The following is a 56,471-nucleotide window of genomic DNA, read 5'->3' on the forward strand; positions in this document are numbered from 1 at the left end:
TAGAGCGCGGCGTCGGCGATGTAGATCGGCCCGTCGAAGGCCTGGACGCGCCCCTTGTTGGACTTGCCGTCCGGCAGGGTCTGCTCCTCGAAGACCACGGCCCAGCTCTTCGGCGCCTCGCCCTTGAAGGTTTCCGTGTTGTACATCAACACGTTGGAGCCCCACTGATAGGGCACGCCGTAATGCACGCCGTTGACGGTGTGCCACGGCGCGTCCTGCAGGCGGGGGTCGACGCTGCCCCAGCTCGGAATCAGCTTCGTGTTGACCGGGGCGACCTTCTTGCCGGCGATCAGCCGCAGGGAAGCGTCGCCGGAGGCGGTGACGAGGTCGAAGCCGCCCTCGTTCATCAGCGCCACCATCTCGTCCGAGGTGCCGGCGGTCTTCACATTGACCTTGCAGCCGGTCTTCGTCTCGAAATCGGTGACCCAGTCATAGGCCTTGTCGGTGTCGCCGCGCTCGATATAGCCGGCCCAGGCGACGATATCGACCTGGCCCTCGCCCTTGCCGATCTCTTTTAGTTCAGCAGCTGCAAGGGGTTGGGCGGCAAGGGCGGCGCAGGCGACGAGCGCCGGCAGATGCAGGAGACGAGTGTGCGTGCGCATGCGGGTTCCCTCTGTTCTGCGGGCTTACGGGCCCTTTGACGGAAGTGTGCCGCTGCGTCGGGTGGCTCGCCACACCAAAGAAAAGAACGCAGGCATCGGAAAAACCGATGAGTGATCCGGCGGCATTTTTCTCCGGCCAGTGGATCAGGCGATGGCGCCGCCATGGCGAATGCGGGCCGGCTGGCGGGTGCCGGCGACGGAGAGAAAACCAGCGGCGGCGGGCGACAGCGGCGAGCCGCGCCGCCAGGCGGTGGCGACCTCGATGGCCGGCAGTTCCTCGGCGAGCTGGCGCGCCTCGATCTTGTCGCCTTCCAGCGACCAGGGACGGTAGGTGAGGTCCGGCAGCACCGCGACGCCGGCCCCGGTCGCCACCAGCGAGCGCACCGCCTCCACCGAGCGGGTACGGAAAGCGACCGGCGGGCGTATGCCGAGCCGGCGCCAGACGATCTCCGATGCCTCGGCGATTTCGTCAATCGTCAGAAGCACATGTGGCTCCTCGGCGAGATCGCGCAGGCTGACCTTCTCCTCCGCCAGCGCGGGATGGCCGAGCGGCATCCACACCCGATAGGGCGAGACCTGCACCGGCTCGGTCTGCAGGGCGGCGGAGCGGCGGCCGGGCGGCAGCACCATCACCGCCACATCGAGCTCGCCGCCGACCAAGAGGTGTTCGAGATAGTCGCCGGCATCCTCCACCGCCTCCACCGCCACGCCGGGAAAGGCGCGGCGGAAGCGGGCCAAAAGGTCGGAGAACACATAGCCGGCGACCAGCGGCGTCACGCCGAGCGACAGCCGGCCCTCCAGCGCCGCGCCCTCCGAACCGGACAGCGCGCGGCGGGCATCGGCGACATCGCCGAGGATTTTCCGCGCATGGCGCAGGAAATGATGGCCCTTAAGGGTGAGGTCGGCGCCGCGGGCGTGGCGTTCCAGGAGCTTGAAGCCGAGATCCAGCTCCAGCTCGCGCAGGGCCTCGGTTACCGTCGATTGCGAGATGGAAAGGATGTGCGCGGCTGAAGATACCGAGCCGTTCTCGGCGACGGCGACGAAATATTGCAGCTGGCGCAGCGAGAAAGCCATCGGAAATCCCGATACTAAGGGAGACAGCCGATGGTAACACCGCCACCCGCCGGCTGGATAGCGGCCCACGCGGGGGGCTCGACACCGCCACCGGCGAGTACGATGAGGTGGACGATGAGACCGATACGGACCGATCAGGCCGGGACGTAGGTCAGCCGGATCGCGTCCTCGCCGACCGGCTCGCTCGCCACGAAGCGGAGCGGCGGTCGTGGGCCGGCGAAATAGGGCTTGCCGTCGCCGAGCACGAAGGGGCGGAAATAGAGGCGATACTCGTCGATCAGCCCCATCCGGGTGAGGCTCCCGGCGAGGTCGGGCCCGGCGACGTCGATCTCGCCGTCACGCTCCGCCTTCAGCCGCCGCACGAACGCCTCCAGGTCGCCGTCGATCAGCGTGGCGTTGGGGCCGACCGTCTTCAGCGAGCGGGAGGCGACCCATTTCGGCTGCGCCCGCCATGCGGCAGCGTAGTCCCGCTGGATCGGGCCCCATTCCGGGCGAGCCTCCTCCCAGTAGCGCATCAGCTCGTAGATGCGCCGGCCGTAGAGGCATCCGGCGAGCCCCCGGACATGGTCGTTGAAATGACGGTGCAGCGCCTCGCCCGGCCCCGGCATTTCCAGATTGCCCGACCGTCCGTCGACATAGCCGTCGAGCGACTGCATCATTCCGAAAACCAGCTTCGCCATGCACACCTCCATCACCGGCGGTCCGACGTGCGCGGGCGGGGTGCCCTCACCTCGCCAGCAGGCTTTTCAGCTCGAAACTCTCGTCGCCGGCCTGCTCGGGGGTGAGGGTCGGCATGCCCGCGAGCAGGCGGCGGCCGAGCATGTGGTCGGCCGGGCGGTTGACGCTCTCGATCGCCACCAGCCGCCCCTCGCGGAAACGGAACACCGAGAAGCGCCGCGAGGCGGGGTCGCCGCGCAGCACCTCGGCGTCGCCCGGCCGGGCGAGGCCGACCATCTGCAGCTTGAGGTCGGCCTGGTCGCTCCAGAACCACGGTACCGACGTGTAGTCGTGGGCGTGCCCGGTGAGCCGGGCGGCGACGCAGCGCCCGTGATCGGCGGCGTTCTGCACCGATTCCAGCCGGACCCGCACATTGTCGGCATGATGGCTCGGATAGGCGGCGACGTCGCCGATGGCGGAGATTTCCGGGTCGCCGGCGAGCAGCCGGGCATCGACGGCAATGCCGTTGTCGATGGCCAGGCCGGCGGCGGCGGCCAACTCGACATTCGGCACCACGCCGATGCCGATCATCACCAGATCGGCGGCGATCCGCTCGCCCTCGACGGTCTCCACCGCCACCACCCGGCCGCCTTCGCCGACCAGCCGGGCAACGCCGGCGCCGAAGGTCAGCACGGTGCCCATGGCACGGTGCTCATGGGCGAAGAAATCCGACATCGCGGCGCCCACCGCGCGGCCGAGCACTCGCGAGGTGGCTTCGATCACCGTCACCTCGTGGCCGAGCTTCCGGGCGACCGCGGCGAATTCCAACCCGATGAAGCCGGCGCCGATCACCACCACCTTGCCTGCCGACGGCAGCGCCGCCTTGACGGCATCGGCATCGGCAAGGCTGCGCAGATAGAACACACCGTCGAACTCCGCGCCCGGCACCGGCAGCACCCGGTTGCGGGCGCCGGTGGCGAAGACCAGATGGCCATAGGGCAGCTTGCCGTCATCCTCCAGCGTCACCCGCCGGGCGCTGCGATCCACCGCCACCACCCGGCCATGGGCGAGGCCGATGCGGTGATCGGCGAAGAAGGCGGCGGGGCGCAATTCGAGATGATCGACGCCGACATCGCCCTTGAGATAGGCCTTGGAGAGCGGCGGGCGCTGATAGGGCAGGCCCGGCTCGTCGCCGACCAGGGTGATCGGCTCCTCATAGCCGGCCTCGCGCAGGCTGGCGGCTAGCTGGAACGCCGCCTGCCCGGCGCCGATGACGACGACGCTCATCGATTGGTCTCCCCTTCGGCGACCAGCCGGTCGCGCTCGGCATAGATCGCCTCGGACACGAGGCGGATGAATTCCGCGTCCGGCAATCCCGGCGGCAGCGGCGGCAGATAGCTGACGGTGACGGCGCCGGGATTCAGCGTGAAGCTGCGCCCCTTCCAGAACAGCCCGGCATCGTGGGCGACCGGCACCGCCGGCAGGCCGAGCGCCTTGTAGAGCAGCGCGACGCCGCGCTGGAACTCGGCGCGCTCATGCGGGCCGCGCCGCGTGCCTTCCGGGAAGATCAGCAGGCTGCGGCCGGCCGCCACCGCCTCACGGCCCTCGCGCAACATCTTCTTCAGCGAGGAGGCGCCGCCGGCGCGGTCGATGGCGATCATCGGCGAATGGCGCAGGAACCAGCCGAACACCGGGATCCGGTACAGCTCTTCCTTCAGCACGATGGCCACATTCGGCACCAGCACGGCGAAGGCGATGGTCTCCCAGGCCGACTGGTGGTTGGCGACATAGAGCGCCGGGCCAGCCGGGCGGTTGCCGCTTCCGATCTCGCGATAGCCGAGCCCGCCGACGCCGCGCAGAATGGCGAGCACGCCGCGCGCCCAGAAGCGGGAGAAGGTGCGCACCCGCTCCGGGCGCTTCATCAGCGCCAGCACCGGCGCGGCGGGCGCGAGGAGCAGCGTCCACAGGACGAGCAGCGGCAGGAACAGGATCGACATGCGGCTTCCGGCGGCGGGAACGTGACGGTCGCCGGTGCTAGTAGCAGAAGCCGGGCCGGCGGGCGACAGGTCCCGCGACGCGGCGGGCGCTCACCCCTCGATCAGCGCGAAGCGGCCGACGTCGAACACACCGCGGTCGCTGATCTTGAGATGCGGGATTACCAGAAGCGGCAGGAACGCCACCTGCAGGAACGGCTCGGGCAGCACGACGCCGAGCGCCTTGGCCGCCGCGCGCAGCCTGACCAGCGCGGCGCGCACATCCTCGAACGACCGGTCGGACATCAGGCCGGCCACCGGCAGAGCCAGTTCGGCGGTGACCACGCCGCCCTGGGCGACCGCGAAGCCGCCGCGCAGCTCGATGAGGCGGTTCACCGCCACCGCCATGTCGGCATCGTCGACGCCGACGACGCAGATATTGTGGCTGTCATGGCCGACCGAGGAGGCGATGGCGCCGCGCTTCATGCCGAAGCCGTGCACGAAGCCGCGCCCGACATCGCCCGAGCGGCCGTGGCGCTCGACGACGGCGACCTTCACCGCGTCCTGATCGAGATCGACCTGCTTGGCGCCGCCCTCGATGGGCAGCTCCATGGTGAGGTCCTCGGTGATGATGCGGCCGGGCACCACGCCGATGACGCGGGTGGCGGTGCGGTTGCCGAGCACGCGGAAGGTGTCGGCCTGCGTCCGCCCGGCCTTGACCGAATCGAGGCCGACCGGCGCCACCTGCCCGCGCGTGGCGAACAGCTCGCGCGTCACCGGCCGGCCGGCGGAGATCACCTGCCGCACCGAGCATTGCGCGAGGTCGTCCACCAGCACGATGTCGGCGCGGCGGCCGGGCGCGATCAGGCCGCGATCGGTGAGCCCGAAGGCATTGGCGGCCGACAGGCTGGCCACCCGATAGACATGATGCAGCGGCGCGCCATGCGCGATGGCGGTGCGGATCATGTAGTCGAGATGGCCTTCCTCGGCGATGTCGAGCGGGTTGCGGTCGTCGGTGCAGAAGGCGAGATAGGCGGAGGTGTCGGCGTCGATCAGCGGGATCAGCGCGTGGAGATCCTTCGACACCGAGCCCTCGCGGATGAGGACGTTCATGCCCTTCATCAGCTTCTCGCGCCCCTCCTCCAGCGAGGTCGCCTCGTGCTCGGTGCGGATGCCGGCCGAGATGTAGCCGTTGAGGTCGCGGCCGGAGAGCAGCGGCGCGTGGCCGTCAATGTGGCCGCCGGAGAAGGCGGCGAGCTTGTCGAGGCAGCCCTCGTCCTTGAACAGCACGCCGGGGAAATTCATGAACTCGGCAAGGCCGATGCCGGACGGGTCGCCGCGCAGCGTCTCCAGATCGGCAGCGGAGAGCTCGGCGCCGGCGGTCTCGAAGGCGGTGGCCGGCACGCAGGAGGACAGCTGCACCCTGAGGTCCATGATGGTGTGACGGGCGCATTGCTGGAAGTAACGGATGCCCTCGGCGCCCAGCACGTTGGCGATCTCGTGCGGGTCGCAGATCGCCGTGGTGACGCCGTGCGGCAGCACGCAGCGGTCGAACTCCAGCGGGGTGACCAGCGAGGATTCGACGTGCAGGTGGGTGTCGATGAAGCCCGGCACCGCGAACAGGCCGCGCCCGTCGATCTCGGTGACGCCCTCGTAATTGCCGTAGGTGCCGACGATGCGGTCGCCGCTGATGGCGATGTCGGTCTCGGTGATCGCGCCGGTGATGACGTCGAGCAACTGCACGTTCTGGATCACCAGATCCGCCCGTGCCACTCCGCGGCCCTGGTCGATGAAGCGGGCGAGGGCCTCGCGGTCGGCACGGGTCATGGTCGCGTCTCCGTCAGGGTTCAGGCGCTGGCCGCATTCAGCCGTTCGATGTCGCCCGCCGTCAACTTGAGCTCGGCGGCGGCGAGGAGGTCGCCGAGCTGCTCGGGCTTCGAGGCGCTGGCGATGGCCGAGGTGACGGAAGGCCGCGCCATCACCCAGGCGAGCGCCACCTGGGTCGGGTTGGCGCCATGGGCGGCGGCGACCGCGTCGAGGGCGGCGAGAATGCCGAGGCCGCGCGGATTGAGGTATTTGCGGACGTTTTCGCCGCCGCGCACGCTCTTGCCGGCATCCTCCGCCGAGCGATACTTGCCGGTGAGGAAGCCCGCCGCGAGCGAGAAATAGGTGATGACGCCGAGGCCGTTGGCGCGGGCCACCGGCTCGATGTCGCCCTCATAGGCGGCGCGCGCGCACAGATTAAATTCCGGCTGGATGGTCTCGTAGCGCGGCAGGTGCTCGCGGGTGCTGACGGCGAGCGCGTCGAACAGGCGCTGGCCGGTGAGATTGGAGGCGCCGATGAGGCGGACCTTGCCAGCCTTGACCAGCGCGTCATAGGCGTGGAGCACCTCCTCGAAGGGGGTCTCGGCATCATCCCAATGCGACTGGTAGAGGTCGATATGATCGGTCTGCAGCCGCTTCAGCGAGGCTTCCACCGCCTCGGCGATGTAGTCCGCCTTCAGGCAGACCTTGCCGCGCCCCATATCGGCGCCGACCTTGGTGGCGAGCACGATCCTGTCGCGGTTGCCGCGCGCCTTCAGCCATTTGCCGATGATGGTCTCGGACTCGCCGCCGACATGGCCGGGCGCCCAGCGGGAATAGACGTCGGCGGTGTCGATGAAGTTGAAGCCGGCGGCGACGAGCTCGTCGAGCAGGCGGAAGCTCGTCGCCTCGTCGGCGGTCCAGCCGAACACATTGCCGCCGAAGCACAGCGGCGGAACGAGGATGTCGGAGCGACCGAGACGGCGAAGTTCCATGGGGCGTTCTCCTGCAGGCACGGCAGTGGCGGCCATGCGGTGAAGATGCGTCGGTGAAGGTCCCCGCGAAGGATTCGGGGCGAAATGTTGGCGGAGTTTAGCCGGGACGGGCGGAAGGGCGAACCACCCGCCGATTGTTCTTTCGGGTGGCCGGCGGGAGGGGGTCTCAGGCCGGCTGCGCCAGCGCCGTGCGCCCGCGCCGGTACAGCGCCAGCGTCGAGACCAGGCCGACCAGGCCGGCAAACGCCATCCAGTAGCCGGGCGCCGCCTTGTCCTGCGTCGCCTCGATCAGCCAGGTGGAGATGGCGAGCGAGGAGCCGCCCAGCGTGGTGGCGAGGCTGTAGGCGAGCGAGAAGCCGGAGGTGCGCACGCTCGCCGGCACCACCTCGGTGAGCGCCACCACCATGGCGCCGTTATAGCCGGCATAGATGAAGGACAGCCACAATTCGACGACCAGCATACGCTCGAAGGTGATGCCCGACACCAGCCAGGCGAGCGCCGGATAGGCGGTGAGCGCCGCCAGCACGGCGAAGGCGACGAGGATCGGCTTGCGGCCGATGCGATCCGATAGCGCGCCGAAGACCGGCAGCCAGACGAAGTTCGACGCGCCGACGGCGATGGTGACCAGCAGCGCGTCGGTCTCCGACAGCTTCAGCACCGTCTTGCCGAAGGACGGCGTGTAGACGGTGATGAGGTAGAAGGAGACCGTGGTCATCACCACCATGCCGACACCGCCCAGCACCACCGGCCAGGCGGCGGCGAGGGTGCGGAAGATCTCCGCCGTGGTCGGGCGATGGGTGCGGGCGGCGAACGCCTTGGTCTCCGGCAGCGAGCGGCGGATGACGAAGATGAACGGCACGATCAGGCAGCCGATGAAGAACGGGATGCGCCAGCCCCAGCCGGCGACGTCGGCCGGCGACAGCAGCTTGTTGATCGCGAAGCCGAGCAGCGCCGCGACGATGACGGCGACCTGCTGGCTGCCCGACTGCCAGCTGACATAGAAGCCCTTATTGCCCGGCGTCGCCATCTCCGACAGGTAGACCGACACGCCGCCGAGCTCGACGCCCGCGGAGAAGCCCTGCAACAGCCGCCCGGCCAGCACCAGCAGCGGCGCGAGGAGGCCGATGCTGGCATAGCCCGGCACGAAGGCGATGAGCACGGTGCCGGACGCCATGATGGACAGCGTGAGCAACAGGCCCTGCCGCCGGCCCATGCGGTCGATATAGGGCCCAAGCACCAGCGCGCCGATGGGCCGCATGACGAAGCCGGCGGCGAATGAGAGGAAGGTCGCCATCAGCGAGACGAATTCGTTCTCGTTGGGGAAGAAGGTGTGGGCAATATGCGTCGCGTAGATGCCGAACAAGAAGAAGTCGAACATCTCCAGGAAATTGCCGCTGGTGACGCGCAGAATATTCTTGATAGTCTCGCCGCGCGTATTGCTCATCTCGCTCCCCTCGGAACCGGCCGTCGGCACGCGAATATTACGTAAGGTCAGCAAGTTGCGACGTCATGCCCGGCGATACCGATGTGATAATTTAGCCGCCGGCAGAAAGCCAGCTCGGCCGCGACCGCCTTTGGACCAATGGCCGGACGGGTGCGGGCACCGGCCGAGGCCGGCCTCAGAGCAGGATCATGTCGATCGGCTGCGGCGGCTCGGGCAGGTCGGTCTCGCCCAGTGCCTCGCGCAGATTGAGCTCGATGCCATGGGCAATGGCGTTGATCGGCACCGCGTTGGGGCGGGTGCCGAACGGCTCCTCCATCTCGTCGCCGAGGGCGTCGAGGCCGAAGAAGGTGTAGGCGACGAGGCCGGTGACGAAGGGCGTGCCCCAGCCGAGCACGTCGGCGAAGCCGAAGGGCAGCAGCAGGCAGAACAGATAGGCGGTGCGGTGCAGCAGCAGCGTGTAGCCGAACGGCACCGGGGTGGTGCGCAGCCGCTCGCAGGCGGTGGCGGCATGGTTGAGCTCGGTCAGCCCGGCATCGAGCAGCGAGAATTCGATGTCGGACAACAGCCCCTCGCCGCGCGCATCGGCGAGGCCGGCGCCGGCCTCACGCAATTGCGCATCGGCCGGGAAGCGGGGCGCCGTGCCGGGCGGGGAATTTCCCGGCGACGGCGCGCGCAGCGCGGCTTCGAGCGCGTGGGTGAATATGATGAGGCGGCCGAGCAGGGCGCGGCGAGCGGCGCGGCCGGGCTCGCCGCGCGCCTCCAAGAGCAGGCTGCGGCGGGCGAGGTCGCGCGCGGCCGACAGTATCGTTCCCCATTGCTTGCGGGCTTCCCACCAGCGGTCGTAGCAGGCGCTGTTGCGGAAGCCGAGGAACACCGACAGCGCGATGCCGACCAGCGCGAAGGGCATGCCGTCCAGCGCCGGCACCAGCCCGGGTCGCAGCGCATGGCCGGCGACGATGGCGGCCGACAGCGCCATGACCAGCACGAGCTGCGGCCAGATCTGCTGGAGCACCGAGCTGCGCAGGATGAAGAACAGCTCCAGCAGGCTGGGACGGTCGCGGACGATCATGCGGGCTTCCGGGTCGGATGGGCCGGGTCTTACGGGACGGGTCTTGCGGGACGGGTCTTACGGGACGCCTGCCGGTGGCGACGGCGCGCGGCGCAAAAGCTAGCGCGGCGCGGGGCCGCGTGAAAGCGCCCGCAATGCCCAGAGAGTTCTCGGCCGCAGCATCCCCGGCGACGGCCACGGCCTGCGGAGCCGGCAAGCCGACTTCAGAACGACGGCCTCAGAACACCTCGTCCTCGGCGCCGCCGACCTCGATTAGCTCGACCTGGTCGCGGGCGCAGACCTCGCGCAGCAGCGGCGAGGAGACGGCGTCGGTGACGAAGGTGTCGATCTCGTTCATCGCGCCGATGCGCACCGGCGCCGACCGCTCCAGCTTGGAACGGTCGGCCACCAGGATCACCTGCCGGGCATTGTCGATGATGGCGCGGGCGACTTGCACCTCGCGATAGTCGAAATCGAGCAGCGTGCCGTCCTCCTCGATGGCGGAGGCGCCGATCACCGCATAGTCGACGCGGAACTGGCGGACGAAATCCACCGCCGAGGAGCCGATCACCGCGCCGTCGGCATGACGCACCGGGCCGCCGGCCATGATCAGCTCGATGGTCGGGTGGCGGTAGAGCTCGGTGGCGACGTTGAGGTTGTTGGTGATCACCAGCAGATCCTCGTGACTGCCGAGCGCGCGGGCCACTTCCTCGGTGGTGGTGCCGATGTTGATGAACAGCGAGGCGCGGTTCGGCACGATGCTGGCCGCCGCCTCGGCGATGGCGCGCTTGGCGCCCTGCGCCATCACCCGGCGCGCCTCATAGGCGAGGTTCTCCACCCCCGAGGCCACCACCGCGCCGCCATGCACGCGCGACATCAGCCGGCGGATGCAGAGGTCGTTGAGGTCCTTGCGGATGGTCTGCGGCGACACGTCGAAGCGGCCGGAGAGATCCTCGACGCTGACCCGGCCCTGGGCGCGGGCGAGCATCAATATGTCCTGCTGGCGGGAGGAGATGGCGTTCATTGTCTTTGGCCCCGCGTCGTCGTCCCGCTCGCCGCCGGCGCGGCGGAAGCGCCTGGCGAGGATTCGCGGCAATCCTGCACCATCGGGCGGGCGGATCGCAAACAAACCCTTAGCTGCGCTGCAACATCCGCTCCGGATCGGCCAGCGCGGCGAGGCGCGCCTCCAGGGCGAGAAGGTCGGCCTTGCCGCTCGACAGGCGCGGCCAGTCGTCGAGCGCGAGGAAGCGGCGCGGCAGCTTGGCGGCCGGCAGCAGCACCCGGCAATGCGCCCGGAGCCGGGCAGGATCGCGCGCCCCCGGGCCGCGCAGCACCGCCACCAGCTCGACGCCGCGCAGCGGGTCCGGCAGGCCGAACACCGCCGCCTCGAGGATGCCCGGCGCGCTCACCAGCACCGCCTCGATCTCCTCCGGGTAGACGTTGAGGCCGGAGGTGACCAGCATGCGTTTTTCGCGCCCGGCCAGCGTGAGGCGGCCGGCCTCGTCGAGCCGGCCGTGATCGCCGATGGTGAGGAAGCCGCCGGCGCGGCGGGTCTCCTCGCCGCCGCCGCAGGCATAGTCGTCGAACAGCATGGTGCTCGCCACCCAGATGGTGCCGGTGGCGCCGGGCGGCAGGTTGCGGCCCTCAGCGTCGCGGATGGCGAGGGTGACGCCCGGCGCGGCGGTGCCGACCGAGCCCTCCGACACCTCTTCGCCCGGCCGGACCAGGGTGACGAAGCTCATCTCCGAGGCGCCGTAGAACTCGGCGATGCCGGCGCGGGGAAACGCCGCCGCCACCGCCGCGCGGGTGTGCGGACGCCATTTGGCGCCGCTGATCAGGATCAGCCGCACGCTGGGCAGGTCGATGCCCTCCTCGGCGGCGGCGCGCGCCAGCATCTGCAGCTGGGTCGGCGTCGCATAGAGCGCGGTGACGCGGTGGCGGGCGATCAGTTCCAGCGCCCGCTGCGGATGGAACAGGCGCAGCATCACCGCCGTGGCGCCGATGTGCAGCGCATGCACCACTCCATAGAGGTGCAGCGAGGCGGACAGCGCGCCCGGCGCCAGGATCACGTCGTCGCCGGTGAGGCCGAACTCCGTCTCGCTGACCGCGAAGCTGTCGATCCACGAGCGGTGCCCGCGCCGGTAGCCCTTGGGCAGGCCGGTCGAGCCGGAGGTGAAGCCGACATAGAAGGCATCGTCAGGGTGCGGGGCCGGCAGCGGTTCGACGGCGCCGGGCGGCAGCTCGCTCTCATCAGATAGCGTTAACGCCGGGTCGAGCGCGGCGTCGACGGCGGCGCGATAGCCGGCCGGCCAGGCGGGATCATAGACCAGCGCCTGCCGGCCGCTCACCGCGCAGGCGAAGAAGCCGGCGACCAGCGCCGGGCTGTTGCCGATGGCAAGCGCGATGCCGCTCCCCGGCGGGCTGCGCCGGGCGAGATCGGCGGCGCGGCGCGCCACCGTCGCGGCGAAGGCGGCGCGGCTGAGTTCCTCCTCGCCGCAGATCAGCGCCGGCCGCTCCGGCGCCTGCCGCGCCAGTTCCGCCAGCCGGTCGCCGATGGTGCGGTTCAACGGGTGGGCGCGCGGGAGAGCAGCGCCTCCGGCATGCCGCGCGCCACGGTCTGGGCGACCAGCGCGGTAAGCACCGCCTTGAGGGAGTCGCCGGGGATAAAGATCAGGCAGGCCTTGGCGGCGTCGATCAGCGACAGGTCGGTCTTCAGCGCCATGCCGACGATGCCGAAAGCATAGAGCACGACGATGCCGCCGACCACCGAGGCGATCAGCGCCGAGGCGAACACCGCCTGCGCGCGCAGCACCTGCATCAGCCAGCCGGCGACGAAGGCGGCGGCCACCCAGCCGAAGATGAAGCCGGCCGAGGGGGTGAAGAACACCCCGAGCCCGCCGCGCCCGCCGGCGAGGATCGGCGCGCCCAGCGCCACGACGAACAGCACCAGCAGCATGGCGAGCGCGCCGCGCTTCGCCCCCAGCATCACGCCGGCCAGCATCGCGCCCATGCTCTGGGCGGTGATCGGCACGCCGCCAGCGATCGGCAGGTCGAATTTGGGCATCAGGCCCAGCACGGCGAAGATCGCGGCATAGAGGGCGATCTGCACGAGCGCACGGTCCTTCATCGGCTTCTTCCTCTGTTCATCGGCGGGTTGTTCATCGGCGCTTGCCTCTCGGCGCGCCGCCGCGGGCGGTGAGCGCCTCGGCGGTGTGATGCGACAGTCTCAGGGTCTGAATACAGAACGGCGCGAGCAGGCGCCAGCCGCCACGCTTGCCGGTGCGGGCGCGCCAGCTCTCGTTCAGCGCCTCCCACAGCGCGAACAGCAGCGGCACGAAGCGCAGCATCATCGCCACCATCAGCGCCAACGCGCGGGGCGACAGGCCGAACAGCGCCAGCGGACGCAGGATCGGCTCGACCGCGTCCATCATGTCGTCCATGCGGGTGGTCATGGTGACGGCATTGGCGAGGAGGACCATCGCCAGAAGCCGCAGCACCATGGCGATACCGGCCTCAAGGCTGCCGGTCCACCAGTGCAGGCCGACGAGGATGACGAGCAGCGGCAGCATCGGGCGCAACAGCGCCACCTGCCGCAGCGCCGCCCGGCCGAGGCTGACATAGAGGGAGAACACCACCGCGAGCAGCCCGCCCATCAGCGGCACGCTGTCGAACGGGGTGACCAGCAGGCTGATGAGCGCCAGCGCGATCAGCTTCCATCCGGCGGGCACGGCGTGCGCCCAGGTACGTTCGGCGAGATAGAGCGAGATCACCGCGCGGCCCCGCCCGCGCGCTCGACCGCCAACGCCGCCTCCGAATGGGTCGCCGCGTCGGAGCGCACCGCGTCGTCGGCGGCCGCCTCGGCGAAGGCGCGATAGGCGGGCACCACCGCGTCCGGCGGTCCGTCCATGCGGACCCGCCCTTCATGCAGCCAGACCACCCGGTCGTAGCCGGCGAAGGCGTCGAGCTCGTGCGCGACGAGGATCACCTGCTGCGGCAGGCCGGCGATCATCGCCTCCAGCCGGCGGCGGGTGGTGAGGTCGAGGCTGGAGAACGGCTCGTCGAGGATCAGCACCGCCGGCCGCATCACCAGCACCGCGATGATGCACAGCAGCTGCTTCTCGCCCTCGGAGAGCGCGTGTACCGGCCGCTCCGCCCAGTGCTCGCGCCGGTAGCGGGCCAGCACCGCCTTCGCCTCCTCCCGCGCCTGCCGGCGCGGCAGGCCGGCCTGCTCGAGGCTGAAGCCGATCTCCTCGGCCACCGTCGGGAAGATGATCTGGTGGTCGGGGTTCTGGAAGATGAAGCCGACCGTGCGCGGCAGCTCGGCGGTGTGCTCGCGCGTGTCGAGGCCGTGCACCTCCACCCGCCCCTCGTCCGGCAGCAGCAGGCCGTTGAGCAGGCGGGCCAGCGAGCTCTTGCCGGAGCCGTTGGCGCCGATCAGCCCGATGCGCCGCTCGGCCAGCGTGAGCGTGACGCCGTCCAGCACCCGCCGGCCGCCGCGGGCCAGAGTGACGGCGTCGAAAAGGATGGCGGGGCGCGGCCCCGGCCTCGTCACGCCGTCCGAACCGGACCGGACAAGCTCGTCCGCGCCGCCCTCGACCAGAGACGCGGCCCCCCGGACCAGATCCGGGGATGCCGGTTCGCCGGAGGGCAGGCGGCCCATCGCGGTCACAGCATTTCCAGCGAGCGCTTGCGGCTCGGCGGCGGGAAGGCGGCGTCGAGCTTCGCGAGATCCTCCGCGTCGAGCTTGATGTCGCGGGCGCCGGCATTCTCGCGCATGTGCTCGGGACGCGAGGCCTTGGGGATGACGATGTTGCCGGGGTAGCGCAGCGCCCAGGCCAGCGCCACCTGGAACGGCTTCGCCCCGTGCTTGGCCGCGACCTCGCCGAGCGCGCCACCCGTCTTGATGCGCCCCTGCTCGATCGGGCTGTAGGCCATCAGCGGCATCTCATGCTGCTGCAGCCAGGGGATGAGATCCCATTCCGGCCCGCGGCGGGTGAGGTTGTAGAGCACCTGATTGGTGACGCAGCCCTCGCCGCCGGGGGTCTCGTAGAGCTCGTTCATGTCATCGGTGTCGAAGTTCGACACGCCCCAGTGGCTGATCTTGCCCTGGCTCTTCAGGTGCTCGAAACCGATGATGGTCTCGGCCAGCGGCACGCCGCCGCGCCAGTGCAGCAGATAGAGGTCGAGCCGGTCGGTCTTCAGCCGCTTCAGGCTGCGCTCGCAGGCGGCGATGACACCGGCGCGGCTGGCATTGTGCGGATAGACCTTGGAGACCAGGAAAACCTTGTCGCGCAGCCCGGCCAGCGCCTCGCCGAGGAAGCTCTCGCAGGCGCCCTCGCCATACATCTCGGCGGTGTCGACCAGCTTCAGGCCGAGCTCGACGCCGAGGCGTACCGATTCGGTCTCTTCCTTCCGTGCCGCCGCGCGCTCGCCCATCATCCAGGTGCCGATGCCGAGCGCGGGAACCTTCTCGCCGCCGGGAAGCTGAACCGTCTTCATCGCGACTTTCCTTACCTTTGCCTCACCTTTTGCGTGCCGACCGGCATGCCACCGCCGCCGCCGGGGCGCAAGCATGCTATTCATAACCGCATGATCCGCCCCGTACGGAGTCCCATGTCCAGCGCCGTACCCCATGCCGTGCCCGGCGCCCCCTCGCAGAGCCTTGTCGCGCCGGCCGCCGCCGAGCAGGACAACGAGCTTGGCATCGAGCTGAGCGCGGTGATCCTCGCCGTCACCGGGGACGACCCCAAGGTGCTCGCCATCCGCCATGGCGGGGAGAGCGACGCGCGCGAGGCCCTGCCCTCCGGCCCACTGGAGCGCGGCCACCGCACGCTGGAGATCGGCCTGCGCTCCTGGGTGGAGCGGCAGACGCTGCAGCATCTCGGCTATGTCGAGCAGCTCTACACCTTCGGCGACCGGGCGCGCGGCGAGGACGGAAGGCGCTCGCTCTCGCTCGCCTATCTCGCCCTGGTGCGCGAGGCCCGCCCGGCCGGCGACGCCGATGCGCGCTGGCAGAGCTGGTACCGCTATTTCCCCTGGGAGGACTGGCGCGCCGGGCGGCCGGCGGTGCTCGACACGCTGCTGCACGGCCTCCGGGCCTGGGCGGCGGCGGCCGAGCGGCGGCTCGCCGACATCCGCGCCGACCGCATCACCCTGTGCTTCGGCGGCCCGCAAGGAGCGGGCTGGAACGAGGAGCGGGTGCTGGAGCGCTACGAGCTGCTCTACGAGGCCGGGCTGGTGCAGGAGGCGCTGCGCGAAAACGGGGCGCTGCGCGAGCGCGGCCACGAGCAGGTGCCGGATCGCGGCCCGCCGCGCGTCGCCCCGCCCGCCGCCGGCATCGAGATGACGGCGGACCACCGGCGCATGCTGGCGCTCGCCATCGCCCGGCTGCGCGGCAAGATCAAATACCGTCCGGTGGTGTTCGAGCTGATGCCGCCGAGCTTCACCCTGCTGCAGCTGCAGCGCACGGTGGAGGCGCTGTCCGGGGTGCAGCTGCACAAGGGCAATTTCCGCCGGCTGATCGAGCAGCAGCGCCTCGTCGAGGAAACCGGCGAGGCCTCCGCCGAGACCGGCGGAAGGCCGGCCCGCCTCGTGCGCTTCCGCCGCGAGGTGCTACTGGAGCGCCCGGCGCCCGGCGTGCGCCTGCCGAGCGGCGGACGGCGCTAGGGCGCGGTGAAGGGCGGGCCCTCTCCTCCCCTGGCGGAGTGGAGGATCGCCGTGCCGCGCTACTCTCGGCCGTCGATCCATTTCGACAGGACGGTGCGCGGCGCCACCTCGAAGCCGAGATGCTCATAGAACGCGACCACCTGCGTGTTGGTCTCGCGCACCAGAAGCTGCACCTTGACCACGCCCCGCGCGGCGAGCCAGCGCTCGCCGGCCTCCACCATCCGCCGGCCGATGCCCTCGCCCTGCCGGGAGGGTGCGGCGGCGACGTAGTAGAGCCAGCCGCGATGGCCGTCATGGCCGACCATGACGCTGCCGACGAGCGCGCCGTCGGCGGCCCGCGCCACCAGCACATCGGAGGCGGCGCCGGCGCGGGCGAAGCAGAAATCCGTCGCCGGGTCGTTATAGGGCACGGTGAGCCCGCAGGCGCGCCAGAGCGCCACCACCTCGGCCTCGTCCTCCGGCCGCGCCGGCTCGACGGCGATACTGACGGTCGCGGTCATGCGCTCCTCCCGCTCACCGGCCGCCCAGCCGGCGCCAGCGCCGCTTCCACCACGCGCGGAACCCCAGCTTGCCCAGCCGCCCCTGAACCTCGTCGAGACGCTGCGCCAGCCGAGCCTGCGCCTGTTCCTGCCGCCGCTGCCCTTCCGCCAACCGCTCCGTCAGCGAAACCAGGGCGTCGAGACGAGCGGCGTTCGCCGCCTGCGTTTGCGCGAGTTCGTGCAGCGCCGCCATCACCGGCCCTTCGGCGGCGACGGTGCCGGACAGCACCGCCTGTCCCTCGGCGATCTCCTGCAGGCGGGCCAGCAGCGGCGTCTCGATGGCGTCGAGCCGCTGCCGCACCATCTCACGATAATCGGCGATGACGTGCAGCAGGGTCATGATCGACCCGCCGGCGCCGGGATCGGCGTTGAGATGGGTGCGCAGCAGCGCGTTGCGGTAGAGCACGTTGTAGCGCGCGTGCAGCGCCCGGCCGGCCTCGACCGAATTGCCGTAGGAGCCGGTGGCCTCCGGCCGTAGGTGGTAATAGGCCAGCGGCTGGTCGATGGTGCCGATGTCGCCGACGGCGAAGACCCGCAGATTGTAGTCCCAGTCGCCGATCACCGGCAGCGTGTCGTTGTAGAAGCCGATCTGCCGCACCACCGACATGCGGATGACGAAGGCGATCGGGCAGAAGAGGTTGCGCGACAGCAGCTGGAGGCCGTCGAGATGGGGCTGCCAGTCGTGCCAGGGCTCCCGGTACAGCTCGACCACCCGGTCCGGCTCCAGCCGCTCATAGACGCGGGTCATGCGGGTGAGCACGGCGGCGTAGCGGCGGTTTTCCTCGCGCTGCAGGAAGCCGACCGTCTCCTTGAGGAAATCCGGGTGCCAGGCGTCGTCGTCGTCATGCACCACCAGGAAGTCCCCGGTGGCGTGGGTCTGCGCCTGCGCCATCACCAGCGCCCGGTTGGAGGCGGCCTCCATGCCGAGGCTGACCGGGTTATGGATGACGGTCAGCCGCCCGGCGAAGGCCTCGCGATGCGGGGCCACCGTCGCCTCGACCGCCTCGGCGTCGCCCCCGTCATTGACGATGTAAAGGTGCCAGTCGGCATGGGTCTGGCCGAGCACGCTGGCCACCGCCCGCCCGAGCAGCAGGTTGCGGTTGCGGGTACGGGTGACGACCGCCACCCGGCTGCCGGCCGGCGGCGCCGACATCCAGTCGCTCTGCGAAGGAAAAGGCGGCGTGAAGCCTGGCATGCGAGATCCCCCCGGTCGCTTCGCGTCCCTGTTCCTAGAGCCCGCAGCGCCCCGGTCAAGTCAAGCCTGCGCCAGCGCTTTTCCCCGCGCCCGCCGCCCTCGCCGGCCCGGCCGGGACGAAACGCCGCGACGATAGGGAAGTCGCATGGCGCGATCTGTGACGAAGTGTTGACAGCGACTTATACTCAGTCCTAGCATAAGCCAGCTTAGGAATGGATGCCGGGCCTTTGGCCCGGTTCTTCTTGACCCTAGTTATACTCAATTCGAGCATAAGGGAGATCGCGATGCTCGACGCTGCCATCGCCGCCCATGAGGACGCCGCCACTTCCGCGCTGCTGCGCCGCGACGGTGCGGGCGCCGGCGCAGGTGCCGGCCTAGGCTTGCCGCTGCCGCATCTCTACGCCCGGGTCTCCCGCCACATCACCCCGGCGGAATGGCCGCTGCTCGCCCGCGAGGTGGAGGCCATCGAGCGGCTGAAGCGCGAGCGCAACGCGGTGATCCTCGGCCACAACTACCAGGCGCCGGAGATCTTCAACACGGTGGCCGACATCGTCGGGGATTCGCTGGCGCTGGCCCGCGAGGCGGTGACGGTGGAGGCCGACGTCATCGTCATGGCCGGCGTGCATTTCATGGCCGAGACGGCCAAGCTCTTGAACCCCTCCAAGACCGTGCTGATGCCGGACATGGGCGCGGGCTGCTCGCTGGCCGACAGCATCACCGCCGCCGATATCCGGCTGATGCGCCAGCATTACCCCGGCGTGCCGGTGGTCACCTATGTCAACACCTCGGCCGAGGTGAAGGCGGAGAGCGACTATTGCTGCACCTCCGGCAACGCCGTGAAGGTGGTGCGCCACGTGGCCAAGGAATGGGGCGTGAACCGCATCCTCATGCTGCCGGACGAGTATCTCGCCCAGAACGTGCAGAAGCAGGTGCCGGAGATCGAGTTGATCGCCTGGAAGGGCCATTGCGAGGTGCATGAGCGCTTCACCCCGCAGGACATTCGCGATCTGCGCGAGAACCATCCCGGCGTGGTGGTGCTGGCGCATCCCGAATGCCCGCCCGAAGTGGTCGCCGAGGCCGACTATGCCGGCTCCACCGCCGACATGGCTGGGTATGTCGACCGCGAGAAGCCGCGCCGGGTGGTGCTGATCACCGAATGCTCGATGGCGGACAATGTCGCGGTGGGGCACCCGGACATCGAGTTCGTGCGGCCCTGCAATCTGTGCCCGCATATGCGCCGCATCACGCTGCCGAACATCCGCCGGGCGCTGGAGACCATGCAAGGCGCCGTCGAGATCGACCCGGCGCTGGCGGTGCGCGCCCGCGCCGCCGTCGAGCGCATGATCGCCATCCGCTAGCCGGTTACCCCGGACCGCTCACAGGACGACTTCCATGACGCAGACCGATCGCGCCGTCGTCATCGGCGGCGGCATCGCCGGGCTTTCCACCGCCCTGCGGCTCGCCGCCACCGGCCTGAAGGTGACGCTGGCGGTGGCCGGCCCGCTCGGCGCAAAGGACAGCCTCCACTCCGCGGCGACCTTCTGGGCGCAGGGCGGCATCGCCGCCGCGCTCGGCGCCGACGACCGGCCGGACCTGCACGCCATCGACACGCTGACCGCCGGCGCCGGGCTCTCCGAGCCGGACGTCGCGCGGCGGGTCGCCGGGGCGGCACCGGCCGCGATCGACTGGCTGGTCTCGCTCGCCACGCCGTTCGACCGCGACGCGGGCGGCGCGCTGGCGCTGGGTCTGGAAGCGGCGCATTCCCGCCGGCGCATCGTCCATGCCGAGGGCGACGGCACCGGCCGGGTGGTGCTGGCGACGCTGATCGCCGCCGTGTGCGCCTGCCCGTCGATCACGCTGATCGAGGGCGCCCGCGCCACCGCGCTGATCGAGGACACGCAGGGGCGTATCGCCGGCGTCGCCCTGCGCGACGCCGAAGGACGCCCGTTCGAGCTCGCGGCGCGCGCGGTGGTGCTGGCGACCGGCGGGCTCGGCGCGCTCTACGCCTCGACCACCAATCCGCTCGGCGCGACGGGATCCGGGCTGGCGCTCGCGGCCCGCGCGGGCGCGGTGATGCGCGACATGGAGTTCGTGCAGTTCCACCCGACCGCCATCGCCTGCGGCGCCGATCCGATGCCGCTCGCCACCGAGGCGCTGCGCGGCGAAGGCGCCCGGCTCATCAATGATCGCGGCGAGCGCTTCATGGCCGACATTCCCGGCGCCGAGCTGGCCCCGCGCGACGTGGTGGCTCGCGCCATCTTCGCCGAGCTGGCGGCCGGGCGACGGGTGGTGCTCGACGCGCGGCTGAAGGATGTCGAGCGCCGCTTCCCCGGCGTGGTGGCACTGTGCCGCGCCAACGGCCTCGATCCGCTACGCGACCCGATCCCGGTGCGGCCGGCGGCGCATTACCACATGGGCGGCGTCGAGGTGGACGCCATCGGGCGGACCTCCCTGCCCGGCCTTTGGGCCTGCGGCGAGGTCGCCGCCACCGGGCTGCACGGTGCCAATAGGCTGGCCAGCAACTCGCTGCTGGAAGCCCTCGCCTATGCCTCGTGGATCGCCGCCGACATCGCAGGCGAGGCGCGGGCCGCTTCGACGCCGGGCACCCCGGTGGCGAACCCGGCCATCGCCGCCCCGCCCTCCCCGGCGCTGCGGCAGCTGATGGACCGGCAGGTCGGGGTGGTGCGCGAGCGGGCCGGGCTCGCCGACGCTGTCGCCACGCTCGCCAAGGCGGGCGACGACGGCGCGGCGCGGGTGGCGCTGATGATCGCCACCCTGGCGCTCGCCCGCACCGAGAGCCGCGGCGGGCATTTCCGCGCCGACCATCCGCTGCCGGCCGCCCATGCCCGGCCCAGCCGCACCACGCTGGAGGCGGTGCTGGCCGCCGCCGGCCTCGGCGCGCCCGCCGAGCGGCAGGTCGCCTGACGGCCCACCTTCTGCCCTTTCCCTTCTCGCCTTCGCACCGAGTACCCGCCATGCCGCTTTCCCCGCTGCCGCGCCTGATGATCGAGCCGCTGGTCCGCGCCGCCTTCCTGGAAGACCTCGGCCGCGCCGGTGACGTCACCACCGACGCGGTGATCCCGGCCGGGCTGCGCTTCTCGGCGGTGATCGGCAGCCGCCAGCCCGGCGTGGTCGCCGGCATCGACGTGGCGGCCCTGGCCTTCGAGCTGATCGACCCGACATTGAAGGTCGAGATCGTCGCCGGCGACGGCACGGTGGTGGAACCGGGCGACGTGGTGCTGAAGGTGGAGGGCGCCGCGCGCGCCATCCTCACCGGCGAGCGGGTGGCGCTCAATTTCGCCAGCCACCTCTCCGGCATCGCCACCGCCACCGCCTCGCTGGTGAGCGTCGCCCGCGCGCACGGCAAGGCGCAGGTGGTGTGCACCCGCAAGACCACGCCGGGGCTGCGGGCGCTGGAGAAGCACGCGGTGAAGGCCGGCGGCGGCTCCAACCACCGCTTCGGCCTCGACGATGCCGTGCTGATCAAGGACAACCACATCGCAGTGGCCGGCAGCGTCGCCACCGCCATCGCCCGCGCCAAGGCGCATGCCGGCCACATGGTGAAGATCGAGGTGGAGGTCGACACCCTCGCCCAGCTCGACGAGGCGATGGCGGCCGGGGTCGACGCGGTGCTGCTCGACAATATGGACCCGGCGACGCTCACCGAGGCGGTGCGGATCGTCGGCGGGCGGGCGATCACCGAGGCGTCGGGGCGGATCAACCGCGACACGATCGGCCCGGTGGCGGCGAGCGGGGTGGACCTGATCTCGGTCGGCTGGATCACCCATTCGGCGCCGGTGCTCGACCTCGGGCTCGACGCCATCGAGGCGGTGCCGACCTCGCTGATCCCTTGAATTCCGGGTGATCACCGCGCTTCTGCCCTTGAAACGGGCATGCTTTTGTGCGATGCATATAACCGTCTGCTAATGACCATGCGGGAGAGATCGACCCCTCCCAACTGGATGCGTGCCGGCGCCGACGGAGCAACCCCCCAGGAAACTCTCAGGCAAAAGGACCGCATGGTCAGGACAATCTGGAGAGAGGCGGCGGCGCCGTTCTAGCGCTGGTCGTCCACCGAAGGGGAAGCCTGGGAAGGCGACGGGTTATCCGTCCATCCCGGGGCGAGCTCTCAGGTATCCGCGACAGATTGGGGACAGCCGGCCGGAACGCCAGGGTGCCATGCGGCACATGCGTTGCGGCCTCGTGGTCCTCAAGCGCGGGAGAGCCCCATGCGCAGCTTCGCCGTCATCGGCGCCGGCATTACCGGCATCACCACCGCATATGCCCTGATCAACAAGGGCTACGACGTCACCGTCATCGATCGCCAGCGCTACCCGGCGATGGAGACCTCCTACGCCAATGGCGGCCAGCTTTCGGCCTCCAATGCCGAGGTATGGAACTCCTTCGCGACCGTGCTGAAGGGCATCAAGTGGATGCTCACCCCGGACGCGCCGCTGCTGATGAACCCCAAGCCCTCCTGGCACAAATACAGCTGGATGGCCGAGTTCCTCGCCAACATCCCCAATTACCGCGCCAACACGGTGGAGACCACCCGGCTCGCCATCGCCTCGCGCAACTACATGTTCGAGATCGCCGAGCGCGAGAAGATCGAATTCAACCTCGAAAAGCGCGGCATCCTGCACATCTACCGCGACAAGGCGAGCTTCGAGGGCGCCGGCCGCGTCAGCCAGATGTATGCCGAGGGCGGCCTCGCCCGCCGCGCGGTGACGCCGGACGAGATGCGCGCGATCGAGCCGACGCTGCACGGCCAGTATTACGGCGGCTACTTCACCGAATCCGATTCCACCGGCGACATCCACAAATTCACCCGCGGCCTCGCCGATGCCTGCAAGCGCCTCGGCGTCACCTTCGTCAACGAGGCGACGGTGGAGAGCGTGACTCACACCGGCAAGGGCCGCGACGGCACCGGCATCGACATCGCCTTCTCGGTCGCCGCCCCCGACGAGAGCGGCCTCGTCGCCCACGAGACCCGCTCCTTCGACGGCATCGTGGTGTGCGCCGGCGTCGGCTCGCGCGACCTCGCCGCCAAGCTCGGCGACCGGGTGAACATCTACCCGGTGAAGGGCTATTCGATCACCGTCATGCTCGACGACGAGCAGAGCCAGAAGGGCGCCCCCTGGGTCAGCCTGCTCGACGACAAGACCAAGATCGTCACCTCGCGCCTCGGCAAGGAACGCTTCCGTGTCGCCGGCACCGCCGAGTTCAACGGCGAGAACCGCGACATCCGCAACGACCGGGTGAAGCCGCTGATCGACTGGACGCGCCGGCTGTTCCCGGACGTGAACACCAGCCGCTGCGTGCCCTGGGCCGGCCTGCGCCCGATGCTGCCGAGCATGATGCCGCGCGTCGGCGCCGGCAAGCTGCCGGGCGTGTTCTACAATACCGGCCACGGCCATCTCGGCTGGACGCTCTCCGCCGTCACCGCCCACATGGTCGGCGAGAAGATCGCCGCCGCCCTGCCGGTGGAAGCCCCGGTCGCCGCGCCCTACGCCATCGCGGCGGAGTGAGCGACACCGCGCGGCGGAAACGACCCCCATCCGCAGCCTGTCGAGGACAAGATGCCCGGTTCACGCCGGGCATCTTTCGTTTGCGGGCATCGTCGGGGCAGAAGCGGGGGGGGGCGCGCGCTCGGAAACGGGGCTGGCATGTGACGGGCCGGATGTGCTTGCCGGGATAAGGTCTCGTTGGAAGGGGGCCTTGCTGGAACCGGATCTACCTGGAACCGGGTCTTACTGGGCGGGATTGTCGTCGGGCGAGGTTTGCGGCCGGACACGCCCCGCTTGGCCGGACGTCGTCCGCCGTCACAGCCCACAGGATCGGCAAGACGATCGCCGCCGCCCTTCCGGTGGCCCCCCCGGTCGCCGCGCCCTGTGTCCTTGGGGTGGAGCGAGGAGCATCGTTCTCCGTCAAGGGATGTGGACTGCCTACGGTAAGAATCTCTCCAGGCCGCCGGATCTGCACAGTGCTTCGTACAGCTAGTCCGGGGAACAGACGTCGCCATGCGGTCCCCGAAAGCGGCACGCCTGTTCCCCGGCAAGCTGCGCGTCAACGGCAAATCTGGGGTCCAGGACAAGACCCAGCCTGCGCGTGCAGTCGCTTCATGATACGCCCGCTACCGTCAGGCGATGAGGGGCAGGGCAATGTCGTGGCTAGGGCGACTTTTTGGACGAGGCCCGGCAAAGGCACCCCAGCGTCCTCCCGATGAACCACCCGCCTCTTTAGCTCGTCGCGTTCGGCCACCCGCGCGTACCTATCATATGACAGAGAACGAGCGGGCATCCAATGCAGAACGCTATCTGCGAGAGCGTTCTGTATTGGATGCTGAACGATGGGCATTTAATCGGAAGCGTGCTGAATATGTCGGTTGTACGCGGTACATCTGGCGATCGTCAGGCGACGCCGATGTTTGCGATCTATGCGCTCGCAATAATGGAAAGCGATTTGCCTACGCAACGCTACCCAAGGGTGGGCACCCCGGAGACGGGCATATCTGCGCAACCGGAGAAATATGCAGGTGCTATGCAGAGCCGATCATCAAATAGATCATCCAGACTGCGCTACCTTACCGTGGCGACGCTCTGTTCTTTCGCTATAATTTCCGTTCCGGCGTCATCACAGGCGCCCCTTGCCACCGGTTGGCGAAGCTTCGTTGGCACCTGTCTATTCACGGTCGACGGGCGCATCCTCATAACCGGCCGCTGTCAAGTCGACATGTCTCCTGACGGGGACTTTTCCTTGGGGTCAGACGGTTCCTCGCCTTTCTTCGGCTATTTCGAACGCAAGTCGAGAGGCACTTGGAGAGGTCTGTGGAATGGATCCGCAGATTCGACACATGCTCACGATGAGCTTGGCGACATGCAGCAATACGACGCTTTCTGCCTCAAAAACAAACAGGCTTTAGCGTGTGTTTATGGATCTGCTGGTGAACCCGTCATCCACTAGCACACCCTCGCCTCACAGCCGCGCCGCGCGCAGCCGCAGCGCGTTGGCGATGACGCTCACCGAGGACAGCGACATGGCGAGCGCCGCCACCATCGGCGACAGGAGGATGCCGAACAGCGGGTACAGCACGCCCGCCGCGATGGGCACGCCGCCGGCATTGTAGACGAAGGCGAAGAACAGGTTCTGCCGGATGTTCGCCATCGTCGCCGCCGACAGCCGCCTCGCCCGCACGATGCCCATGAGGTCGCCCTTGAGCAGCGTCACCCCGGCGCTCTCGATGGCGACATCCGTGCCATGGCCCATGGCGATGCCGACATCGGCCGCCGCCAGCGCCGGCGCGTCGTTCACCCCGTCGCCGGCCATGGCGACGACGCGGCCCTCGCGCTTCAGCCGCGCGACGACGTTCGCCTTGTCCTCCGGCGAGACTTCCGCCTCGACGTCCTTGATGCCGAGCCGTGCCGCCACCGCCTCCGCCGTGGTGCGGTTGTCGCCGGTGAGCATGACGACGCGCACGCCGTCAGCCGCCAGCGCCTTCAGCGCCTCCGGCGTGGTCACCTTCACCGGATCGGCGATGGCGAGGATGGCGGCGGGCTTGCCGTTCACCGCCAGATAGATCGCGCTGGCGCCGTCCTTGCGCAGCACGTCGGCGCGGGCTGTGAGCGACGACACGTCGATGCCGAGGCCGGACAGGAAGCCGGCCGAGCCGATCATCACCCGCTTGCCCTCGACCATGCCATAGGCGCCCTTGCCGACCGGCGAATCGAAGCCGCGCACCTTGGGCAAATCGAGGCCGCGCGCCTTCGCTGCCTCGACGATCGCATGCGCCAGCGGGTGCTCGGACGGCGCCTCGACGGCGGCGGCGAGGCGCAGCGCGCCGGCCTCGTCGAAGCCATCCGTCGGCTCGATGGCGACGAGGCTGGGCCGGCCTTCGGTCAGCGTGCCGGTCTTGTCGACGACGAGGGTGTCGACGCTGGCGAGACGCTCCAGCGCTTCGGCGTTCTTGATCAGCACGCCCATCTGCGCGCCGCGCCCGACGCCGACCATGATCGACATCGGCGTCGCCAGCCCGAGCGCGCAGGGGCAGGCGATGATCAGCACCGCCACCGCGGCGATGAGGCCGTGGGCGAATTTCGGGTCCGGCCCGAAGACCGCCCAGGCGGCGAAGGCGACGAGCGCGCAGGCGACCACCAGCGGCACGAACCAGCCGGCGACCCGGTCGGCGAGGCGCTGGATCGGCGCGCGCGAGCGCTGCGCCTCGGCGACCATCTGCACGATGCGCGACAGCATGGTGTCGCGACCGACCTTCTTCGCGACCATGACGAGGCCGCCGGAACGATTCAGCGTGCCGCCGATCAGCGCGTCGCCGGCCTCTTTGGTGACCGGCATGGATTCACCGGTGACGAGGCTCTCGTCGAGCGCCGAGCGGCCCTCCTCCACCGTGCCGTCCACCGGCACCTTCTCGCCGGGGCGCACGCGCAGCCGGTCGCCGACGACGATGGCGTCGAGCGCGATCTCCTCCTCCGAGCCGTCTTCATTGAGGCGGCGGGCGGTCTTGGGCGCGAGGTCGAGCAGCGCCTTCAGCGCGCCGGAGGTCTGCTCGCGGGCGCGCAGCTCCAGCACTTGGCCGAGCAGCACCAGCACGGTGATGACGGCGGCCGCCTCGAAATAAACAGCCACCGTGCCGTCGGCGGCGCGGAAGGCGGCCGGGAACAGGCCGGGGGCCAGCACCGCGACGAGGCTGTAGAGATAGGCGACGCCGGTGCCGAGCGCGATCAGCGTGAACATGTTGAGATTGCGGGTGACCACCGAATCCCAGCCGCGCTGGAAGAACGGCCAGCCCGCCCACAGCACCACCGGGGTGGCGAGTACCAGCTGGATCCAGCTCGAAATCTCCGGCGGCACGAGGTGATGCAGCGCCGGCACGAGATGGCCGCCCATCTCCAGCGCGAACACCGGCAGCGTCAGCACGAGGCCGATCCAGAACCGCCTGACCATATCGATCAGTTCGTGGTTCGGGCCGTCGTCGAGGCTGACCAGCACCGGCTCCAGCGCCATGCCGCAGATCGGGCAGGAGCCGGGGCCGATCTGGCGGATCTCCGGGTGCATCGGGCAGGTATATTCGGTGTCCTCCGGCACCGGCGCGGCGGGCGCCTTGTCGCCGAGATACTTCTCCGGATCGGCGATGAACTTGGTGCGGCAGCCCGCCGAGCAGAAATAATAAGTGATGCCGTTATGGTCGGCCTTCAGCGTCGCGGTGTGCGGATCGACATCCATGCCGCAGACCGGGTCCTTGGCCATATGAGCGCCCGCCGCCGGCGCGGCGTGGTGATGATGCTGATGTCCGTGGTCGTGCGAATGGGCAGGAGCGGCCGCGTCGGCATGATCATGATGGTGGCCGCCGCAGCAGGAGTCGGCGGTCTCGGCCGTCTCGTCGGGGCCGTGGGCGTGGCCGCCGCAGCAGGAAGATGCCTCCTCCTTCGGTGCCGGCGTAGCAGGTGCCGGCACGGCAGGCGTCGGCTTGGCAGGCGTCGGCTTGGCATGACCGCCGCAGCACGAGCCGCCTGCCGCGTGCTTGTGAGCCGCGTGATCGTGACCATCCTGCGCCATCGCCATCCTCCTTATACCCCCACCGGGTATCCGACACTTGCGATATATACCCCCTGAGGGTATATGACAAGCATGCAGAACGACACGCGCAGTTCCTGTCTGAAACGGCTGAGCCGCATCGAGGGCCAGGTGCGGGGGATTTCCCGCATGGTGGAGGACAACCGCTATTGCATCGACATCGTCACCCAGGTGGCGGCGGTGCGGGCGGCGCTGAAGCGGGTGGAGGAAGAGGTGCTGCGCGACCATGTCGCGCATTGCGTCGAGCACGCCATTGCCTCCGGCGACCCGGACGAGCAGCGCCGCAAGATCACCGAACTGGTCGAGACGCTGGGCAAGGTGAACGGCTGAGACAGGCCGCGCCGCCCGGCGCGGCGCCGGAGGTCATTCGCCGGAGGTCAGGGTCTCGACGTCACGCACCGCCTGTCACTGGCCGCACATCACTGGCTGGACGCCGCGCTCCCGCTCCCGGCGGGTGCGGTGAGCCCGAGCGAGGCGACATAGCCGCGATTGATCGTCGTGTTGGCGAAGCGGGCATTGTCGAGATAGGCGCGCAGCGTCGCCACCACTTCTTCACGCGGCGGCTTCGGCATGTTGTCCCATTCCGAGCGCGGCGCGGAGCCGAAGGCGGCGATGGCGTCCCAGCCCTCCGGCTTGGTGATCGAGGCCACGGTGGAGCGGGAATCGAGGTTCTTGTAGGTCCAGAAGCTCCAGCCGATGCCGAACTTCTCGTTCATCGCCCGGTACTTGGCGTTCCACTCGTCGGTGAGCTCGCCGGTCTCGCCGAGGAAGATCGGCACGCCCCAGCGATTGGCGAAATTGACGTAATCCTGCACCTCGCGCCGCTCCGGGCTGGCCCAGAACTTGTGGTAGGTGTAGCCGACGTTCGAAGCGAAAGGCGGGCCGAACACGCCGAAATTGGTGCTCCACTGCGCGGCGGCGAGGATCACCGGATGGTTCGGGTCCACCTCGCGGATCGCCTGGGTGATCTCGGCATAGAGCGGCTCCAGCCGCGGGTTGAGATAATCCATGTCGTGATAGGGCGAGATCGGCTCGTTGAGCAGGTCGTATCCCAACACCGCCGTCTCGTCCTTGTAGCGCTCGGCGATGGCCCGCCAGAGAGTGAGGGTGCGGCGACGGAATTCCGGCACGTAGAAGGTCAGCGGGTAGCCGACGCCGTCATCGTGGTTCACCCCGGTCTGGCCGCCCGGCGCGGCGTGGATGTCGAGGATCACCTTGATGTCATGCGCCTTCGCCCAGCCGACGACGCGGTCGATGAGCGCCCAGCCCTCGCCGTTCGGATCGACCCGCGCGGGGTCGGCGGGGTCGAGGAAGAACTTCCAGTGCAGCGGCACGCGCACGGTGGTGAAGCCGGCGGCGGACAGGAAGGCGAGGTCGTCCTCGCGGATATAGACGTCGCGGAAATCCTTCCAGAACCGCGCCGCCTCCTCCGGGCCGGCGAGGTAGTCGATGACGTCCTCGATCTCGCGCGGCGAGCGCTGGACCTTGAACTTGAACATGTAGCCTTCCGGCAGCAGCCAGTTGCCGAAGCTCATGCCCTTGACCGGGAAGGTCGAGCCGTCCGGCCGGACGAAGCGAGCCCCCTCGGCGCGGATGAAGCCGGAGGCGCCCGGCGCGGCGGCGGGCGCCGGCTCCCCTTGGGCGAGGGCCGCTGCGGCGAGGGCAAGGAGGGCGGCGAGGAGAGCCGGGAGGAGGCGTGCGGGGCGAGCGATCATGGCGGGGCACGCTAGCCGATGTCGGCGGCGCGGGAAATCGCCGCGATGCGATGACGCGAGGAAAGGCGGCTTGCGGACGAGCGGCGCCATGCGCGGCGCCGAGCTCCCGGAAACCGTGCACGGCTTCCGGGGAAGAGCCCCGGAGACGCCGGCGGCGAATGCCGACGCCGGGTCCCGGATCGGCGCTGCGGCCTCACCTCAGCCAACCCGGGAGACGGGATCGGGCTCCATCTCCGCCAATCCGGAAGCGAGGTCGAGCTTCCCCTCCGCTGGTGCGGGACATGAGGCAGACGGATGGCGACCCGCCTCTGCCGCGGCGCGGGAGGCGGGGTGACAGCGCGGGAGGCTCGGGCTAGACCTTCGGGCACGCTGCCCTTCCCGCCCCGCCGCCCGGCGCATCATCACGGTCCTCTCCCGTCCATGTCGCTTTACCAGGCCGCCTATTTCCTCGTCGCCATCGTCTTCGTCCTGCTCGTCACCGCGCGCGGCCGGGTACTGCCGCTGCTGGCGCTCCTCGTCGGCGCCGCCGGCTTCGGCTACGCGGCGGGCATGTCGACCAGCCACTTCACCAAGGCCTTCGGGCTCGGCTTCGCGCAAAGCGTGAACGGCCTCGGCCTCACCGTGCTGGCGGCGGCGTTCCTCGCCGCCATCGCCGATGCCGCCGGCGCCACCGCGTGGCTGCGGGAGAAGGCGCGCGGCTGGCGCACCCGCTCGGTGCCGCTGGCGGCGATCGGCCTCGTCTCCGGCGTCGCCTCGACCCCGGCCGCCGCCTTCGCGGTGCTGACCCCGCTGCTGCGCGCGCTCGGCGGCGGGGCGCCGCGCTCGGCCCTGACGCTCGGCCTGTCGCTGTCGGGCGCGCACGGCCTGCTGATCCCGGCGCCGGTAATGCTGGCGAGCGCCACCATCCTCGCCGCCGACTGGACGCTCGCCCTCGCCTATGGCCTGCCGGTGGCGGTGCTGGTCACCCTTGTCGGCTTCGGCTTCGCCCGCGCCACCGCCTCCGGCCGGCCGGTCGAGGCCAATTCCAGCGCGGCGGTGGATGGGAATAGCCTGCACGCGCCGAAGCGGGCGGCGCTCGCGCTGCTGCTCGTGAGCATCGGGCTTGTGGCGCTGCTGGTCACCCAGTCGCTCGGCGACATCGCCTCCGAGCCGCTGGGCGGCGGCTCCAACCGCGAATTCCTGCTGGCGCTCGGCCGGCCGCCGGTGCTGCTCATCGCCGGCGTGGCGCTGATGCTGCTGGTCAGCCTGCACCGCGAGGAAGGCGGCTTCAGCGAACGGGGCTGGGTCGGGCGCGGCCTCGCCTCGGCCGCCGGGCTGATCCTCCTGATCGGCGTCGCCGGCGGCCTCGCCAAGATGGCGCAGGAAACCGGCATGCCGGAGATGAACGCCGAACGGCTGCTGGGTTGCCATCCCGCCGGTGCACTGGCGCTGCTGCTGCCCTTCGCGGTGGCGGCCGTGATGAAGACGCTGCAGGGCTCTTCGCTGGTCGCCGCCATCACCGCGGCGGGCATGATGATGGAGCTCGCCACGCCGCTGGGCCTCGGCGACCCTACCGGACGGGCGCTGACCGCACTCGCCATCGGCGCCGGCGCCATGACCGCCTCGCATCTCAATGACGGACTGTTCTGGCTGGTGGCGAATGCCGGCCGCCTGTCGCCGGCCGCGGCGGTGGCGCGGTTCTCGCTGGGCACCGCGATCCAGGGCGGCGTGGCGCTGCTTGCCCTCATCTTGCTGCGTTTGGTCGCTAGCTGAGGTTTTCGGGGGGAGACCTGTCCATGATCCGACGCCGCGACCTTCTGCTCGCCATGCCCGCCGGGCTGGCCGCCAGCGCCCTGCCGCGCGACCTCGCGCTCGCCCAGGCCGCGCCCTCACCGGCCGCACCGCAGCCCGAGCTCAAGCTGCCTCCCGGCTTCATCCTCGGCGCCTCGACCTCGTCCTACCAGATCGAGGGCGCGGTGAACGAGGACGGGCGCGGCGCCTCGATCTGGGACACGTTCTCCCACACGCCCGGCCGCATCAAGGACGGCTCCAATGGCGACGTCGCCTGCGACCACTATCACCGCTTCGCCGAGGATGTGGAGCTGATGGCGCAGGCCGGCTTCGGCTCCTACCGCTTCTCCGTCGCCTGGCCGCGGGTGCAGCCGGACGGCGCCGGCGCGCCCAACGTGCCCGGCCTCGACTTCTACGACCGCCTCACCGACCGGCTGCTGGCGCGCGGGGTGAAGCCCTTCGCCTGCCTCTACCACTGGGATCTGCCGCAGGCGCTGCAGGACAAGGGCGGCTGGACCAACCGCGATGTCGTCGGCCGCTTCACCGACTATGCGCAGCTCGTCGTCGCCCGGCTCGGCGATCGGGTGCCGCGCTGGGCGATGCTGAACGAGCCCTCGGTGCATGCCATCTTCGGCCATGCCTTCGGCAATCACGCGCCGGGCATGACCGGCTGGAAGAACTACCTCGCCGCCCAGCACCACATGAACCTCGCGCAGGGCAGCGCCATCCGCGCGCTGCGCGCCGCGCACCCCAAGCTCGGCCTCGGAACGGTGTTCTCGCTGCAGCCGGTGCTGCCGGCGACCGGCAAGCCGGAGGACGCGGCGGCGGCGGTGCGCTTCGACGCCGCCTGGAACGGCAACAATCTCGACCCGCTGTTCCATGGCCGCTACCCGGAGATCAGCGCCGCCGACTTCGCGCCCTTCATCAGGGAAGGCGACCTCGACGCCATCAAGGTGCCGGTCGATTTCCTCGGGGTGAACTATTACGGCCGCGCCCATGTGGTCGATGACCCCAACGGGGTGATCGCCGGCGCCGGCTGGGGGCCGCACCCGCCGGGCACCCGCACCACCGCCATGGCCTGGCCGATCGAGCCGCAGGGCCTCGTCGAGGTGCTCGCCCGGCTGCGCGACGACTACGGCAATCCGCAGACCTTCGTCACCGAGAACGGCGCCGCCTATGACGACCCGGCGCCGAAGGGCGGCGCGGTCGACGATCCCGCGCGCACCGCCTTCATCCGCGACCATCTGCTGGCCTGCCAGCGGGCGATCACCGAGGGCTGCGCGCTGAAGGGCTATTACGTCTGGTCGCTGCTCGACAATTTCGAATGGGCGGAAGGCTATAGCCGCCGCTTCGGCATCATCCACGTCGACTTCGCCACGCTCCAGCGCACGCCGAAGACCTCCTTCGCCTATCTGGCGGCGGTGGCGAGCGGCGCGCCGACCGGCACGATCCTCACCGGCCCATAAGCGGCTGGTGGGCGGGCGGCCGGTGCCCGCTCGGCGGGGACCCGACATGCAACCGACACATATGTCGGTCAATGACGCATGTTGCTCGAACCGCCCCAGTTCGTGCTACCTAACATCCTCCCGAGCCCGCGCCCCGCGCGGAGCGTCACAGACCGAGCCGAGGCATGCGTACAGACGACCCCGCCATTGCCGAAATCGTCGATTTCATCTCCGCCGAGGTGGGGGTCGATTCGTCCCTGCTGACCCCGGACACCCCGGTGTCCGAACTCGGCATCTCCTCGCTCGACCTCATCGAGACGATCTTCAAGCTCGAAGGCCGCTTCGGCATCGAGATCCCCAATGACGGCCCGCTCAACGGCACCGACGTCACCGTCGGCGCGCTGGCCGGCCATGTCGCGGCGCTGATCCACGCCAAGCAGGCCGGCACCGCCTGATGCCCCGCGTCGCCATTACCGGGCTCGGCTCGCTCTCGGCGCTCGGCACCGACGTCGCCGCGCATCTCGCCGGGCTGAAGGCCGGCACGGTCGGCATCGGCGAGACGCAGGGCATCGACGTCTCCTCGATGAAGACGAAGATCTCCGCGCAGGTGAAGGGCTTCGCGCCGGAGCAGCATTTCGAGCCGCGCCAGCTCGGGCTGATCGACCGCACCTCGCAATTTGCCGTCACCGTCGCCCGGCAGGCGCTGGCCGATGCCGGCCCGGCGCTGGAAGGCCTGGAGCGCCACCGCGCCGGCGCCGTCTTCGCCGCCTCGGTCGGCTTCCACGCCGTCGACGACAGCTACCACAAGCTCTATGCCGAGAAGGCGCCGCGCCCGCACCCCTTCACCGTGCCGCGCGCCATGCCGAGCAGCCAGGTGAGCCATGTGACCATGGATCTCGGCATCCACGGCCCGGCCTTCTCCATCGCCTCGGCCTGCTCCTCGGCGTCGCACTCCATCGGCACCGCCTTCCACATGATCCGTTCCGGCATGCTGGACGTCGCCATCGCCGGCGGCGGGGAATCGCAGCTCACCTACGGCATGCTGAAGAGCTGGGAAGCGCTGCGCGTGCTCTCGCCTGACGGCTGCCGGCCGTTCTCCAAGGATCGCAACGGCCTCGTTATCGGCGAGGGCGCCGGCGCGGCGGTGCTGGAGAACATGGACCGCGCCATCGCCCGCGGCGCCACCATCCATGCCGAGCTGATCGGCTTCGGCATGAGCGCCGACGGCATGGACATCACCGCCCCCGACATGGCGAGCGCGGCGGCCTCGATGCGCTTCGCGCTGGAGGATGCCGGCTTGGCACCGGAAGCCATCGACTATGTGAGCGCGCACGGCACCGCCACCGCGCTGAACGACAAGACCGAGGCGGCGGCGCTGCGGCTGGTGTTCGGCGAGCATCTCGGCCGGCTGCCGGTGTCGTCGTCGAAATCGCAATACGGCCACACGATGAACGCCTCCGGCGCGCTGGACTTCGTCACCACCGTGCTGGCGCTGCGCGAGGGCTTCCTGCCGCCGACCATGGGCTTCACCATGCCCGATCCCGACTGCGACCTCGACTGCGTGCCGAATGCCGCGCGTGCCGGCGCGCCGGAGCATGCGCTGTCGTCGAGCTTCGCCTTTGGCGGGCTGAACGCGGTGCTGGCGCTGAAGCGCTATCCGGGCTGACGCCCCGCGTCGCTATCGGGAGCCGCGCTCAGGGCTCGACCCGGAATTCCGCTCCCAGCCAATCGCCGCCGAGCGCCTGCACGGCGGGAAGCTGCACCGCCAGCTGTGTCCGGCAGAAGCCGGCGATCTCGCGCGGCAGGCGACCTAATTCCTGCCGCCGGGCGATCAGCGTCAGGTGGCGGGCGAAGGCCGGGCCCGGCAGCGGCCGGCAGGCGAAGCCGTCGAGCGGCACCGCCGCTTCGAGGATGCACAGCGGCGTCGTCACCGCGAAGCCGGCGCCGGCGGCGACGCTCGCCGTCACCCCATAGGGCGTGTCGAATTCCAGCCGCCGCGGCAAATCGAGCCGCAGCCGCCGCAAATGCCGCTCCACCTCCATGCCGGTCTTGGAACGGGCGGAGAAGCGCACCAGCGGCAGGCGCTCGCACAGCTGCGCGAGATCGGCGGGCCGGGCCGGCGCCGGCAGGGCGGCCGGCATCAGCAGCACATAGGGCTCGGTGAGCAGCGACCAGCGCTCCAGCCCCTCGATCTCGTCGAGGTCGTCGGCGCCGACCAGGAGGTCGAGCTGGCGGGTGAGCAGCGCCCCGGCATGCGAGGCGGTGAGGCCGGAGAGCACCGAAGCCTGCTCGGCCATTTCGGTGAGCTTGCCGGCCAGCGGCGCCATCAGCGTGCGCGACAGCGAATCGACGAGGCCGGCGCGCAGCAGCGGCAGGCGGGCATGCTCGGCCTCGCGCAGCAGCGGCGCGATCTGCCGCGCCTCCGAGAGCAAGGCGCTCGCCCGCTGGCGCAACGCGCCGCCGGCGCCGGTGAGGGCGAGCGGGCGGGCGCTGCGGTCGAACAGCGCGACGCCGATGCGGCGTTCCAGCTCGGCGATGGCCTGCGACACCGCCGGCTGGGTGAGCGCGAGGCGCCGCGCCGCCGCCGCCATGGTGCCGGCGTCGCAGACGGCGAGGAAGATATCCAGTGCGCGCAGGTCGAAGGGCAGCGTATCGGCGGGGGGCATAAATATTCCTGGCGATCGTCGTGTGGTTTCGTCCTGTAGCTGGGCGCCAGCTATTCGTCATGGCGGCAGGGCCGGAGGTGAAGGAACCACGCCCCGCCATCCGTGCCATCCCGCTTCAGTCCGCGACCGCCCGGATAGCCCCTTCTTGGCTTCCCTCTTCCCGCCCGAACCCGGCTTGTTGCCGGGGTCGGTTCCGGCGATGTCGAAGCCGGAGAGGTGGCCCGCGCAGCGGGTCAGTGACGGGGGACAACATTGGGAGCCGTGGAGCCCCCTCTCCCCACCCCTCTCCCCGCGGGGAGAGGGAGTCCTCGGCGCGCCCGGTCGAAATGTCATCCCGGACGAATGAAAGCCCAACCGGGATCACGCAGACGTCCAGGTATCCACCAGCCAGGAATCCCCCGGCTCTCCACCCCGCTCCCAACGAAGCGAAAGGGCAGCCCGTCCAAGCACTCCGGCGGGTGAAGGTTTGGAGGAACCACCATTCCTTCGCCGGCACTATAATCAAAACTTATATTATCACCATCCCGCGCAGCCTCTATAGCTATCCGCATAGAGCCAGCGAGCTGCCCCGAATGCGCTATTCCTTCCTGAGTGTCCTCAAGAACGGCTTCACCGGCCAGTCCGGGTGGAAACCCGCCTGGCGCGACGCCGCCCCCAAGCCCGCCTATGACGTGATCATCGTCGGCGGCGGCGGCCACGGCCTCGCCACCGCCTTCTACCTCGCCAGCGAGCACGGTATCCGCAACATCGCGGTGCTGGAGAAGGGGCATATCGGCTCCGGCAATGCCGGGCGCAACACCACGATCATCCGCTCCAACTACCTGCTGCCCGGCAACGAACCGTTCTACGAATGGTCGATGAAGCTGTGGGAAGGGCTGGAGCAGGCGCTGAACTACAACGCCATGGTCAGCCAGCGCGGCATCCTCAACCTCTACCATTCCGACGCCCAGCGCGACGCCTATGCCCGGCGCGGCAACGCCATGCGCCTCGCCGGTGCCGACAGCGAGCTGCTGGACCGCGAGGGCGTGCGGGCGATGTACCCGTTCCTCGACTTCGACAATGCCCGCTTCCCGATCCAGGGCGGGCTGGCGCAGCGCCGTGGCGGCACCGCCCGCCACGACGCCGTGGTGTGGGGCTATGCCCGCGCCGCCGACCAGCTCGGCGTCGACATCGTGCAGAATTGCGAAGTGACCGGCTTCCTCACCGAGGGCGACGCCATTGTCGGGGTGGAAACCTCGCGCGGTCCCATTCGCGCCGGCAAGGTCGGCCTCGCGGTGGCCGGCTCCTCTTCGCGGGTGGCCCAGCAGGCCGGTCTCCGGCTGCCGATGGAGAGCCACGTGCTGCAGGCCTTTGTCTCCGAGGGGCTGAAGCCGCTGGTCGACGGCGTCATCACCTTCGGCGCCGGGCATTTCTACATCAGCCAGTCCGACAAGGGCGGCCTCGTCTTCGGCGGCGACATCGACGGCTACAATTCCTATGCCCAGCGCGGCAACCTCCCGGTGGTCGAGGATGTCGCCGAGAGCGGCATGGCGCTGATGCCGCGCATCGGCCGGCTGCGGCTCCTGCGCATGTGGGGCGGCATCATGGACATGTCGATGGACGGCTCGCCGATCATCGACCGCACGCCCCGGCCGGGGCTCTACCTCAATTCCGGCTGGTGCTATGGCGGCTTCAAGGCCACGCCGGCCTCGGGCTGGTGCTTCGCGCACCTGCTCGCCACCGACACCCCGCACGCGACCGGCACCGCCTTCAAGCTCGACCGCTTCCGCACCGGCCATCTCATCGACGAGAAGGGAGTCGGCGCCCAGCCGAACCTGCACTGATGCGCATCCCCTGTCCCTATTGCGGCGCGCGCGACGCCAGCGAATTCGCCTATCTCGGCGACGCGACCCTCACCCGTCCCGATCCGGCGGCGCCGGACGCGGACGAGGCGTTCCACGCCTATGTCTATCTGCGCGACAACCCGGCCGGGGCGCATTCGGAATGGTGGTACCATTCCGCCGGCTGCCGCCGCTGGGTGAAGGTGGCGCGCGACACCACCAGCCACGCCATCGCCGGCGCCGAACTGGCGGGAGGCGCCCGATGAGCCGCCTCCCCTCCGGCGGCCGCGTCGACCGCGCGCGCTCGCTCTCCTTCCGCTTCGACGGCAAGACCTATCGGGGCTTTTCCGGCGATACCCTCGCCTCGGCGCTGCTCGCCAACCAGGTGCGCCTGGTCGGCCGCTCGTTCAAATATCACAGGCCGCGCGGCATCCTCTCGGCCGGGCCGGAGGAGCCGAACGCGCTGGTCGAGCTGCGCTCCGGCGCGCGCCGCGAGCCGAACACCCGCGCCACCGTCGCCGAGCTGTATGACGGCCTCGACGCCGCCAGCCAGAACCGCTGGCCCTCGCTGGCGCTGGACGCGCTGAGCCTCAACGGGCTGGTCGCGCCGTTCCTCGGCGCAGGCTTCTACTACAAGACCTTCATGTGGCCGGCGAAGTTCTGGGAGAGCGTCTACGAGCCGGCGATCCGCCGCGCCGCCGGCCTCGGCCGCGCCGCTGAGGGCGTGGATCCCGACCATTACGACAAGGCCCATGCCTTCTGCGACGTGCTCGTCATCGGCGCCGGCCCGGCGGGCCTGATGGCGGCGCTGGCCGCCGGCCGTGCGGGAGCCCGAGTCATTCTCGCCGACGAGGACTTCCTGGCCGGCGGCCGCCTCAACTCGGAGGTCGCCCGCATCGGCGACGAGCCGAGCCACGCCTTCGCGGCGCGTACGGTGGCCGAGCTGGCGAGCCTGCCCAATGTGCGGATCATGACCCGCACCAGCGTGTTCGGCATCTATGACGGCGAATATGGCGCGGTGGAGCGGGTGTCCGACCATCTCGCCACCCCGGCGCCGTTCCAGCCGCGCCAGCGCCTGTGGAAGATCGCCGCCAAGCGCGCCATCCTGTGCGCCGGCGCCACCGAGCGGCCGATCGTGTTCGGCGGCAACGACCGGCCGGGCGTGATGCTCGCCGGCTCCGCCCGCAGCTACGCCAATCGCTACGGCGTCGCCGCCGGCAAGAGCGTCGCGTTCTTCGCCAACAACGATTCCGCCTGGACCTCGGCCTTCGACATGAAGGCGGCCGGCGTCAACGTCACCACGCTGATCGACATCCGCCGCGAGGTCGCCCCGGCGCTGGCCGCACGGGCGAAGGCGCTCGGCATCGACGTGCGGACCGACACGCAGGTGACCGGCACCACCGGCCAGCCGATCGGCGGCGCGCTGACCGGCCTTGCCATCCGCACCGGCGGGCGCGGCGGGCGCCTCGCCGCCGACACCCTCGCCATGTCCGGCGGCTGGTCGCCGAGCGTCCACCTCACCTGCCATCACGGCGGCAAGCCGGTGTGGCAGGAGGACATCGCCGCCTTCGTGCCGGGCCGCACGCCGCCGGGACTGAGCGTCGCCGGCGCGGCGCGCGGCACCTATGGGCTCGGCGACACCCTCGCGGAGGGCGCGCGCCAGGGCAGCGAGGCGGCTGGCGATCTCGGCTTCACGGCCACCCGCCCCGACCTGCCGGCCACCGAGGACACCCCGGCCGGCATCACCGCCTTCTGGCATGTGCAGGGCTCCAAGGGACCGGCCTTCGTCGACCAGCAGAACGACGTCACCGCCAAGGATCTCGGCATCGCCTACAAGGAAGGCTTCCGCGCGGTGGAGCTGATGAAGCGCTACACCACGCTGGGCATGGCGACCGACCAGGGCCGCACCTCCAACGTCAACGGCCTCGCCATCATGGCGGAGCTGACGGGTGCGAGCATCATGGAGACCGGCACTACCATCTTCCGCCCGCCCTATACGCCGGTGTCGCTCGGCGTGCTCGGCGGCCACCATCGCGGCAAGGACTTCCGCCCCACCCGCCTCACTCCGACCCATGCCTGGGCGGCCGAGCAGGGCGCGGTGTTCATCGAGACCGGGCCGTGGCTGCGGGCGCAGTATTTCCCCAAGGCCGGCGAGACCGATTGGCTCACCACGGTGAACCGCGAGGTGAAGGCGGTGCGCGCCTCGGTGGGGATGATCGACGTCTCGACCTTCGGCAAGATCGACCTGCAGGGCCGCGATGTCGGTGCCTTCCTCGACAAGGTGTACATCAACACCTTCTCGACGCTGGCGGTCGGCAAGGCGCGCTACGGCGTGATGCTGCGCGAGGACGGCATCGTCATGGACGACGGCACCACCGCGCGCCTCGGACCCGAGCACTATGTGATGACCACCACCACGGCGAATGCCGTCAAGGTGTTCCAGCATCTCGAATTCTGCCTGCAGGTGCTGTGGCCGGAGCTCGACGTGACGCTGGCCTCGGTCTCCGAGCAATGGGCGCAGATCGCCATCGCCGGCCCTCGCGCGCGGGACGTGCTGGCGCGGGTGGTCGATACCGGCGTCGACGTCTCCAATGAGGGGCTGCCCTTCATGGGCGCCATCGAGCGCACGGTGATGGGCGGGGTGAAGGCACGGCTGTTCCGCCTCTCCTTCTCCGGCGAGCTCGGCTACGAGATCGCGGTGCCGGCCCGCCATGGCGAGGCGCTGGCTCGCGCGCTGATGACGGCCGGCGAGGAGTTCGGCATCACCCCCTATGGCATCGAGGCGCTCGGCGTGATGCGCATCGAGAAGGGGCATGTCTCCGGCAACGAGCTGTCCGGCCAGACCAGCGCCGGCGATCTCGGCTTCGGCAAGATGGCCTCGACCAAGAAGGACTATATCGGCCGCGTCATGGCGGCGCGGCCCGGGCTCAAAGATCCCGACCGGCCGGCCTTCGTCGGCTTCAAGCCGGTCGATCCGTCGCAGCGGCTGCGGGCGGGGGCGCATTTCCTCACCATCGGCGCGCCGGCGGACATGGCGCACGATCAGGGCTACATGACCTCGGTGGCGCATTCGCCGCATCTCGGCCACTGGATCGGCCTCGGCCTGTTGAAGAACGGGCCGGCCCGCATCGGCGAGCGCGTGCGCGCCTATGACCCGGTGCGCGGCAATGATTTCGAGGTCGAGGTCTGCTCGCCCGCCTTCATCGACCCGAACGGGGAGCGGCTGCGTGGCTGATCGTCTCCCTTTCCCACCCGCAGGAAGGCTCGCCCGATGACCTCCGCGCTCAACACATTCCCGGTCACGCAGATGCCGGCGGACGGTCGTTACGGCCCGGCCGGCACCCAGGGCGTCAGCGTCCGCGTCTTCGATCCGCCGGCGCTCGCCCTGCTCGCCGCCCGTCGCGGCGGCGCCTCCGCGCTGACCGTGGCCGCGCATGCCACGCTCGGCCTCGCGCTCGCCGACACGCCGCGCCTCACCCGCGCCAATGGCCTCGCCACCATCGGCGCCGGCCCCGGCCGTTGGCTGGTGCTGGCCGAGGCGCCGGAGGACCTCGCCGCCCGCCTCGCCCCGCTCGCCGCCCACGCCGCCATCACCGAGCAGACCGATGGCTATGTCGGCTTCGAGCTCTCCGGCGCGCGGACGCGCGACCTGCTCGCCAAGGGCGTGACGGTTGACCTCGATCCGGCGGCCTTCCCGCCCGGAGCGGCGGCGACCACCAATGTCGCCCATATCAACGTCACCTTCTGGCGCGAGCCGGGCGACGAGCGCTTCGGGTTCCTGGTGGCACGCAGCTACCGCGTCGCCTTCGCCCGCTTCCTGATCGCCTCCGGCGCCGAATATGGGATCGCCTTCGCCCATCGAGGTTGACCGCGGCGCGAAGCGCGCTTCCCTCAAAGCCGCATCTCCCCTAAAACCGCGCCGAACCGCCTCGCCCCGGACCGCCGACACGCGCGGGCCCGGGCGAGGCAGGCGACCCGCCGAGAGACCCGCCATGACCGACGCCACCGCCGAGACCGCCGCCGACAGCTACATCCTCACCCTCTCCTGCCCGGACCGCCCCGGCATCGTCGCCGGCGTCGCCAATTTCCTGTTCGAGCACGGTTGCAACATCCTCGAGGCGCAGCAGTTCGACGACACCGAGAGCGGCCGGTTCTTCATGCGCGTCTCCTTCGAGCGCGTGTCCGGCGAGGCGACGCTGGAGAGCCTGACGGCCGATTTCGCCGCCGTGGCCGAGACGTTCCGCTTCAGCTGGCGGCTGCGGCTGCGCAGCCAGAAGCGCAGGGTGATGCTGCTGGTGTCGAAGTTCGACCACTGCCTCGCCGACCTGCTCTATCGCTGGCGCATCGGCGAGATCCCGATGGACATCACCGCCATCGTCGCCAACTACCCGCGCGAGACCTACGCGCATCTCGATTTCGACGGTATCCCGTTCCACTATCTGCCGATCACCAAGGCGACCAAGATGGAGCAGGAAACCCAGCTCTGGGAGCTGTTCCAGAAGACCGGCTCGGAAGTCGCGGTGCTCGCCCGCTACATGCAGGTGCTGTCGGACGGGCTGTCGGCCAAGCTGTCGGGCCGCTGCATCAACATCCACCATTCGTTCCTGCCCGGCTTCAAGGGCGCCAAGCCCTATCACCAGGCGCACGCGCGGGGTGTCAAACTCATCGGCGCGACGGCGCATTTCGTCACCTCCGACCTCGACGAAGGCCCGATCATCGAGCAGGACGTCGAGCGCATCACCCATCAGGATTCCGCCGAGGCGCTGGTCCGCAAGGGCCGCGACATCGAGCGCCGCGTACTCGCCCGCGCGCTCGCCTGGCATCTCGATGACCGGGTGCTCACCAACGGCCACAAGACCGTGGTCTTCCGGGACTGATTGTTGCGCCACTGACGCTTTACGAGGACGACATGGTCGAGACCCGCATCATCGATGGCAAGGGCTTTGCCGAGGACCTGCGCAAGCAGATCGCCGGCGAGGTCGCCGACTTCAAGGCGGCGACCGGCGTCACCCCCGGCCTCGCCGTGGTGCTGGTGGGCGAGGACCCGGCCAGCGCGGTCTATGTCCGCAACAAGGGCAAGCAGACGCTGGAGGCCGGCATGGCCTCGATCGAGCACAAGCTGCCGGCTGACGCCTCGGAGACCGAAGTGCTGGCGCTGGTCTCCTCGCTGAACGCCGATCCGGCGGTGCACGGCATCCTCGTGCAGCTGCCGCTGCCGGGCCATATCGACGCGCAGAAGGTGCTCGCCACCATCGATCCCGCCAAGGATGTCGACGGCTTCCATGTGGTGAATGCCGGCCGGCTGGCGGTCGGGCTCGACGCGCTGGTGCCCTGCACCCCGCTCGGCTGCGTGATGCTGCTGAAGCACCACCTCGGCAACCTCGCCGGGCTGCGCGCCGTGGTGGTCGGCCGTTCCAACATCGTCGGCAAGCCGCTGGCGCAGCTGCTGCTGCGCGAGGACTGCACGGTGACCATCGCGCATTCGCGTACCCGCGACCTCGCCGAGGAATGCCGGCGCGCCGACATACTGATCGGCGCGGTCGGGCGGCCGGAGATGATCCGCGGCTCATGGATCAAGCCGGGCGCCACGGTGATCGATGTCGGCATCAACCGGGTGGAGAAGGCCGGCGGGGGAACGCGCCTCGTCGGCGACGTCGCCTTCGACGAGGCGCAGGGCATTGCCGGGCTGATCACCCCGGTGCCGGGCGGCGTCGGGCCGATGACCATCGCCTGCCTGCTGCAGAACACGCTGACCGCCGCCAAGCGGCAGTTGGCGGCCGGCTGACACGGGGCCGGCGCCCTCGGTTCAGATCGATTGCGGGAAGCTGAACAGGTTGGTCGGGTCCACCGCCGCCTTGATCCGCTCCAGCCGCGCGAGATTAGCGCCGTAATAGCGCGCGCGCCAATCGACCAGCGAGGCGTCCGGGAAATTCTGGAACGCGCCCGCGCCGCCGAAGCGGTTCACCACGCCATAGAGCGCGTCCTGCCACGCCTTGGCGGCGCGCACGACCTCCGGCCGCGCCGCGTCCTCGGCGTTCCACACCGCGCCGACCACGCCCAGCCAGCGGCTGTCGCGATGCACGAAGGCGGTCGCCTCCGGCAGCGTCTCGTTCATCTGCCCGCCGGTCTGGAAGAAGAACAGGCTGGCCTGCGCGCCGGTGCCCGGCCACTGGCGCAGATGCTCGGTGGCGGTTTCGAGGAATTCCTCCGACGGCGCGCTCGCGAGGAAGGCGGAGCGCTCGCGGTACCAGCCCGGCTCGCCGGGCTCCATGAGGAAATGCTGCGCCTCCCAATAGGCGAGCTCGCGCACATCGGTGAAATCCGGCACTGCCACGGCCAGCACCGGCGCCAGCAAGGCGAGGAACTCCTCGCGCGACCCGGCATATTGCGCCAGCAGCGTGAGCGGCACCTGCCGCCCCTTTTCCGCCAGCGCCGGAGTGACGCCGCCGAGCGCGATGCGCGAGCCGAGCACGCGCGGGCCGTCGTCCGTGCAGGCGAACAGCGCTTTCGCCGCCTCCAGCGTCTTGCCGCGCCAGACGAGGCGCGCCACCGTCAGCCGCGTATCGACCGGCTGCGTTTCCAGCGTGAACGACGTACTGACGCCGAAATTGCCGCCGCCGCCACCCCGGATCGCCCAGAACAGGTCGGTCTCCTCGCCGCCCGACAGCGCCCGCACCCGGCCGTCGGCGGTGACGATCTCGGAGGCGACCAGCCGGTCGGCCCCGACGCCGAAGCGGCGCATGTTGAAGCCGATGCCGCCGCCGAGCAGGAAGCCGGCGGCGCCGACGGTCGGGCAGCGGCCGTGGGTGATCATCCGCCCCGCCCCGCGCAGCGCCTCGTAGACCTGCGCATTGAGCGCGCCAGCGGCGACGCGCACCCGACCGCTCGCCGCGTCATAGGCAATGGCGTCCATCGGTGTCATGTCGAGGACGATGCCGCGGCTGGTGGAGAAGCCGGCATAGGAATGGCCGCCGCCGCGAAGGGCGAACGGCATCTCGTAATCCTGGCACCAGGCCAGCACCTCGGCGATCATCCGCGGCGTCCGGCACGGCACGACCGCCTCGGGCCGCACCGGCTCGAAGCGCAGATTGTTCGGCAGCGCCTCGGCGGCGAATTGCGGGCTCGACGGGCGCAGCAGGCCGCCCTCGGTGATGCGGGCGAGGCGATCCCAGCGATCCGGCACGACGGCGGGCGCGGCAGGCGCCGGCTGCGCCCTGAGCGGCCCGATCCCCAATGCGGTGGCGGCCGCCGCGCCGCCGACCAGCAGGCCGCGACGCGTCACCCGTGCTCTATCGCTCATGGCACCCTCCCCTCGCGCCGATATTGCCGGCGTCTTGTCCTGCGCGGTGTCTTACGCCGCCGGCGGTTTGGGAAGTGTTAGCGCCCGTCGCCCCCCCCCGCGAACGCATAGCAAAACGCCCGCGACGGTCCCCCGTCGCGGGCGTTGCAGCCTCGAAGTCGGATCGCTCAGTGCTCGATGTCGACGTCCTTGGTCTCCGGGCCGAGCAGCAGCGCGACGAGCGTGATGCAGGCCATGGAGGACAGGTAGACACCGACCCAAAACGGCGAGCCATTGCCATAGCGCCACAGCGCCACCGCGATGAACGGCGCCACCGCCGCGCCGAGGATCGACGACACGTTGTAGGCGATGCCCGAGCCGGTGTAGCGCACATTGGCCGGGAACAGCTCCGGCAGCAGCGCGCCCATCGGGCCGAAGGTCATGCCCATCAGCGTGAAGCCGAGGATCAGCCACGCCATCACGCCCAGGGGGCCGGCGGCCAGCATCGGCGTCCACAGGAAGCCGAACACGATGATGCCGAGCGTGATCGCGATCAGCGTGCGGCGACGGCCCCAGCGGTCGGCCCAGGGGCCGGAGAGCAGGGTGAAGATGCCGAAGAACACCACGCCGCCGATCATCATCAGCACGAAAGTGCGGTAGTCGTAGCCAAGGCCGGGCACGGCGCCACCGGGCGCGGCGCGGCCATAGCTGAGCGAGAAGGTGGTCATCAGGTAGAAGAGCACATAGGTCGCCAGCATGTAGAAGGTGCCGAGCACGATCGCCTTGAAGTGGTTCTGGAAGGCGGCGGCCAGCGGCACGCGGGTGACCTTGCCCTTCTGCACGGTCTTCTCGAAGGCCGCGCTCTCGACGAGGTTGAGGCGCACCCAGAGGCCGACGATCACCATGACGATCGAGAACAGGAACGGGATGCGCCAGCCCCATTCGAGGAAGGCCTGCGAGGGACGCGAGGGATCCTCGGAGGGCAGCACTGCGGCGATGATCAGGAACAGGCCGTTGGCGACGATGAAGCCGATCGGCGCGCCGAGCTGCGGGAAGGTGCCGTACACCGCCCGCTTGCCGGGAGGCGCGTTCTCGGTGGCGACCAGCGCCGCGCCGCTCCACTCGCCGCCGAGCGCGAAGCCCTGCGCGAGACGCATGATGACCAGCAGCGCCGGGGCGAGCCAGCCGGCCATCTCATAGGTCGGCAGCGCGCCGATCAGGAAGGTGGCGATGCCCATGGTGAGCAGCGCGCCGACCAGCGTCGCCTTGCGGCCGCGCTTGTCGCCGAGATGGCCGAAGAAGATGGCGCCGAGCGGGCGCGCCACCATCGCCGCGCCGAACACGGCGAGCGAGGCGAGCAGCGCCACGGTGTCGTCGCCGGCCGGGAAGAACAGATGCGGGAATACCAGCACCGCCGCGGTGGCGTAGACGTAGAAATCGTAGAACTCGATCGTGGTGCCGATCAGGCTGGCGAGAATGACGCGGGATCGCGGATTGGCGACGGCGGGTTCCGCCCGCTCCGCGGCAGCTGCAAAGGACATCGTTGAAAAGGCTCCGTGGGTGGCGCGGCCCATCGGGAGGCACGGCGCCAGACGAAAGCGCGGCGGAGCCAGCTTCGGCCCTCGCCCGCGCGCGATTGGCGCCCGTCATATACCGAGCCTGCGACGGAATGAACCGCGCTGAGCGCATGGCTTATAATTCTATGGTCGTAGAGGCGCAGACCGCGACATTTTCTTGCGCGGCGTGGAGAGGGTGCTTTCGTGCTGGGCCGCCGTCCTCCCAGGAACCCTGGTGACCCTTCCTCCCGAGATAGCGGCTCTTTCTTCCCTCTCCCCGGTGGGGAGAGGTGGCCCACGAAGCGGGTCGGTGAGGGGGGATAACATGGGAAACCGTAGAGCCCCCTCACCCCACCCCTCTCCCCCGCGGGGAGAGGGAGCCGGTCGCTCGTTAGGCAATGATCGGTCAGATGCTCGGGACGACGCTGTTGAAGGAGGAGGCGCTCAGAGCACGCGGACCATCAACCCCTCACACCCGCGACAGCCGGTTCCAGGCGTCGAGGCCGGCGATCTTGTAGGCCTCGGCCAGCGTCGGGTAGTTGAAGGTGTTCTCGATGAAATAGTCGATGGTGCCCTTCAGGTTCAGCACCGCCTGGCCGATATGGATCAGCTCGGTGGCGCCCTCGCCGACGATGTGCACGCCGAGCAGGCGGCGGGTCTTCACCGAGAAGATCATCTTCATCATGCCGGTGTTCAGCCCCATGATGTGGCCGCGCGAGGTCTCGCGGAAGCGGGCGATGCCGCACTCATAGGGAATCTCCCGCCGGCGCACCTCCTCCTCGCTCATGCCGACCGTCGACATTTCCGGCACCGAATAGATGCCGTAAGGGAAGAATTCCGGCGGCGGCGGCGGCTCCAGCCCGAAGGCGTGGCAGGCAGCGACGCGGCCCTGCTCCATCGAGGTGGAGGCAAGGCTGGGGAAGCCGATGACGTCGCCGGCGGCATAGATGTGCGGCACCGAGGTCTGAAGCGTCTTCGGATCGACCTTGAGCCGGCCGCGATGGTCGACATCGAGCCCCGCCGCACCGAGATTGAGCGTATCGGTAGCGCCGACCCGACCGGCGGCGAAGAGCAGCATGTCGGTGGTGACGGTGCGCCCGTCGGAGAGCCGGCAGATCGGGCGGCCATCATTGCCGAGCTCGATGGCGCCGACATTGGCGCCGAGCCGCAGCGAGACGTTGCGGTCGCGCAATTCGTGCACGAACTCCTCGATCAGCTCCTTGTCGATGAAGTCGAGGAAGCTCGAGCGTGGCTCGATCAGCGTCACCTGCACGTCGAGCGCGCTGAAGATGGTGGCGTATTCGACGCCGATCACCCCAGCGCCGATCACCGCGAGGCTGCGCGGCAGGCGCGGCAATTCGACGATCTCGTCGCTGTCGAACACGTTGGTGCCGTTGAACGGCACATAATCCGGTCGGAACGGCCGCGTGCCGACGGCGATGAGGATGTGCGAGCCGGAGACGGTGGTGTGCTCGCCGGTCTCGCCGGTGATCTCAATGTCATAGGGCGAGACGAAGCGCGCCTCGCCGCGCGCGGTCTTCACCCCGTTGCGGCTGAACTGGTGCTCCAGCACGTCGACCTCGTGATCGAGCGTCTTGTGCAATCGCGCCAGCAGATCGGCGGCGCCGATATCCTGCTTCACCCGGTAGGAGCGGCCGTAGAAGCCGCGCTCGCGCCAGCCCGACAGGTTGAGCACCGTCTCGCGCAGCGTCTTGGAGGGGATGGTGCCGGTGTGCACGGACACGCCGCCGACCCGGCGGCCCTTCTCGACCACCAGCACCGACTTGCCGATCTTGGCGGCCTGCACGGCGGCGCGGCGGCCGGACGGGCCGCTGCCGATGACGATCATCTCATAGTCGGTCGCCTTATGGTCAGGCATGGGTCGCCGTCGCTCCTGCGGGCCTCGCTTTCTGCCCAATGCACGATGAATGCCAAGCCGGTATGACGTTCCGCGTTTCCGCCCCGACATTTCCCGGCTAAAAAAGGGCGGAGCGAGCAGGAGGAGACGGGTCTTGGCAGAACAGCGGCAGCAGGCGGAGGGCACCGGCGCGAAGGAAGCGGCCGGGACGGAAGCCAGCGCGGAGGATTTGCGCACCGGCTCGGGGGCGCCGGCCACCAATGAGCGCACGCTGGAACAGGCGCTCGGCCTGCAGGTACGCGCCATCCGCCGCGAGCTCGACCTCACCGTCTCCGATCTCGCCAGCGCTGCCGGAATCTCCGTCGGCATGCTCTCGAAGATCGAGAACGGACTGATCTCGCCGTCGCTCGGCACGCTGCAAGCCATCTCCAGCGTGCTCAACGTGCCGATCTCCAGCCTGTTCTCCGGCTTCGAGGAAAAGCGCGACTGCTCCTTCGTGCCCGCCGGCCAGGGCGTGCATATCGAGCGGCGCGGCACCAAGGTCGGGCACCAGTACGAACTGCTCGGCCACGCGCTCGGCGGCGAGGTGGCGGTGGAGCCCTATCTCATCACCCTGAGCGAGGAAGCGGTGCCCTATACCGGCTTCCGCCATGCCGGGGTGGAGTTCATCCACATGCTCACCGGCGAGGTGGTGTACCGCCACGGCGACCGCACCTATCACCTGCGGCCAGGCGATTCGCTGATGTTCGATTCAGCCGCCACCCACGGGCCGGAGGAGCTGCTGGTGCGGCCGATGACCTATCTGTCGATCATCATCTACCCGCGCGATCCGATCTGACCGCCACCGCCTCCCACCTCTGAACTTTTCCTAACAGGAAAATTTTATTCCCCCACATTGACGCCACACCGCGTTGCCCGTACATCTCGCTCACGAACAACCGAGATGGTTTGCAGGAGACGCGCGGATGTGCGGAATTGTCGGCCTCTTCATCAAGGACCCGAAGCTGGAACCCCAGCTCGGCGCCCTGCTGGCGGAAATGCTGGACGTGATGTGCGACCGCGGGCCGGATTCGGCCGGCTTCGCCGTCTATGGCAGCGGCAAGGACGGCACGGTGAAGCTCACCCTGCGCGGCCCGGCTGGCACCGACTTCGCCGCCATCGGCGCGGCGCTCGGCCATGAGGTGGCGCCGCGCGACACCCATGCGGTGCTCACCGTCCCCGCCGCCGCCGAAGCGGATGTGCGCACGGCGCTCAAGAGCCGGTTCCCGGCGATCGACGTGATCAGCACCGGCGCCCGCATGGAGCTCTACAAGGAAGTCGGCCTGCCCGCCGACGTCGCCAAGCGCTTCAAGCTGGAGACGATGAGCGGCACCCATGCCATCGGCCATACCCGTATGGCGACCGAGAGCGCGGTGACCACCGACGGCGCCCACCCCTTCTCCACCGGCGCCGACCAGTGCCTGGTGCATAACGGCTCGCTGTCGAACCATGCCGGCCTGCGCCGCCGGCTGGAGCGCGAGGGCCTCCACCTCGCCACCGAGAACGACAGCGAGGTCGCCGCCGCGTACCTCACCTACCGCATGCGCGAGGGCGACACGCTCGGCGAGGCGCTGGAGCATTCGCTCGGCGATCTCGACGGCTTCTACACCTTCGTCGTCGGCACCGAGAGCGGCTTCGGCGTGCTGCGCGACCCCATCGCCTGCAAGCCGGCCGTCATGGCCGAAACCGATCAATATGTCGCCTTCGGCTCGGAATACCGCGCGCTCGCCGGCCTGCCGGGCATCGAGAACGCCCGCGTCTTCGAGCCGGAGCCGGCCAAGGTTTATTTCTGGGACCGCGCAGCATGACCCTTTCCGTGAAGCCTGCCGGCGACGCCGCCGGCCTCCAGCTGGTCGACCTCTCGACCTCCAGCGTGCGCGAGCTCAACGCCGCGCTACACGCCCTCGGCCCCGACACCAACCAGACCCTCTGGAAGGTGGCGCACCCCAATGGCCGGCACGCCATCGCCGCCGGCCTCGATGCCGCCATCGACATCGAGATCGACGGGCCGGTCGGCTATTACTGCGCCGGCATGAACAAGCACGGCCGCGTCGTCATCAACGGCAATGCCGGCGTCGGCGTCGGCGAGAACATGATGTCGGGCTTCATCCATGTGAAGGGCGACGCCAGCCAGTCGGCCGGCGCCACCGCCCATGGCGGCCTCCTCGTCATCGACGGCAACGCCTCGGCGCGCTGCGGCATCTCGATGAAGGGCATCGACATCGTGGTGAAGGGCTCGGTCGGCCATCTCTCGGCCTTCATGGGACAGGCGGGCTCGCTCGTCGTGCTCGGCGACGCCGGCGAGGCGCTCGGCGACAGCCTCTACGAGGCCAAACTGTTCGTGCGCGGCAAGGTCGCCGGCCTCGGTGCCGACTGCATCGAGAAGGAGATCCGCGACGAGCACAAGGCGCTGCTGGCCTCGAAGCTCGACGCCGCCGGCATCCTCGGCGAGGTCGATATCGGCGAGTTCCGCCGCTACGGCTCGGCCCGCACGCTCTATCATTTCCACGTCGACAACGTGTCGAGCTACTGAGGGGCGGGACCATGAACGATCTCACCAACACCCCGCGCACCAAGCCCCGTACCTCGGCGACCTTCGACGAGTACACGCTGTCGGAAATCCGCCGCGCGGCGGCGACAGGCATCTACGACATTCGCGGCGCCGGCGCGAAGCGCAAGCTGCCGCATTTCGACGACCTCCTGTTCCTCGGCGCGTCGATGTCGCGCTACCCGCTGGAAGGCTATCGCGAGAAGTGCTCGACCGAAGTCGTCCTCGGCACCCGCTTCGCCAAGAAGCCGATCGAGCTGAAGATCCCGATCACCATCGCCGGCATGAGCTTCGGCTCGCTCTCCGCCAACGCCAAGGAAGCGCTGGGGCGCGGCGCCTCGGCGATGGGCACCTCGACCACCACCGGCGACGGCGGCATGACCAATGAGGAGCGCGGGCACTCCACCCAGCTCGTCTACCAGTATCTGCCCTCGCGCTACGGCATGAACCCGGATGATCTCAAGCGCGCCGACGCCATCGAGGTGGTGGTCGGCCAGGGCGCCAAGCCCGGCGGCGGCGGCATGCTGCTCGGCCAGAAGATCACCGAGCGCGTCGCCGGCATGCGCACCCTGCCCGTCGGCATCGACCAGCGCTCCGCCTGCCGTCACCCCGACTGGACCGGGCCGGACGACCTCGAGATCAAGATCGAGGAACTGCGCGAGATCACCGACTGGGAGAAGCCGATCTATGTGAAGGTCGGTGCGGCGCGGCCCTATTACGACACCGCGCTCGCCGTGAAGTCCGGTGCCGACGTCGTCGTCGTCGACGGCATGCAGGGCGGCACCGCCGCCACGCAGGAGATCTTCATCGAGCATGTCGGCATCCCGACGCTGGCGGCGGTCCGCCAGGCAGTGAAGGCGCTGCAGGACCTCGGCATGCACCGCAAGGTGCAGCTGATCGTCTCCGGTGGCATCCGCAACGGCGCCGACGTCGCCAAGGCTCTGGCGCTCGGCGCCGACGCGGTGGCGATCGGCACGGCGGCACTGGTGGCGCTCGGCGACAACGACCCGCACTGGCAGGGCGAGTACGAGAAGCTCGGCACCACCGCCGGCGCCTATGACGACTGGCACGAGGGCCGCGATCCGGCGGGCATCACCACGCAGGACCCGGCGCTGATGGCGCGGCTCGACCCGGTCGCCGCCGGCCGCCGCCTCGCCAACTATCTCGCGGTGCTGACGCTGGAGTGCCAGACCATCGCCCGCGCCTGCGGCAAGAGCCATGTGCACAACCTCGAGCCGGAGGATCTCGTCGCGCTGACCATCGAGGCGGCGGCGATGGCGAATGTGCCGCTGGCCGGCACCAACTGGATCCCGGGCAGCAACGGGAATTTCTGACCAGATGCCGCGCTTCGGCGCGGCATTTGCACATTCATCGCCTCAACGAGCCCTCAACGGGCCGGGGAACGGCACGAACACCGATTGCAGCAGGACCGCTTCAGATGGCCAATGATCTTGCCCATGCCGCCAAAGAGCTCGGCATCAAGTATTTCCTGATCTCCTATGTCGACCTTTTCGGCTCCCTGCGCGCCAAGCTGGTGCCGGCTCAGGCGATCGGCGGCATGCAGAAGTCCGGCGCGGGTTTCGCCGGCTTCGCCACCTGGCTCGACATGAGCCCGGCCGACGCCGACCTGTTCGCCGTGCCGGACGCCGACAGCCTGATCCAGCTGCCGTGGAAGCCGGAAGTCGGCTGGCTGGCCTCAGATCTCGTCATGAACGACGAGCTGGTGGCGCAGGCGCCGCGCAACGTGCTGAAGAGCACCATGCTGGGTGCCGAATCCATCGGCTACCAGATGAAGACCGGCGTCGAGTGCGAGTTCTTCCTGACCACGCCGGACGGCAAGAAGATCTCCGACGCCTCCGACGACGCCACCAAGCCCTGCTACGACCAGTCCGCCCTGATGCGCCGCTACGAGGTGATCAAGGAAATCTGCGACTGCATGCTCACCCTCGGCTGGGGCCCGTACCAGAACGACCACGAGGACGCCAACGGCCAGTTCGAGATGAACTGGGACTTCGACGACGCGCTGGTCACCGCCGACCGCCACGTCTTCTTCAAGTACATGGCGCGCTCCATCGCCGAGAAGCACGGCCTGCGCGCGACCTTCATGCCCAAGCCCTTCATCGACCTCACCGGCTCGGGCTGCCACATGCACACCTCGCTGTGGCAGGGCGACACCAACCTGTTCGAGGACGAGGACGGCGAGCTCGGCGTCTCCGACCTCTGCTACAACTTCATCGGCGGCCTGATCCACTCGGCCGACGCGATGTGCGCCTTCACCAATCCGACGGTGAACTCCTACAAGCGCATCAACGCGCCGCGCACCGTCTCCGGCGCCACCTGGGCGCCCAACACCGTCACCTATACCGGCAACAACCGCACCCACATGATCCGCATCCCCGATGCGGGGCGGCTGGAGCTGCGGCTGCCGGACGGCGCGGCCAACCCCTATCTCGCCCCGGCGGCGGTGCTGGCGGCCGGCCTCGACGGCATCCAGAACCAGCGCGATCCCGGCAAGCGGCTCGACATCAACATGTACACCGACGGCCACAAGGTGCGCGGCGCCAAGAAGCTGCCGCTGAACCTGCTCGACGCCCTGCGCGCGCTGGAGAAGTCGAACGTGCTGAAGAACGCGCTCGGCGCCCCGGTGGTCGACGGCTTCCTCAAGCTGAAGCACGAGGAATGGAACGCCTATTCGCGCCACCTGACGGAATGGGAACGCGCCAACACGCTGGATATCTGAGCGTCGGAAGACAGAACAGCCTCATGGTCGGCGCTCCGCCATCCGACCCGGCACAGGCGCGCCCGCGATTTCGCGGATGAGCTTCTGCCGGATCGCGATGGGGAAGGCGTCGACCGAGCGCACTGGCAGGACGAAAGCACCCGGCCCGCCGATCACTTCCTCGATGAAATAGCGGACGAGTTCGTCGGGGGGAAAGGCGGTCTCGTCGTCGTCAGGGTCCTTGTAGACCAGCGGCAGTCCATTGATGGTGATGCCCCGTGCCAGTATCACCCCGCGCACCTGCTCAAGCGGGCGTCCGCGATTGCTTAAGCCGTCGCCGGACAGGTCGATCACCCGACGGTCGCCGGCATAACCGGCGGAGCCAAACAGGTCGGCGCAAAACAGCAGCGCCTCGCCCATCGCGGTGCCATAGACGAGGCGCCCGGGCGAGCCCTCTGCGAGACGCTCGGCGAAGGCATGCGATGCCGCCGCGCCGTCGATCAGCGTCCAGGGCAGCACGACGCGCTCGCGCCCCTCCCCACCCCATTCGACATAGGTGACGGCGATCCGCCCACGCCGGCCCTGACGAATGGCGCCTATGACGGTCTCATCGCGGAAGGCCGCGACGAAGCCGGCAAGCTGGAGCTGCTTTTCCGCGCGGTCCATCGAGGTGGAGACATCGGTGGCGAGCACCAGTTCCAGGTCGACCTCGACGGTTTCTCCCCCCTGCGCGTGCGAACCCTGCCAGGGCGTCGCAACGGTCATCGCCGCGACGGCGATCAACAGCGCGAGGGCAATGGCTGGCCCGCGCGCGCCCCTAAGCCATCCCCGCATGGTGCCCCCTCACCTTTTGATCGCGGTTATCACCCCGCGGGGCCGGGAGGCTGCGCGCCAATTGTTGCAGTATTGTTTGATCGAACGACAAGCGGGATCGGGACGGAAGGAAGCCATGCCCCCGCGCTGCTTCAACGGCATTGTCTTCGACGAGGATTTTTCCTGTGCGCTCCGCGAGTCGAAGGTGGAGATCCGCTTCACCCGCTCCGAGCGCGCCGTACTGGAGGCGCTGGCCGGCAATGCCCGGCGGGTGATGAGCCGCAGCCAGTTGCTCGACGCCATAGCGGGACCCGGCTCGGACTCCACTGACCGCAGCATCGACTTTGTGATCAACCGGCTGCGCGCCAAGCTGGGAGACCGGGCACGGGCGCCGAGCTTCATCGCCACCCGATATGGCGAGGGCTATGTCTGGATCGCCTGGCCGACAGGCGAGTGAAGGACAGGCTCAGAAGCGGAGCTCGTCCTTTACGTCGAACGGCACCACGCCGCGCCGGTCCGGGTCGAGCACGATGGCCCGGTCGAGCGGCGGAAACGCCCTGTCCGGGCAGTTCGTGCGCGGGCAGATGCGGCAATTGACGCCGAGCGGGGCGATGCTGGACGCCTTCAGGTCGATCCCGTCGGCATAGACGATCTCCCCGGCATAGGAGAGCTCGCAGCCAATGCCGAGCGCATAGCGCCGCTCACGCTGGCCGAAGCGCTGGACGGGCTTGATGGCCCCCCGCGCGAGACACAGATAGCGCACCCCGTCCGGCATCTCGCCGACCTGCGCCAGCAGCTTCGAGGGCTGCTCGAACGCCTCGTGCACGTTCCACACCGGGCAGGCACCGCCATAGCGGGCGAACTGGAAGCGCGTGGCGCTGTGGCGCTTGATGACGTTGCCGGCGCGATCCACCTTCAGGAAATAGAACGGCACGCCCTTCTCGCCCGGCCGCTGCAACGTCGAGAGCCGGTGGCACACCTGCTCCAGGCTGGCCCCGGTGATGGCGGCGATCAGATCGAGATCGTGCCGCCGCTCCCGCGCCAGCCGCGCGAAGCGGCGATAGGGCAGGATCAGCGCCCCGGCATAGTAGTTCTGCAGCGACAGCCGGCACACCTCGCGGGCGGCGGTGCTGCGGAAGCCAGCCTCCGCCACATGCCGGTCGATCAGTTCGCCCTGCTCGAAGCGGGCGATAAGCGTGGCGAGGCGAAAGGCGCGGCTCGCCGGATCGAGCCCGCGCGCCAGCGTCGCCACTCGGCGATGGCGATCGAAGCGCAGCAGCGGCGCCTCCACCGCGTCGGAGGGCGCGGTCTCCACGCCGATATCGTGGTGCTCGCGCAGATGCCGCTCCAGCACCGCGCCGGCATCGGGACGGGCGAACAGGTCGAGCGCGGCGCTCTTCTCCTCCGCCGCCCGGTCGAGGCCGTCGACATAATTGTCGATGTAATGGAAATGGTCGCGCACCTCGTCATAGGGCGCGAGGTTGCGGGCCTCGCCGTCGCCCTCCCCGCCGCCCGCCGAGGTGACGGCATCGTCGAGCGCGGCGCGACGCTCCACCAGCCGGCGCATCGCCCCGTGCAGGCGCAGGAAGGCATGGGCGAAGGCCGGTGCATGGGTGGTGGCGTTCTTCAGGTCCTGCAGGCTCGGCTCCAGCCCGCGGAACACCGGATCGGCCAGCGCCTCGCGCAGGTCGGCGACGATGCGGTCGAGATCGTCGGCGCCGAAACGGGTGATGTCGAGGTCGAAGGTGCGGCCGATGGCGAGCAGCACCGCGGCGGTGAGCGGACGCTGATTGCTCTCGATCTGGTTGATGTAGCTCGGCGACAACGAAAGGCGTCGCGCGAAATCCATCTGGGTAAGGCCCAGCCTTTCGCGCAGATTGCGCACGGCATGACCGGCGAATACCTTCTTCGACATGATGGCCTCCGGCGAGGGCTAACGGTGAAACGGTGTCATCCGTCCGCCCTGCCCGCTCCCACGTGCGGAGGGAGCTGGCGGGCTTGCGCTCCCCGCCCGTCGATCTTGTGAAATTTTTACAGTTTTACGATCCGCATTTTCACAGCTTATCGTGCGGGTCACAAGGGCTTAGAAGTGGCGAAGCGAGCGGGCGCCCTTCCGACTCTTCGGTTGGCGCCCCGGAGAAGGTGCGTGCCATGAAGCATATCCTCGACGAACTCGACCAGCGCCGCGCGAATGCCCGCCTCGGCGGCGGCGAGAAGCGCATCGCCGCCCAGCACAAGCGCGGCAAGCTCACCGCCCGCGAACGCATCGAGCTGCTGCTCGACAGTGGCTCCTTCGAGGAATTCGATACCTTCGTCGAGCATCGCTGCGCCGATTTCGGCATGGAGGCCAACAAGATCCCCGGCGACGGCGTCGTCACCGGCTGGGGCACGGTGAACGGGCGGCAGGTCTTCGTCTTCGCCAAGGACTTCACCGTGTTCGGCGGCTCGCTGTCCGAGGCGCATGCCGCCAAGATCACCAAGATCCAGGACATGGCGCTGAAGACGCGCTCGCCGATCATCGGCCTGTTCGATGCTGGCGGGGCGCGCATCCAGGAAGGCGTCGCCGCGCTCGGCGGCTATGGAGAGGTGTTCAAGCGCAACGTCACCGCCTCCGGCGTCATCCCGCAGATCTCGCTGATCATGGGCCCCTGCGCCGGCG

General features: G+C 69.6%; 49 protein-coding genes and 2 riboswitches (2 of these 51 running past the window's edge). Of the genes, 24 read left to right on the forward strand and 25 right to left on the reverse strand.

Annotation, left to right across the window (positions count from 1 at the left end; translation table 11 throughout):
- The 15 genes from LGR54_RS10955 to LGR54_RS11025 all read right to left on the reverse strand — a co-directional run.
- Positions 1-602, reverse strand: partial view of an ABC transporter substrate-binding protein gene (locus LGR54_RS10955; RefSeq protein WP_230361984.1) — the 5' portion only. The gene continues 568 nt to the left of window position 1, outside the view; 602 of the gene's 1,170 nt are visible here — the first part of the coding sequence; it begins with the start codon at positions 600-602; its stop codon lies beyond the left edge, outside the window.
- 144 nt (positions 603-746) lie between these two features.
- Complete coding sequence (locus LGR54_RS10960) at positions 747-1,676, reverse strand: LysR family transcriptional regulator (protein ID WP_214011198.1); 930 nt, start codon at positions 1,674-1,676, stop codon at positions 747-749.
- Positions 1,677-1,810: 134 nt separating this feature from the next.
- Positions 1,811-2,356, reverse strand: coding sequence for a dihydrofolate reductase family protein (locus LGR54_RS10965; protein ID WP_230361985.1), 546 nt, complete (start codon positions 2,354-2,356; stop codon positions 1,811-1,813).
- A gap of 46 nt (positions 2,357-2,402) precedes the next feature.
- On the reverse strand, positions 2,403-3,620 hold the full coding sequence (locus LGR54_RS10970; RefSeq protein WP_230361986.1) for an NAD(P)/FAD-dependent oxidoreductase: 1,218 nt from the start codon (positions 3,618-3,620) through the stop codon (positions 2,403-2,405).
- Positions 3,617-4,330, reverse strand: coding sequence for a 1-acyl-sn-glycerol-3-phosphate acyltransferase (locus LGR54_RS10975; RefSeq protein ID WP_230361987.1), 714 nt, complete (start codon positions 4,328-4,330; stop codon positions 3,617-3,619). Before LGR54_RS10975 ends, LGR54_RS10970 begins: the two co-directional genes overlap by 4 nt.
- 90 nt (positions 4,331-4,420) lie before the next feature.
- Entirely contained in the window at positions 4,421-6,133 is a 1,713-nt protein-coding gene (ade, locus tag LGR54_RS10980; RefSeq protein WP_230361988.1) for an adenine deaminase, read from the reverse strand.
- A 20-nt stretch (positions 6,134-6,153) separates the two neighbouring features.
- Positions 6,154-7,104 carry an aldo/keto reductase gene (locus LGR54_RS10985; RefSeq protein ID WP_230361989.1) on the reverse strand — a complete coding sequence of 317 codons (951 nt, stop codon included), beginning with the start codon at positions 7,102-7,104 and terminating at the stop codon, positions 6,154-6,156.
- A gap of 166 nt (positions 7,105-7,270) precedes the next feature.
- A complete protein-coding gene (locus tag LGR54_RS10990) occupies positions 7,271-8,548 on the reverse strand; it encodes an MFS transporter (RefSeq protein ID WP_230361990.1) in 1,278 nt (425 codons plus the stop codon).
- A 175-nt stretch (positions 8,549-8,723) separates the two neighbouring features.
- On the reverse strand, positions 8,724-9,617 hold the full coding sequence (locus LGR54_RS10995; protein ID WP_230361991.1) for a bestrophin family protein: 894 nt from the start codon (positions 9,615-9,617) through the stop codon (positions 8,724-8,726).
- Between the two features lie 217 nt (positions 9,618-9,834).
- A complete protein-coding gene (locus LGR54_RS11000; protein ID WP_230361992.1) occupies positions 9,835-10,620 on the reverse strand; it encodes a DeoR/GlpR family DNA-binding transcription regulator in 786 nt (261 codons plus the stop codon).
- Between the two features lie 109 nt (positions 10,621-10,729).
- Positions 10,730-12,163 carry a class I adenylate-forming enzyme family protein gene (locus tag LGR54_RS11005; RefSeq protein ID WP_230361993.1) on the reverse strand — a complete coding sequence of 478 codons (1,434 nt, stop codon included), beginning with the start codon at positions 12,161-12,163 and terminating at the stop codon, positions 10,730-10,732.
- Positions 12,160-12,723, reverse strand: a complete 564-nt coding sequence (locus LGR54_RS11010; RefSeq protein ID WP_230361994.1) for a biotin transporter BioY — start codon at positions 12,721-12,723, stop codon at positions 12,160-12,162. Before LGR54_RS11010 ends, LGR54_RS11005 begins: the two co-directional genes overlap by 4 nt.
- A 31-nt stretch (positions 12,724-12,754) precedes the next feature.
- Positions 12,755-13,366, reverse strand: coding sequence for an energy-coupling factor transporter transmembrane component T (locus tag LGR54_RS11015; RefSeq protein ID WP_230361995.1), 612 nt, complete (start codon positions 13,364-13,366; stop codon positions 12,755-12,757).
- Positions 13,363-14,256 carry an energy-coupling factor ABC transporter ATP-binding protein gene (locus LGR54_RS11020; protein WP_230362094.1) on the reverse strand — a complete coding sequence of 298 codons (894 nt, stop codon included), beginning with the start codon at positions 14,254-14,256 and terminating at the stop codon, positions 13,363-13,365. The genes LGR54_RS11015 and LGR54_RS11020 overlap by 4 nt, the downstream gene beginning before the upstream one ends.
- A 5-nt stretch (positions 14,257-14,261) precedes the next feature.
- Entirely contained in the window at positions 14,262-15,095 is an 834-nt protein-coding gene (locus LGR54_RS11025; protein ID WP_230361996.1) for an aldo/keto reductase, read from the reverse strand.
- A 114-nt stretch (positions 15,096-15,209) separates the two neighbouring features.
- Between LGR54_RS11025 and LGR54_RS11030 the strand changes: the two genes are divergently transcribed.
- Positions 15,210-16,262: a hypothetical protein gene (locus LGR54_RS11030; protein ID WP_230361997.1), complete on the forward strand. Its 1,053-nt coding sequence runs from the start codon at positions 15,210-15,212 to the stop codon at positions 16,260-16,262.
- 59 nt (positions 16,263-16,321) lie between these two features.
- On the opposite strand, the gene LGR54_RS11035 is transcribed toward LGR54_RS11030, so the two are convergent.
- Both LGR54_RS11035 and LGR54_RS11040 read right to left on the reverse strand, forming a co-directional pair.
- The gene (locus LGR54_RS11035) at positions 16,322-16,762 is read right to left on the reverse strand and encodes a GNAT family acetyltransferase (RefSeq protein WP_230361998.1); all 441 of its coding nucleotides are present in this window, start codon (positions 16,760-16,762) and stop codon (positions 16,322-16,324) included.
- Between the two features lie 13 nt (positions 16,763-16,775).
- Complete coding sequence (locus LGR54_RS11040) at positions 16,776-17,954, reverse strand: glycosyltransferase family 2 protein (protein ID WP_230361999.1); 1,179 nt, start codon at positions 17,952-17,954, stop codon at positions 16,776-16,778.
- A 326-nt stretch (positions 17,955-18,280) separates the two neighbouring features.
- On the opposite strand from LGR54_RS11040, the gene nadA reads away from it, so the two are divergent.
- The 5 genes from nadA (at position 18,281) to LGR54_RS11065 (ending at position 24,959) form a co-directional block, all read left to right on the forward strand.
- A complete protein-coding gene (nadA, locus tag LGR54_RS11045; protein ID WP_230362000.1) occupies positions 18,281-19,354 on the forward strand; it encodes a quinolinate synthase NadA in 1,074 nt (357 codons plus the stop codon).
- Between the two features lie 34 nt (positions 19,355-19,388).
- Positions 19,389-20,921 carry an L-aspartate oxidase gene (locus LGR54_RS11050; RefSeq protein WP_230362001.1) on the forward strand — a complete coding sequence of 511 codons (1,533 nt, stop codon included), beginning with the start codon at positions 19,389-19,391 and terminating at the stop codon, positions 20,919-20,921.
- A 50-nt stretch (positions 20,922-20,971) separates the two neighbouring features.
- On the forward strand, positions 20,972-21,850 hold the full coding sequence (gene nadC / locus LGR54_RS11055) for a carboxylating nicotinate-nucleotide diphosphorylase (protein ID WP_230362002.1): 879 nt from the start codon (positions 20,972-20,974) through the stop codon (positions 21,848-21,850).
- A gap of 71 nt (positions 21,851-21,921) precedes the next feature.
- A riboswitch (glycine riboswitch) is annotated at positions 21,922-22,024 on the forward strand.
- Position 22,025: 1 nt separating this feature from the next.
- Positions 22,026-22,146, forward strand: a riboswitch (glycine riboswitch).
- Between the two features lie 79 nt (positions 22,147-22,225).
- Positions 22,226-23,524 carry a D-amino acid dehydrogenase gene (locus LGR54_RS11060; RefSeq protein ID WP_230362003.1) on the forward strand — a complete coding sequence of 433 codons (1,299 nt, stop codon included), beginning with the start codon at positions 22,226-22,228 and terminating at the stop codon, positions 23,522-23,524.
- Positions 23,525-24,299: 775 nt separating this feature from the next.
- The gene (locus LGR54_RS11065) at positions 24,300-24,959 is read left to right on the forward strand and encodes a hypothetical protein (RefSeq protein WP_230362004.1); all 660 of its coding nucleotides are present in this window, start codon (positions 24,300-24,302) and stop codon (positions 24,957-24,959) included.
- Between the two features lie 12 nt (positions 24,960-24,971).
- Here LGR54_RS11065 and LGR54_RS11070 read toward each other — a convergent pair whose 3' ends face one another.
- Entirely contained in the window at positions 24,972-27,257 is a 2,286-nt protein-coding gene (locus LGR54_RS11070; protein WP_255607486.1) for a heavy metal translocating P-type ATPase, read from the reverse strand.
- Positions 27,258-27,638: 381 nt separating this feature from the next.
- On the opposite strand from LGR54_RS11070, the gene LGR54_RS11075 reads away from it, so the two are divergent.
- On the forward strand, positions 27,639-27,914 hold the full coding sequence (locus tag LGR54_RS11075; protein ID WP_213350629.1) for a metal-sensitive transcriptional regulator: 276 nt from the start codon (positions 27,639-27,641) through the stop codon (positions 27,912-27,914).
- An 89-nt stretch (positions 27,915-28,003) separates the two neighbouring features.
- On the opposite strand, the gene LGR54_RS11080 is transcribed toward LGR54_RS11075, so the two are convergent.
- The gene (locus LGR54_RS11080) at positions 28,004-29,299 is read right to left on the reverse strand and encodes a glycoside hydrolase family 5 protein (RefSeq protein WP_230362005.1); all 1,296 of its coding nucleotides are present in this window, start codon (positions 29,297-29,299) and stop codon (positions 28,004-28,006) included.
- A gap of 420 nt (positions 29,300-29,719) precedes the next feature.
- Here LGR54_RS11080 and LGR54_RS11085 point away from each other — a divergent pair, with 420 nt between their 5' ends.
- From LGR54_RS11085 to LGR54_RS11100, 4 genes are all read left to right on the forward strand, one after another.
- A complete protein-coding gene (locus LGR54_RS11085) occupies positions 29,720-31,051 on the forward strand; it encodes a GntP family permease (RefSeq protein ID WP_230362006.1) in 1,332 nt (443 codons plus the stop codon).
- 23 nt (positions 31,052-31,074) lie between these two features.
- A complete protein-coding gene (locus LGR54_RS11090; protein WP_230362007.1) occupies positions 31,075-32,535 on the forward strand; it encodes a GH1 family beta-glucosidase in 1,461 nt (486 codons plus the stop codon).
- A gap of 164 nt (positions 32,536-32,699) precedes the next feature.
- Positions 32,700-32,969, forward strand: coding sequence for an acyl carrier protein (locus LGR54_RS11095; protein ID WP_214011173.1), 270 nt, complete (start codon positions 32,700-32,702; stop codon positions 32,967-32,969).
- Entirely contained in the window at positions 32,969-34,180 is a 1,212-nt protein-coding gene (locus LGR54_RS11100; protein WP_230362008.1) for a beta-ketoacyl synthase, read from the forward strand. The genes LGR54_RS11095 and LGR54_RS11100 overlap by 1 nt, the downstream gene beginning before the upstream one ends.
- A 28-nt stretch (positions 34,181-34,208) precedes the next feature.
- Here LGR54_RS11100 and LGR54_RS11105 read toward each other — a convergent pair whose 3' ends face one another.
- Positions 34,209-35,180, reverse strand: coding sequence for a LysR family transcriptional regulator (locus LGR54_RS11105; protein WP_230362009.1), 972 nt, complete (start codon positions 35,178-35,180; stop codon positions 34,209-34,211).
- A gap of 572 nt (positions 35,181-35,752) precedes the next feature.
- Here LGR54_RS11105 and LGR54_RS11110 point away from each other — a divergent pair.
- From LGR54_RS11110 to folD, 6 genes are all read left to right on the forward strand, one after another.
- Positions 35,753-37,003 (forward strand): sarcosine oxidase subunit beta family protein, encoded by a 1,251-nt coding sequence (locus LGR54_RS11110; RefSeq protein WP_230362010.1) that lies wholly within the window; start codon positions 35,753-35,755, stop codon positions 37,001-37,003.
- Complete coding sequence (locus LGR54_RS11115) at positions 37,003-37,266, forward strand: sarcosine oxidase subunit delta (protein ID WP_230362011.1); 264 nt, start codon at positions 37,003-37,005, stop codon at positions 37,264-37,266. Before LGR54_RS11110 ends, LGR54_RS11115 begins: the two co-directional genes overlap by 1 nt.
- On the forward strand, positions 37,263-40,235 hold the full coding sequence (locus tag LGR54_RS11120) for a sarcosine oxidase subunit alpha family protein (protein ID WP_230362012.1): 2,973 nt from the start codon (positions 37,263-37,265) through the stop codon (positions 40,233-40,235). The genes LGR54_RS11115 and LGR54_RS11120 overlap by 4 nt, the downstream gene beginning before the upstream one ends.
- Positions 40,236-40,271: 36 nt before the next feature.
- Positions 40,272-40,868 carry a sarcosine oxidase subunit gamma gene (locus tag LGR54_RS11125; RefSeq protein WP_230362013.1) on the forward strand — a complete coding sequence of 199 codons (597 nt, stop codon included), beginning with the start codon at positions 40,272-40,274 and terminating at the stop codon, positions 40,866-40,868.
- Positions 40,869-40,992: 124 nt separating this feature from the next.
- On the forward strand, positions 40,993-41,877 hold the full coding sequence (gene purU, locus LGR54_RS11130) for a formyltetrahydrofolate deformylase (RefSeq protein ID WP_230362014.1): 885 nt from the start codon (positions 40,993-40,995) through the stop codon (positions 41,875-41,877).
- 32 nt (positions 41,878-41,909) lie between these two features.
- Positions 41,910-42,785 carry a bifunctional methylenetetrahydrofolate dehydrogenase/methenyltetrahydrofolate cyclohydrolase FolD gene (folD, locus tag LGR54_RS11135; protein WP_230362015.1) on the forward strand — a complete coding sequence of 292 codons (876 nt, stop codon included), beginning with the start codon at positions 41,910-41,912 and terminating at the stop codon, positions 42,783-42,785.
- A gap of 21 nt (positions 42,786-42,806) precedes the next feature.
- Here folD and LGR54_RS11140 read toward each other — a convergent pair whose 3' ends face one another.
- From LGR54_RS11140 to sthA, 3 genes are all read right to left on the reverse strand, one after another.
- Positions 42,807-44,300 carry an FAD-binding oxidoreductase gene (locus LGR54_RS11140; RefSeq protein WP_230362016.1) on the reverse strand — a complete coding sequence of 498 codons (1,494 nt, stop codon included), beginning with the start codon at positions 44,298-44,300 and terminating at the stop codon, positions 42,807-42,809.
- Positions 44,301-44,467: 167 nt separating this feature from the next.
- Complete coding sequence (locus LGR54_RS11145) at positions 44,468-45,820, reverse strand: MFS transporter (RefSeq protein WP_230362017.1); 1,353 nt, start codon at positions 45,818-45,820, stop codon at positions 44,468-44,470.
- Positions 45,821-46,304: 484 nt separating this feature from the next.
- Positions 46,305-47,714: a Si-specific NAD(P)(+) transhydrogenase gene (gene sthA / locus LGR54_RS11150; protein WP_230362018.1), complete on the reverse strand. Its 1,410-nt coding sequence runs from the start codon at positions 47,712-47,714 to the stop codon at positions 46,305-46,307.
- A 133-nt stretch (positions 47,715-47,847) separates the two neighbouring features.
- Here sthA and LGR54_RS11155 point away from each other — a divergent pair, with 133 nt between their 5' ends.
- From LGR54_RS11155 to glnT, 5 genes are all read left to right on the forward strand, one after another.
- Positions 47,848-48,531: an XRE family transcriptional regulator gene (locus LGR54_RS11155; protein WP_230362019.1), complete on the forward strand. Its 684-nt coding sequence runs from the start codon at positions 47,848-47,850 to the stop codon at positions 48,529-48,531.
- Positions 48,532-48,658: 127 nt separating this feature from the next.
- On the forward strand, positions 48,659-49,540 hold the full coding sequence (locus tag LGR54_RS11160) for a glutamine amidotransferase family protein (RefSeq protein ID WP_230362020.1): 882 nt from the start codon (positions 48,659-48,661) through the stop codon (positions 49,538-49,540).
- Positions 49,537-50,265: a protein glxC gene (locus tag LGR54_RS11165; protein ID WP_230362021.1), complete on the forward strand. Its 729-nt coding sequence runs from the start codon at positions 49,537-49,539 to the stop codon at positions 50,263-50,265. The genes LGR54_RS11160 and LGR54_RS11165 overlap by 4 nt, the downstream gene beginning before the upstream one ends.
- 11 nt (positions 50,266-50,276) lie before the next feature.
- Positions 50,277-51,614, forward strand: coding sequence for an FMN-binding glutamate synthase family protein (locus tag LGR54_RS11170; RefSeq protein ID WP_214011160.1), 1,338 nt, complete (start codon positions 50,277-50,279; stop codon positions 51,612-51,614).
- A 104-nt stretch (positions 51,615-51,718) separates the two neighbouring features.
- On the forward strand, positions 51,719-53,020 hold the full coding sequence (glnT, locus tag LGR54_RS11175) for a type III glutamate--ammonia ligase (protein ID WP_230362022.1): 1,302 nt from the start codon (positions 51,719-51,721) through the stop codon (positions 53,018-53,020).
- Between the two features lie 21 nt (positions 53,021-53,041).
- On the opposite strand, the gene LGR54_RS11180 is transcribed toward glnT, so the two are convergent.
- Positions 53,042-53,782 carry a DUF1194 domain-containing protein gene (locus LGR54_RS11180; protein ID WP_230362023.1) on the reverse strand — a complete coding sequence of 247 codons (741 nt, stop codon included), beginning with the start codon at positions 53,780-53,782 and terminating at the stop codon, positions 53,042-53,044.
- A 166-nt stretch (positions 53,783-53,948) separates the two neighbouring features.
- Between LGR54_RS11180 and LGR54_RS11185 the strand changes: the two genes are divergently transcribed.
- Positions 53,949-54,269, forward strand: a complete 321-nt coding sequence (locus LGR54_RS11185; protein WP_230362024.1) for a helix-turn-helix domain-containing protein — start codon at positions 53,949-53,951, stop codon at positions 54,267-54,269.
- Positions 54,270-54,278: 9 nt separating this feature from the next.
- Here the strand turns inward: LGR54_RS11185 and LGR54_RS11190 are convergent, their stop codons facing one another.
- Entirely contained in the window at positions 54,279-55,727 is a 1,449-nt protein-coding gene (locus LGR54_RS11190; protein ID WP_230362025.1) for a short-chain fatty acyl-CoA regulator family protein, read from the reverse strand.
- Positions 55,728-55,963: 236 nt separating this feature from the next.
- Between LGR54_RS11190 and LGR54_RS11195 the strand changes: the two genes are divergently transcribed.
- Positions 55,964-56,471, forward strand: partial view of an acyl-CoA carboxylase subunit beta gene (locus LGR54_RS11195; protein ID WP_230362026.1) — the beginning only. It continues 1,025 nt past the right edge of the window; only the first 508 of its 1,533 coding nucleotides appear in the window; it begins with the start codon at positions 55,964-55,966; the stop codon falls past the right edge of the window.

It is taken from the genome of Ancylobacter sp. Lp-2 (genome assembly GCF_020523795.1).
Taxonomy (GTDB): domain Bacteria; phylum Pseudomonadota; class Alphaproteobacteria; order Rhizobiales; family Xanthobacteraceae; genus Ancylobacter.

What these genes read in the sequence shown, in the direction of transcription:
- LGR54_RS11110 (WP_230362010.1), top strand. Translation starts at nt 35,753, where the DNA reads ATGCGCTATTCCTTCCTGAGTGTCCTCAAGAACGGCTTCACCGGCCAG.
- LGR54_RS11000 (WP_230361992.1), bottom strand. Translation starts at nt 10,620, where the DNA reads ATGAACGCCATCTCCTCCCGCCAGCAGGACATATTGATGCTCGCCCGC.
- LGR54_RS11050 (WP_230362001.1), top strand. Translation starts at nt 19,389, where the DNA reads ATGACGCAGACCGATCGCGCCGTCGTCATCGGCGGCGGCATCGCCGGG.
- ade (WP_230361988.1), bottom strand. Translation starts at nt 6,133, where the DNA reads ATGACCCGTGCCGACCGCGAGGCCCTCGCCCGCTTCATCGACCAGGGC.
- LGR54_RS11105 (WP_230362009.1), bottom strand. Translation starts at nt 35,180, where the DNA reads ATGCCCCCCGCCGATACGCTGCCCTTCGACCTGCGCGCACTGGATATC.
- LGR54_RS11145 (WP_230362017.1), bottom strand. Translation starts at nt 45,820, where the DNA reads ATGTCCTTTGCAGCTGCCGCGGAGCGGGCGGAACCCGCCGTCGCCAAT.
- LGR54_RS11100 (WP_230362008.1), top strand. Translation starts at nt 32,969, where the DNA reads ATGCCCCGCGTCGCCATTACCGGGCTCGGCTCGCTCTCGGCGCTCGGC.
- LGR54_RS11075 (WP_213350629.1), top strand. Translation starts at nt 27,639, where the DNA reads ATGCAGAACGACACGCGCAGTTCCTGTCTGAAACGGCTGAGCCGCATC.
- LGR54_RS11190 (WP_230362025.1), bottom strand. Translation starts at nt 55,727, where the DNA reads ATGTCGAAGAAGGTATTCGCCGGTCATGCCGTGCGCAATCTGCGCGAA.
- LGR54_RS11160 (WP_230362020.1), top strand. Translation starts at nt 48,659, where the DNA reads ATGTGCGGAATTGTCGGCCTCTTCATCAAGGACCCGAAGCTGGAACCC.
- purU (WP_230362014.1), top strand. Translation starts at nt 40,993, where the DNA reads ATGACCGACGCCACCGCCGAGACCGCCGCCGACAGCTACATCCTCACC.
- LGR54_RS11115 (WP_230362011.1), top strand. Translation starts at nt 37,003, where the DNA reads ATGCGCATCCCCTGTCCCTATTGCGGCGCGCGCGACGCCAGCGAATTC.
- LGR54_RS11060 (WP_230362003.1), top strand. Translation starts at nt 22,226, where the DNA reads ATGCGCAGCTTCGCCGTCATCGGCGCCGGCATTACCGGCATCACCACC.
- LGR54_RS10985 (WP_230361989.1), bottom strand. Translation starts at nt 7,104, where the DNA reads ATGGAACTTCGCCGTCTCGGTCGCTCCGACATCCTCGTTCCGCCGCTG.
- nadC (WP_230362002.1), top strand. Translation starts at nt 20,972, where the DNA reads ATGCCGCTTTCCCCGCTGCCGCGCCTGATGATCGAGCCGCTGGTCCGC.
- LGR54_RS11010 (WP_230361994.1), bottom strand. Translation starts at nt 12,723, where the DNA reads ATGAAGGACCGTGCGCTCGTGCAGATCGCCCTCTATGCCGCGATCTTC.
- LGR54_RS11065 (WP_230362004.1), top strand. Translation starts at nt 24,300, where the DNA reads ATGCAGAACGCTATCTGCGAGAGCGTTCTGTATTGGATGCTGAACGAT.
- LGR54_RS10975 (WP_230361987.1), bottom strand. Translation starts at nt 4,330, where the DNA reads ATGTCGATCCTGTTCCTGCCGCTGCTCGTCCTGTGGACGCTGCTCCTC.
- LGR54_RS11170 (WP_214011160.1), top strand. Translation starts at nt 50,277, where the DNA reads ATGAACGATCTCACCAACACCCCGCGCACCAAGCCCCGTACCTCGGCG.
- LGR54_RS11090 (WP_230362007.1), top strand. Translation starts at nt 31,075, where the DNA reads ATGATCCGACGCCGCGACCTTCTGCTCGCCATGCCCGCCGGGCTGGCC.
- sthA (WP_230362018.1), bottom strand. Translation starts at nt 47,714, where the DNA reads ATGCCTGACCATAAGGCGACCGACTATGAGATGATCGTCATCGGCAGC.
- LGR54_RS11035 (WP_230361998.1), bottom strand. Translation starts at nt 16,762, where the DNA reads ATGACCGCGACCGTCAGTATCGCCGTCGAGCCGGCGCGGCCGGAGGAC.
- LGR54_RS11070 (WP_255607486.1), bottom strand. Translation starts at nt 27,257, where the DNA reads ATGGCCAAGGACCCGGTCTGCGGCATGGATGTCGATCCGCACACCGCG.
- LGR54_RS11030 (WP_230361997.1), top strand. Translation starts at nt 15,210, where the DNA reads ATGTCCAGCGCCGTACCCCATGCCGTGCCCGGCGCCCCCTCGCAGAGC.
- LGR54_RS11085 (WP_230362006.1), top strand. Translation starts at nt 29,720, where the DNA reads ATGTCGCTTTACCAGGCCGCCTATTTCCTCGTCGCCATCGTCTTCGTC.
- LGR54_RS11185 (WP_230362024.1), top strand. Translation starts at nt 53,949, where the DNA reads ATGCCCCCGCGCTGCTTCAACGGCATTGTCTTCGACGAGGATTTTTCC.
- LGR54_RS10990 (WP_230361990.1), bottom strand. Translation starts at nt 8,548, where the DNA reads ATGAGCAATACGCGCGGCGAGACTATCAAGAATATTCTGCGCGTCACC.
- LGR54_RS10965 (WP_230361985.1), bottom strand. Translation starts at nt 2,356, where the DNA reads ATGGCGAAGCTGGTTTTCGGAATGATGCAGTCGCTCGACGGCTATGTC.
- LGR54_RS11080 (WP_230362005.1), bottom strand. Translation starts at nt 29,299, where the DNA reads ATGATCGCTCGCCCCGCACGCCTCCTCCCGGCTCTCCTCGCCGCCCTC.
- LGR54_RS10995 (WP_230361991.1), bottom strand. Translation starts at nt 9,617, where the DNA reads ATGATCGTCCGCGACCGTCCCAGCCTGCTGGAGCTGTTCTTCATCCTG.
- nadA (WP_230362000.1), top strand. Translation starts at nt 18,281, where the DNA reads ATGCTCGACGCTGCCATCGCCGCCCATGAGGACGCCGCCACTTCCGCG.
- folD (WP_230362015.1), top strand. Translation starts at nt 41,910, where the DNA reads ATGGTCGAGACCCGCATCATCGATGGCAAGGGCTTTGCCGAGGACCTG.
- LGR54_RS11120 (WP_230362012.1), top strand. Translation starts at nt 37,263, where the DNA reads ATGAGCCGCCTCCCCTCCGGCGGCCGCGTCGACCGCGCGCGCTCGCTC.
- LGR54_RS11020 (WP_230362094.1), bottom strand. Translation starts at nt 14,256, where the DNA reads ATGGGCCGCCTGCCCTCCGGCGAACCGGCATCCCCGGATCTGGTCCGG.
- LGR54_RS11125 (WP_230362013.1), top strand. Translation starts at nt 40,272, where the DNA reads ATGACCTCCGCGCTCAACACATTCCCGGTCACGCAGATGCCGGCGGAC.
- LGR54_RS11095 (WP_214011173.1), top strand. Translation starts at nt 32,700, where the DNA reads ATGCGTACAGACGACCCCGCCATTGCCGAAATCGTCGATTTCATCTCC.
- LGR54_RS10960 (WP_214011198.1), bottom strand. Translation starts at nt 1,676, where the DNA reads ATGGCTTTCTCGCTGCGCCAGCTGCAATATTTCGTCGCCGTCGCCGAG.
- LGR54_RS11165 (WP_230362021.1), top strand. Translation starts at nt 49,537, where the DNA reads ATGACCCTTTCCGTGAAGCCTGCCGGCGACGCCGCCGGCCTCCAGCTG.
- LGR54_RS10970 (WP_230361986.1), bottom strand. Translation starts at nt 3,620, where the DNA reads ATGAGCGTCGTCGTCATCGGCGCCGGGCAGGCGGCGTTCCAGCTAGCC.
- glnT (WP_230362022.1), top strand. Translation starts at nt 51,719, where the DNA reads ATGGCCAATGATCTTGCCCATGCCGCCAAAGAGCTCGGCATCAAGTAT.
- LGR54_RS11140 (WP_230362016.1), bottom strand. Translation starts at nt 44,300, where the DNA reads ATGAGCGATAGAGCACGGGTGACGCGTCGCGGCCTGCTGGTCGGCGGC.
- LGR54_RS11040 (WP_230361999.1), bottom strand. Translation starts at nt 17,954, where the DNA reads ATGTCGGCGCCGCCGGCCGGCAGCCGGGTGGCGGTCGTCACCCGTACC.
- LGR54_RS11025 (WP_230361996.1), bottom strand. Translation starts at nt 15,095, where the DNA reads ATGAAGACGGTTCAGCTTCCCGGCGGCGAGAAGGTTCCCGCGCTCGGC.